This is a genomic window from Pseudomonas sp. MYb541 (genome assembly GCF_037479595.1).
Taxonomy (GTDB): domain Bacteria; phylum Pseudomonadota; class Gammaproteobacteria; order Pseudomonadales; family Pseudomonadaceae; genus Aquipseudomonas; species Aquipseudomonas canadensis.
In genome coordinates this window covers 1-55646 of record NZ_JBBGYS010000040.1, presented here as the reverse complement: position 1 = coordinate 55646, position 55646 = coordinate 1, and the positions used below count along the sequence as shown (strand labels likewise).

The 55646-nt window shown below is 61.1% G+C and carries 54 protein-coding genes and 1 other RNA gene (1 of these 55 running past the window's edge); 24 read left to right on the top strand and 31 right to left on the bottom strand.

Going from position 1 to position 55646, the window contains the following annotated elements:
* On the top strand, positions 1-870 hold the 3' portion of the coding sequence (locus WH299_RS22630) for a DegT/DnrJ/EryC1/StrS family aminotransferase (RefSeq protein ID WP_339551344.1). Its footprint begins 270 nt before the window's first position; the window shows 870 of its 1140 coding nt (coding positions 271-1140); the start codon falls outside the window, past its left edge; the stop codon is at positions 868-870.
* Positions 871-912: 42 nt separating this feature from the next.
* Here WH299_RS22630 and gcvH read toward each other — a convergent pair whose 3' ends face one another.
* From gcvH to WH299_RS22585, 9 genes are all read right to left on the bottom strand, one after another.
* Positions 913-1296 carry a glycine cleavage system protein GcvH gene (gene gcvH / locus WH299_RS22625; protein WP_339497877.1) on the bottom strand — a complete coding sequence of 128 codons (384 nt, stop codon included), beginning with the start codon at positions 1294-1296 and terminating at the stop codon, positions 913-915.
* A 53-nt stretch (positions 1297-1349) separates the two neighbouring features.
* Entirely contained in the window at positions 1350-2432 is a 1083-nt protein-coding gene (gcvT, locus tag WH299_RS22620) for a glycine cleavage system aminomethyltransferase GcvT (protein ID WP_339551342.1), read from the bottom strand.
* Positions 2433-2588: 156 nt separating this feature from the next.
* Positions 2589-4205 (bottom strand): ABC transporter permease, encoded by a 1617-nt coding sequence (locus WH299_RS22615; RefSeq protein ID WP_123474841.1) that lies wholly within the window; start codon positions 4203-4205, stop codon positions 2589-2591.
* A 131-nt stretch (positions 4206-4336) separates the two neighbouring features.
* Complete coding sequence (locus tag WH299_RS22610) at positions 4337-5341, bottom strand: extracellular solute-binding protein (protein ID WP_122729776.1); 1005 nt, start codon at positions 5339-5341, stop codon at positions 4337-4339.
* Positions 5342-5502: 161 nt separating this feature from the next.
* Positions 5503-6720, bottom strand: coding sequence for a 2-octaprenyl-3-methyl-6-methoxy-1,4-benzoquinol hydroxylase (locus WH299_RS22605; RefSeq protein ID WP_164393881.1), 1218 nt, complete (start codon positions 6718-6720; stop codon positions 5503-5505).
* A gap of 9 nt (positions 6721-6729) precedes the next feature.
* Complete coding sequence (locus WH299_RS22600; RefSeq protein WP_028618390.1) at positions 6730-7215, bottom strand: DUF4442 domain-containing protein; 486 nt, start codon at positions 7213-7215, stop codon at positions 6730-6732.
* Positions 7208-8395 carry a 2-octaprenyl-6-methoxyphenyl hydroxylase gene (gene ubiH / locus WH299_RS22595; protein WP_068931510.1) on the bottom strand — a complete coding sequence of 396 codons (1188 nt, stop codon included), beginning with the start codon at positions 8393-8395 and terminating at the stop codon, positions 7208-7210. The genes WH299_RS22600 and ubiH overlap by 8 nt, the downstream gene beginning before the upstream one ends.
* Positions 8392-9714 (bottom strand): Xaa-Pro aminopeptidase, encoded by a 1323-nt coding sequence (gene pepP / locus WH299_RS22590; RefSeq protein WP_339551341.1) that lies wholly within the window; start codon positions 9712-9714, stop codon positions 8392-8394. Before pepP ends, ubiH begins: the two co-directional genes overlap by 4 nt.
* A gap of 37 nt (positions 9715-9751) precedes the next feature.
* Complete coding sequence (locus tag WH299_RS22585; protein WP_126569479.1) at positions 9752-10309, bottom strand: YecA/YgfB family protein; 558 nt, start codon at positions 10307-10309, stop codon at positions 9752-9754.
* 138 nt (positions 10310-10447) lie between these two features.
* Between WH299_RS22585 and WH299_RS22580 the strand changes: the two genes are divergently transcribed.
* From WH299_RS22580 to WH299_RS22565, 4 genes are all read left to right on the top strand, one after another.
* Positions 10448-10657 carry a TIGR02449 family protein gene (locus WH299_RS22580; protein ID WP_007982902.1) on the top strand — a complete coding sequence of 70 codons (210 nt, stop codon included), beginning with the start codon at positions 10448-10450 and terminating at the stop codon, positions 10655-10657.
* Positions 10654-10971, top strand: a complete 318-nt coding sequence (locus WH299_RS22575) for a cell division protein ZapA (protein WP_003176812.1) — start codon at positions 10654-10656, stop codon at positions 10969-10971. Before WH299_RS22580 ends, WH299_RS22575 begins: the two co-directional genes overlap by 4 nt.
* 30 nt (positions 10972-11001) lie before the next feature.
* A non-coding RNA gene (ssrS, locus tag WH299_RS22570) (6S RNA) lies at positions 11002-11180 on the top strand.
* Between the two features lie 56 nt (positions 11181-11236).
* Positions 11237-11866, top strand: coding sequence for a 5-formyltetrahydrofolate cyclo-ligase (locus WH299_RS22565; RefSeq protein ID WP_122729784.1), 630 nt, complete (start codon positions 11237-11239; stop codon positions 11864-11866).
* 7 nt (positions 11867-11873) lie between these two features.
* Here the strand turns inward: WH299_RS22565 and WH299_RS22560 are convergent, their stop codons facing one another.
* Positions 11874-12023, bottom strand: coding sequence for a hypothetical protein (locus WH299_RS22560; protein ID WP_010207387.1), 150 nt, complete (start codon positions 12021-12023; stop codon positions 11874-11876).
* Positions 12024-12218: 195 nt separating this feature from the next.
* Here WH299_RS22560 and WH299_RS22555 point away from each other — a divergent pair, with 195 nt between their 5' ends.
* The 4 genes from WH299_RS22555 to WH299_RS22540 all read left to right on the top strand — a co-directional run bounded on the left by WH299_RS22555 (position 12219) and on the right by WH299_RS22540 (position 17532).
* A complete protein-coding gene (locus WH299_RS22555; RefSeq protein ID WP_339551340.1) occupies positions 12219-12668 on the top strand; it encodes an EVE domain-containing protein in 450 nt (149 codons plus the stop codon).
* A 69-nt stretch (positions 12669-12737) separates the two neighbouring features.
* Positions 12738-13703 carry an HlyD family secretion protein gene (locus tag WH299_RS22550; protein WP_339551338.1) on the top strand — a complete coding sequence of 322 codons (966 nt, stop codon included), beginning with the start codon at positions 12738-12740 and terminating at the stop codon, positions 13701-13703.
* Positions 13700-16417 carry a ribosome-associated ATPase/putative transporter RbbA gene (gene rbbA / locus WH299_RS22545; RefSeq protein ID WP_122729790.1) on the top strand — a complete coding sequence of 906 codons (2718 nt, stop codon included), beginning with the start codon at positions 13700-13702 and terminating at the stop codon, positions 16415-16417. Before WH299_RS22550 ends, rbbA begins: the two co-directional genes overlap by 4 nt.
* On the top strand, positions 16417-17532 hold the full coding sequence (locus WH299_RS22540; RefSeq protein ID WP_068935479.1) for an ABC transporter permease: 1116 nt from the start codon (positions 16417-16419) through the stop codon (positions 17530-17532). Before rbbA ends, WH299_RS22540 begins: the two co-directional genes overlap by 1 nt.
* 19 nt (positions 17533-17551) lie before the next feature.
* Here the strand turns inward: WH299_RS22540 and WH299_RS22535 are convergent, their stop codons facing one another.
* On the bottom strand, positions 17552-17959 hold the full coding sequence (locus tag WH299_RS22535) for a flagellar basal body-associated protein FliL (protein WP_339551333.1): 408 nt from the start codon (positions 17957-17959) through the stop codon (positions 17552-17554).
* Between the two features lie 150 nt (positions 17960-18109).
* On the opposite strand from WH299_RS22535, the gene WH299_RS22530 reads away from it, so the two are divergent.
* Together WH299_RS22530 and glpT are read left to right on the top strand one after the other, a co-directional pair.
* Positions 18110-19087, top strand: a complete 978-nt coding sequence (locus WH299_RS22530; protein ID WP_068935477.1) for an NADPH:quinone oxidoreductase family protein — start codon at positions 18110-18112, stop codon at positions 19085-19087.
* 205 nt (positions 19088-19292) lie between these two features.
* Positions 19293-20630: a glycerol-3-phosphate transporter gene (glpT, locus tag WH299_RS22525; RefSeq protein WP_016978960.1), complete on the top strand. Its 1338-nt coding sequence runs from the start codon at positions 19293-19295 to the stop codon at positions 20628-20630.
* Here glpT and WH299_RS22520 read toward each other — a convergent pair.
* Both WH299_RS22520 and WH299_RS22515 read right to left on the bottom strand, forming a co-directional pair.
* Positions 20627-21280 carry a gamma-glutamylcyclotransferase gene (locus WH299_RS22520; protein WP_028618401.1) on the bottom strand — a complete coding sequence of 218 codons (654 nt, stop codon included), beginning with the start codon at positions 21278-21280 and terminating at the stop codon, positions 20627-20629. The two genes, glpT and WH299_RS22520, sit on opposite strands and share 4 nt — an antisense overlap.
* Before the next feature lie 26 nt (positions 21281-21306).
* Entirely contained in the window at positions 21307-23694 is a 2388-nt protein-coding gene (locus WH299_RS22515) for a TonB-dependent receptor plug domain-containing protein (protein WP_122729794.1), read from the bottom strand.
* Between the two features lie 327 nt (positions 23695-24021).
* On the opposite strand from WH299_RS22515, the gene WH299_RS22510 reads away from it, so the two are divergent.
* Positions 24022-24504: a sn-glycerol-3-phosphate transporter gene (locus tag WH299_RS22510; RefSeq protein WP_122729796.1), complete on the top strand. Its 483-nt coding sequence runs from the start codon at positions 24022-24024 to the stop codon at positions 24502-24504.
* Positions 24505-24612: 108 nt separating this feature from the next.
* Here WH299_RS22510 and WH299_RS22505 read toward each other — a convergent pair whose 3' ends face one another.
* The 5 genes from WH299_RS22505 to WH299_RS22485 all read right to left on the bottom strand — a co-directional run bounded on the left by WH299_RS22505 (position 24613) and on the right by WH299_RS22485 (position 29846).
* A complete protein-coding gene (locus tag WH299_RS22505; protein WP_122729798.1) occupies positions 24613-25581 on the bottom strand; it encodes a CDP-6-deoxy-delta-3,4-glucoseen reductase in 969 nt (322 codons plus the stop codon).
* A complete protein-coding gene (gene ubiD / locus WH299_RS22500; protein WP_339551331.1) occupies positions 25581-27047 on the bottom strand; it encodes a 4-hydroxy-3-polyprenylbenzoate decarboxylase in 1467 nt (488 codons plus the stop codon). The genes WH299_RS22505 and ubiD overlap by 1 nt, the downstream gene beginning before the upstream one ends.
* Positions 27048-27205: 158 nt before the next feature.
* Positions 27206-28465, bottom strand: a complete 1260-nt coding sequence (gene rho / locus WH299_RS22495) for a transcription termination factor Rho (protein WP_003176825.1) — start codon at positions 28463-28465, stop codon at positions 27206-27208.
* Between the two features lie 234 nt (positions 28466-28699).
* On the bottom strand, positions 28700-29029 hold the full coding sequence (gene trxA, locus WH299_RS22490) for a thioredoxin TrxA (protein ID WP_015886460.1): 330 nt from the start codon (positions 29027-29029) through the stop codon (positions 28700-28702).
* Positions 29030-29150: 121 nt separating this feature from the next.
* Positions 29151-29846, bottom strand: a complete 696-nt coding sequence (locus WH299_RS22485) for a FadR/GntR family transcriptional regulator (RefSeq protein ID WP_028618406.1) — start codon at positions 29844-29846, stop codon at positions 29151-29153.
* Between the two features lie 255 nt (positions 29847-30101).
* Here WH299_RS22485 and WH299_RS22480 point away from each other — a divergent pair, with 255 nt between their 5' ends.
* Genes WH299_RS22480 through WH299_RS22465 form a run of 4 tightly spaced genes read left to right on the top strand, consistent with a single transcriptional unit; the run spans position 30102 to position 32944 of the window.
* Complete coding sequence (locus WH299_RS22480) at positions 30102-30887, top strand: transporter substrate-binding domain-containing protein (protein WP_095013955.1); 786 nt, start codon at positions 30102-30104, stop codon at positions 30885-30887.
* A gap of 17 nt (positions 30888-30904) precedes the next feature.
* Positions 30905-31573 carry an amino acid ABC transporter permease gene (locus WH299_RS22475; RefSeq protein ID WP_339551329.1) on the top strand — a complete coding sequence of 223 codons (669 nt, stop codon included), beginning with the start codon at positions 30905-30907 and terminating at the stop codon, positions 31571-31573.
* On the top strand, positions 31570-32220 hold the full coding sequence (locus WH299_RS22470; RefSeq protein ID WP_028618409.1) for an amino acid ABC transporter permease: 651 nt from the start codon (positions 31570-31572) through the stop codon (positions 32218-32220). Before WH299_RS22475 ends, WH299_RS22470 begins: the two co-directional genes overlap by 4 nt.
* A complete protein-coding gene (locus tag WH299_RS22465) occupies positions 32207-32944 on the top strand; it encodes an amino acid ABC transporter ATP-binding protein (RefSeq protein ID WP_126569473.1) in 738 nt (245 codons plus the stop codon). Before WH299_RS22470 ends, WH299_RS22465 begins: the two co-directional genes overlap by 14 nt.
* Here the strand turns inward: WH299_RS22465 and WH299_RS22460 are convergent.
* From WH299_RS22460 to WH299_RS22445, 4 genes are all read right to left on the bottom strand, one after another.
* Positions 32925-33455 (bottom strand): hypothetical protein, encoded by a 531-nt coding sequence (locus WH299_RS22460; RefSeq protein ID WP_178083515.1) that lies wholly within the window; start codon positions 33453-33455, stop codon positions 32925-32927. The genes WH299_RS22465 and WH299_RS22460 overlap by 20 nt on opposite strands.
* A complete protein-coding gene (locus WH299_RS22455; RefSeq protein WP_339551327.1) occupies positions 33445-35961 on the bottom strand; it encodes a fimbria/pilus outer membrane usher protein in 2517 nt (838 codons plus the stop codon). Before WH299_RS22455 ends, WH299_RS22460 begins: the two co-directional genes overlap by 11 nt.
* A 7-nt stretch (positions 35962-35968) precedes the next feature.
* Complete coding sequence (locus WH299_RS22450; protein ID WP_371923927.1) at positions 35969-36685, bottom strand: fimbria/pilus chaperone family protein; 717 nt, start codon at positions 36683-36685, stop codon at positions 35969-35971.
* 115 nt (positions 36686-36800) lie between these two features.
* Positions 36801-37454: a DUF1120 domain-containing protein gene (locus WH299_RS22445; RefSeq protein ID WP_339551350.1), complete on the bottom strand. Its 654-nt coding sequence runs from the start codon at positions 37452-37454 to the stop codon at positions 36801-36803.
* Between the two features lie 444 nt (positions 37455-37898).
* On the opposite strand from WH299_RS22445, the gene ppx reads away from it, so the two are divergent.
* Entirely contained in the window at positions 37899-39401 is a 1503-nt protein-coding gene (gene ppx / locus WH299_RS22440) for an exopolyphosphatase (protein ID WP_164393856.1), read from the top strand.
* A 136-nt stretch (positions 39402-39537) separates the two neighbouring features.
* On the opposite strand, the gene ppk1 is transcribed toward ppx, so the two are convergent.
* Positions 39538-41760 (bottom strand): polyphosphate kinase 1, encoded by a 2223-nt coding sequence (gene ppk1, locus WH299_RS22435; RefSeq protein WP_028618415.1) that lies wholly within the window; start codon positions 41758-41760, stop codon positions 39538-39540.
* A gap of 18 nt (positions 41761-41778) precedes the next feature.
* A complete protein-coding gene (hemB, locus tag WH299_RS22430) occupies positions 41779-42792 on the bottom strand; it encodes a porphobilinogen synthase (protein WP_068935457.1) in 1014 nt (337 codons plus the stop codon).
* A gap of 208 nt (positions 42793-43000) precedes the next feature.
* Between hemB and WH299_RS22425 the strand changes: the two genes are divergently transcribed.
* Positions 43001-43636, top strand: a complete 636-nt coding sequence (locus tag WH299_RS22425; RefSeq protein WP_033897595.1) for a DedA family protein — start codon at positions 43001-43003, stop codon at positions 43634-43636.
* Here WH299_RS22425 and WH299_RS22420 read toward each other — a convergent pair.
* A complete protein-coding gene (locus WH299_RS22420; protein ID WP_122686937.1) occupies positions 43617-44852 on the bottom strand; it encodes a sterol desaturase family protein in 1236 nt (411 codons plus the stop codon). The genes WH299_RS22425 and WH299_RS22420 overlap by 20 nt on opposite strands.
* A gap of 116 nt (positions 44853-44968) precedes the next feature.
* Between WH299_RS22420 and elbB the strand changes: the two genes are divergently transcribed.
* Positions 44969-45634 carry an isoprenoid biosynthesis glyoxalase ElbB gene (gene elbB, locus WH299_RS22415; protein WP_028618419.1) on the top strand — a complete coding sequence of 222 codons (666 nt, stop codon included), beginning with the start codon at positions 44969-44971 and terminating at the stop codon, positions 45632-45634.
* A gap of 36 nt (positions 45635-45670) precedes the next feature.
* On the opposite strand, the gene WH299_RS22410 is transcribed toward elbB, so the two are convergent.
* Both WH299_RS22410 and WH299_RS22405 read right to left on the bottom strand, forming a co-directional pair.
* A complete protein-coding gene (locus WH299_RS22410) occupies positions 45671-46126 on the bottom strand; it encodes a YaiI/YqxD family protein (RefSeq protein WP_028618420.1) in 456 nt (151 codons plus the stop codon).
* Position 46127: 1 nt separating this feature from the next.
* Entirely contained in the window at positions 46128-48023 is a 1896-nt protein-coding gene (locus WH299_RS22405) for an FTR1 family protein (RefSeq protein WP_339551326.1), read from the bottom strand.
* A 268-nt stretch (positions 48024-48291) separates the two neighbouring features.
* Here WH299_RS22405 and WH299_RS22400 point away from each other — a divergent pair, with 268 nt between their 5' ends.
* The 4 genes from WH299_RS22400 to WH299_RS22385 are packed head-to-tail and all read left to right on the top strand — an operon-like array spanning position 48292 to position 51435.
* A complete protein-coding gene (locus WH299_RS22400; RefSeq protein ID WP_339551325.1) occupies positions 48292-49686 on the top strand; it encodes a COG3014 family protein in 1395 nt (464 codons plus the stop codon).
* 10 nt (positions 49687-49696) lie between these two features.
* Positions 49697-50068 carry a YcfL family protein gene (locus WH299_RS22395; protein WP_339551324.1) on the top strand — a complete coding sequence of 124 codons (372 nt, stop codon included), beginning with the start codon at positions 49697-49699 and terminating at the stop codon, positions 50066-50068.
* A gap of 35 nt (positions 50069-50103) precedes the next feature.
* Positions 50104-50691 carry a penicillin-binding protein activator LpoB gene (lpoB, locus tag WH299_RS22390; RefSeq protein WP_028618424.1) on the top strand — a complete coding sequence of 196 codons (588 nt, stop codon included), beginning with the start codon at positions 50104-50106 and terminating at the stop codon, positions 50689-50691.
* A 3-nt stretch (positions 50692-50694) separates the two neighbouring features.
* On the top strand, positions 50695-51435 hold the full coding sequence (locus tag WH299_RS22385) for a penicillin-binding protein activator LpoB (protein ID WP_339551322.1): 741 nt from the start codon (positions 50695-50697) through the stop codon (positions 51433-51435).
* Positions 51436-51572: 137 nt separating this feature from the next.
* Here WH299_RS22385 and WH299_RS22380 read toward each other — a convergent pair whose 3' ends face one another.
* The 3 genes from WH299_RS22380 to WH299_RS22370 form a co-directional block, all read right to left on the bottom strand.
* Positions 51573-52205, bottom strand: coding sequence for a LysE family transporter (locus tag WH299_RS22380; protein ID WP_028618426.1), 633 nt, complete (start codon positions 52203-52205; stop codon positions 51573-51575).
* 88 nt (positions 52206-52293) lie between these two features.
* On the bottom strand, positions 52294-52866 hold the full coding sequence (locus tag WH299_RS22375; RefSeq protein ID WP_028618427.1) for a mechanosensitive ion channel family protein: 573 nt from the start codon (positions 52864-52866) through the stop codon (positions 52294-52296).
* Positions 52866-54776 (bottom strand): ATP-binding cassette domain-containing protein, encoded by a 1911-nt coding sequence (locus tag WH299_RS22370; protein ID WP_126569470.1) that lies wholly within the window; start codon positions 54774-54776, stop codon positions 52866-52868. The genes WH299_RS22375 and WH299_RS22370 overlap by 1 nt, the downstream gene beginning before the upstream one ends.
* Positions 54777-54826: 50 nt before the next feature.
* Between WH299_RS22370 and WH299_RS22365 the strand changes: the two genes are divergently transcribed.
* Positions 54827-55294, top strand: a complete 468-nt coding sequence (locus tag WH299_RS22365) for a TIGR02444 family protein (protein ID WP_123474814.1) — start codon at positions 54827-54829, stop codon at positions 55292-55294.
* Here WH299_RS22365 and WH299_RS22360 read toward each other — a convergent pair.
* Positions 55291-55646 (bottom strand): hypothetical protein (locus WH299_RS22360; protein WP_445262717.1); only part of this gene is annotated, 356 nt, incomplete at its 5' end. The two genes, WH299_RS22365 and WH299_RS22360, sit on opposite strands and share 4 nt — an antisense overlap.

The window sequence follows — 55646 nt, the reverse complement described above, 5'->3', positions numbered from 1 at the left end:
GTAATCCTGGAAGTCGGCGCCACGCCGGTGTTTGCCGATATCGACCCGGTCACCCGCAACATCGACTTGGCCCAGTTGGAAGCCGCGATTACCCCGCGCACCAAGGCGATCATCCCGGTTTACCTGGCCGGCCTGCCTCTGGACATGCCGATGCTGTATGCACTGGCGAACAAGTACAACCTGCGCATCGTCGAAGACGCGGCCCAGGCACTGGGGTCGAGCTGGGATGGCGAACGCATTGGCGCCACCGGTGATTTTGTGTCGTTCAGCTTTCAGGCCAACAAGAACATCACCTCTTCCGAGGGCGGTTGCCTGGTCTTGAACAACGCCGAGGAAGCGCGGCTGGCGGAGAAGTATCGCCTGCAAGGCGTGACCCGCACTGGCTTCGATGGCTTGGATGTGGATGTGCTGGGCGGCAAATTCAACATGACCGACATCGCCGCCGCCATTGGCCTGGGGCAGTTTGCCCATATCGAGCAGATCACCGCGCATCGCCAGAACCTGGCGCGACACTATTTCAAATGCTTTGGCAGTGATTTTGAAGAGCAGTACGGCGCACAACTGCCACCGGCCGACTTCGAAAACAGCAACTGGCACCTGTTCCAACTGGTGCTGCCGGAACGCCAGGACGGCCTGCCGACCCGCGCCACCTTCATGGAGCAGATGCAGGTCCAGGGAGTCGGCATTGGCTATCACTACCCGCCGATCCACCTGCTGAGCCTTTATCGGGCACAGGGGTTCAAGGAAGGCATGTTCCCGGTGGCGGAAAAAGTCGGTCGTTTGATCGTGTCGTTGCCGATGTTCACGGCGATGACGGAGGCGGATGTGGAGCGGTCGGTAGCGGCAGTAAAGGCAGCTCTACAGCGCTGAAAGCACATTGCGGGAGCCGGACAACCGGCTCCCGCAACAGGATCACTCGCCGATGGCGGTTTTGTAGCCGGCAGCATCCAGCAGTTTTTCCAGATCAGCCGGGTTGCTTGGCTTGAGCTTGAAGATCCACGCGCCGTACGGGTCGGAGTTCAGCAGCTCAGGGCTACCGCTCAGTTCCTCGTTGACTGCAATCACTTCGCCGGCAACCGGGGCGTAGATATCCGAAGCAGCCTTCACCGACTCAACCACACCCGCCTGGCCTTCGGCTTCAAACGTAGCGCCGACTTCAGCCAACTCAACAAACACCACATCACCCAACGCTTCCTGAGCATGGTCGGAGATACCGACGGTCACGGTGCCGTCAGCTTCCAGGCGTGCCCATTCGTGGCTTTCGGCAAAACGCAGGTCGGCAGGGATATCGCTCATAATCTGTGTCCTCAAGAAGTAATGTCAGCGGCCATTGGCCTGCCGGAAATAGGTTAGATCAAGGTTTTGCCATGGCGCACGAAGGTCGGTTTGACCACTCGAACCGGGTACCACTTGCCGCGGATTTCCACTTCGGCCCGATCAGCGGTTGCCGTCGGTACTCGCGCCAGGGCAATGGATTTGCTCAGCGTAGGAGAGAAACTACCACTGGTGATCTCCCCTTCGCCAATATTGGCGATACGAACCACCTGGTGAGCGCGTAAAACCCCACGCTCTTCCAGTACCAGCCCGACCAGTTTGAACTGCACACCCGCCGTTTTTTCCGCCTCCAGCGCGGCGCGGCCGATGAAATTGCGCTCGGCCGGCTCCCAGGCAATGCTCCAGGCCATGTTCGATGCCAACGGCGAAACCTCCTGATGGATGTCCTGGCCGTAGAGGTTCATACCGGCTTCCAGGCGCAGAGTATCGCGAGCACCGAGGCCAATGGGGGAAATACCGGCGCCTACCAAATCGTTGAAAAAGCCTGGCGCCTGATCAGCCGGCAGGACAATCTCCAGGCCATCTTCGCCGGTGTAACCCGTGCGTGCGATAAACCAATCGCCATCGGCCTGGCCTTCGAAAGGCTTGAGCTGGTGAATCAGCGTGCTGCGAGACTGCGTGACCAACTCGGCGATCTTCTGCCGGGCGTGGGGGCCTTGGATGGCGAGCATGGCCAACTCAGGGCGTTCATGCAGCTGCACCTGGTAATTGTCCAGTTGCGCGTGCATCCAGGCCATGTCTTGGTCACGGGTAGCAGCATTCACCACCAGCCGATAAGCGGCTTCCGTGCGGTAGACAATCATGTCGTCCACCACGCCGCCCTTTTCGTTGAGCATGGCGCTGTACAACGCACGGCCGCAGCCATGCAGACGTTCGACATCATTGGCCAGCAGGTACTGGAGCCATTCCTTGGCCTGGGGGCCGGTGACATCGATCACGGTCATATGAGATACATCGAACACCCCGCAGTCGCGTCGCACCTGATGGTGTTCTTCAACTTGCGAGCCGTAGTGCAGAGGCATATCCCAACCGCCAAAATCGACCATTTTCGCGCCGAGGGCGAGATGCAGGTCATACAGAGGCGTACGCTGTCCCATGGGTTTCTCCTTCCGGGCGTGGCGAAGGTGCGCGGAGCTACTGTTCGTGCTGAGCGCCTTGAATTACAAGGCCTGCAGCCACGCCCAGCGACCCGCTCCGAAAGACGAAGCGCACCGAATGCCGCGCATTGTAGCCGCAAGCTGTAGGACTGGCACCTAACCGATTTGCCGGGCGGAGCGTCGAATCAGCCCGATCACCGGCAACAGGCCGACCAGCACCAGTGTCAACGCGGGCAGAGAAGCCCGTGCCCATTCGCCTTCACTGGTCATTTCAAAGATCCGCACCGCCAGCGTGTCCCAGCCGAACGGGCGCATCAGCAGGGTCGCGGGCATTTCCTTGAGCACATCGACGAAGACCAACAGCGCTGCGCTCAAGGTCCCCGGCAGCAGCAACGGCAGATACACTTTGCAAAACAGTCGTGGGCCGCTGACGCCAAGGCTGCGCGCTGCCTCCGGCAACGAGGGCCGGATGCGCGCCAGGCTGTTTTCCAGCGGCCCATAGGCCACCGCCAGGAATCGCACCAGATACGCCAGCACCAGCGCCGACAGGCTACCCAGCAGCAATGGCTTGCCCGCGCCGCCGAGCCAGCCGGACAACGGCACCACCAGTTCACGGTCCAGATAGCTGAACGCCAACATGATCGACACCGCCAGCACCGAACCCGGCAAGGCATAACCGACATTGGCCAGGCTAATGCCGGAGCGGATCGCCCGCGTCGGTGCCAGCCGATTGGCGAAGGCCAGCACCAGCGCCACACTGACCGTGATCAAGGCGGCGATCCCGCCCAGATAAAGCGTGTGAGCTATCAAGCCGGAGTAGCGCTCATCCAGATCGAAGCGACCGCGCTGCCAGAACCAGGCGACCAGTTGCAGCATCGGGATGACAAAAGCGCAGGCGAACACCAGCCCACACCAACCACTGGCCGCCGCCGCCTTGAACCCGCGCAGGTGATACAGCGCCTTGCCCCGTGGCCGCTCGTTGCTCGGTCGGCTGGCGCCCCGTGCGCGGCGCTCGCCATACAACACCAGCGTTACCACCAGCAGCAACAGGCTGGCCAACTGGGCGGCGCTGGACAGGCTGAAAAAGCCGTACCAGGTCTTGTAGATGGCAGTGGTAAAGGTATCGAAGTTGAACACCGAGACCGCACCGAAATCCGCCAGGGTTTCCATCAATGCCAGGGCCACCCCGGCCCCAATCGCTGGCCGCGCCATGGGCAGGGCCACATGCCAGAACGCTCGCCACGGCGATTGCCCCAACACCCGCGCCGCTTCCATCAGGCCTTTGCCCTGGGCCAGGAATGCGCTGCGCGCCAGGAGGTAAACGTAGGGGTAGAACACCAGCACCAACACGATGATCACACCGCTGGTGGAACGCACCCGTGGCAGCCTCAAGCCGCTGCCGAACCATTCACGCAGCAGGGTTTGCACCGGGCCGGAGAAATCCAGCAAGCCGACAAACACAAAAGCCAGGACGTACGCAGGAATGGCAAATGGCAGCATCAACGCCCAGTCGAGCCAACGCCGACCGGGGAATTCGCAGAGGCTGGTCAGCCAGGCCAGGCTCACGCCCAGCAGGGTCACGCCGACACCGACACCCAACACCAGAGTCAGGGTGTTGCCCAGCAGGCGCGGCATCTGGGTTTCCCAGAGGTGGGACCAGATTTGTGCGTCGATACTTTGCCAGGACAGCAACAACACGCTCAGCGGCAGCAGCACCAGGGCGGCGACGGTGAAGACCGGCAGGTACCAGCGGCGTTGGGCGGGGTGGGCCAAAGTCAGTTCTCAGTGAGTGAATAGCTTGAAAACACCACAATCGAATCTGGGAGGGGGCTGCTGCGCAGCCCAGCGCGGGGCAAGCCCGCTCACCACAGCAAGCCCCCTCCCACATTTTGACCTGTAGTGTGTCAGTTCCAGCCAGCTCGATCCATCAACCGGATCGCCTCAGCCTGGCGCTTGCCCGCCACTTCCACCGGCAAGGTGTCCGCCACGAACTTGCCCCAACTCGCCACTTCGGCCGACGGCTGTACCGCCGGATTGGCCGGGAATTCCTGGTTCACGTCGGCAAAGATCTTCTGCGCCTCAGGCGTGGTCATCCACTCCACCAGCGCCTTGGCGGCTTCCGGGTGCGGAGCGTGTTGAGTCAGGCCGATGCCCGACAGGTTCACGTGCACACCACGGTCGCCCTGGTTCGGCCAGAACAGTTTTACCGCCAGGTCCGGCTTCTGTTTGTGCAGGCGGCCATAGTAGTAGGTGTTGACGATGCCCACGTCGCATTGCCCGGCGTTAATGGCCTCCAGCACGGCGATGTCATCGGAGAACACGTCGGTGGACAGGTTGTTCACCCAACCCTTGACGATCTCTTCGGTCTTGGCCGCGCCATGGGTTTCGATCAGGGTGGCGGTCAGCGACTGGTTGTAGACCTTTTTCGCCGTGCGCAGGCACAGGCGGCCTTCCCACTGCTTGTCGGCCAAGGCTTCGTAGGTGGTGAGGTCACCCGGTTTTACCCGGTCGGTGGAATAGGCGATGGTCCGCGCGCGCAGGCTCAGGCCGGTCCAGGTGTGTTTGGAAGAGCGGTATTGCAGGGGGATGTTTTTGTCGATCACCGGGGAGGTGAACGGTTGCAGGATGCCCATTTGCTCAGCCTGCCAGAGGTTGCCGGCATCGACGGTGAGCAGCAAGTCGGCGGTGGCGTTTTCGCCCTCGGCCTTGATGCGCTGCATCAGCGGGGCTTCCTTGTCGGTGATGAACTTCACCTGCACGCCGGTTTTTTTGGTGTAGGCATCGAACACCGGCTTGATCAGTTCGTCGATGCGCGAGGAGTAGACCACCACTTCGTCGGCGGCCTGCACGGTGGTGCTGCCGATCAGGGTGAGTGCCAGGGCAGTCAGGAGGCGCTTGGGTGCCAACATGGGTGCGGTCTCTCATTTGCAAAAAGTGGGCAAATGATAAGGACTCACATTTGGTAGCGCTCGATGGAGGCGTTACCAGATGTTGCATGGCCGGGATTTGCAGTGCGGCTTATGGCCTCATCGCGGACAAGCCCAGCTCACACAGGGATCGTATTTCAATGTCAGGGCTTGGCCAGCTCCGGCAGATCCCCGCTCAGCCCGAGCGCCTGGCGCACAAACACGGCCTTGGCTTCGGGCATTTGGTCGACCATCTTCAATCCGGCATTACGCAACCAGCGCAGCGGCAGTTGATCGGCCTGGAACAGTCGCTCAAACCCTTCCATTGCCGCCATCAATGCCAGGTTATGCGGCATGCGTCGACGCTCGTAGCGGCTCAACACCTTCACATCGGCCAGGCGCTCGCCGCGCTCGGTTGCCGACAACAAGACTTCAGCCAATGTCGCCGCATCCAGGAAACCCAGGTTCACACCCTGCCCCGCCAAGGGATGGATGACGTGAGCCGCGTCGCCAATCAACGCCAGGCCTTCGGCCACATAGCGCTTGGCGTGGCGCTGGCGCAGTGGCACGCAGACGCGCGGGTCGGCGCTCAGCACCGTACCGAGCCGCCCTTCGAAGGCGCGCTCCAGCTCACGGCAGAAGCTTGCATCATCCAGGGCCATCAGGCGCTCGGACTCAGCAGGCGTGGTCGACCAGACGATCGAACACCAATCCTCCTGACCATCGCGCACCAGCGGTAAGAACGCCAGTGGGCCGGTGTCGGTAAAGCGTTGCCACGCAGTGCGCTGGTGCGGCTGGCTGCTGCGCACGCTGGTGACGATGGCGTTATGCAGGTAATCCCATTCGCGGGTCGCGGTGCCGGTCAAGCGGCGCACGGCGGAGTTGGCGCCATCGGCAGCCACCACCAGCGGCGCGCGCAACGTGCGGCCGTCAGCCAGGGTCAGCAGCCAGTCATCGCCGGAACGGCGCATCTGTTCCAGGCGCGCATTGGCCAACAGGCCAAGGTCGCAGTCGTGCAGACGGTCGAGCAGCGCATCCTGCACCACGCGGTTCTCGACGATATGCCCCAGCACCTCGGCATGCACGCTGGCGGCCGAAAAGTGAATCTGACCGGTGCCGCTGCCGTCCCACACCTGCATCTCGCCGTAAGGGCTGGCGCGGCGCGACACGATGCCGTCCCACACGCCCAGGCGCTCGAGGATGCGCTGGCTGGCGGCCGACAAGGCGCTCACGCGGGGTTCGAATGCGGCCTCGCGGTCAAACGGCTTGACGCTCAGTGGGCTGCCGTCGAGCAGCAGCACCTGCAGGCCACTGCCCTGCAACGCCAGCGCCAGGGCGCTTCCGACCATTCCGGCCCCGACAATCAGCACATCTGCGCGCATGTCCATGCTTTAAGCCTGTCTCACTGGCGGCTTACGCCGCACGTAAAGGGTTTTATCGACCTGCGCCACCAGGGTGCCGGAGCCGTCATGAATCTGGACCTTCAGGTGGGGCAAGTACTTCTCGCCTCCTTCGGTCTGCCGGCGGACCTCATCGAGCAAGGCGTCGTCGATGGAGAACTCCGCGTACACCGGGCCTTTGCCCGGCGAAATGAAGTCGATACTCGCGGCCTTGTCCCACACGATGTAATCGCGGCCCAGGTTCTCCATCAGCATCAGCATGTAGAACGGATCAACCATCGAATACAGGCTACCGCCGAACTGCGTGCCGACATAGTTGCGGTTGTACCAGCCCAGGCCCATGCGCACTTTGACGTGACGAAAATCGGCGCTCATGTGCCGCACGCTCACTCCCGCCCCCAAGTAAGGTGGATACAAGGTCATGATCCAACGCAACAACCGCGCCTTGCCCAGGCGCTCGATCAACCACTTACGCATCGGGACGCGTGCCCAGGCCCATGGCCTGACGGGCGAACCAGCGCTTGGCCGGCGGCAGCAAGTCCAGGCCCAGCAGGCCCATGTTGCGGCCCAGGGCGACCAGCGGCTGGGCGCTGCCGAACAGGCGCGTGACCTGGTCGGAGAAGCCCACGGTGAGTTTCTGGTCCAGGCGCTGACGCTCGCGATAGCCTTGCAAGGTCGCCAGGTCACCTGGCACTTGCGGTCCGGCCAGCAAGGCCTCGGCCAGCGCATTCGCATCGCGCAGGGACAGGTTGAAGCCCTGCCCGGCAATCGGGTGCAAGCTGTGAGCGGCATTGCCGAGAATCGCCAAGTGCGAGCGCACTTGCTCCTCGGCTTCCACCAATGTCAGCGGGTACAGATGACGGGCGCCCACTTGCTTAAGCGTGCCCAGGCGGTAGCCGAACACGCCCTGCAATTCACTCAAGAAGCTGCGCTCATCGAGATTGGCCAGGCGCTGGGCGTCCATGCCGATGCGCGTCCACACCAGTGCGCAGCGGTTGTCCGGCAGCGGCAACAGGGCCATCGGGCCTTCGTCGGTGAAACGTTCGAAGGCTTCGCCGTTATGGGATTCGCTTGGCGTGATGTTGGCGATCAACGCGCTCTGGTTGTACGGGCGGGTTTTCACGCCGATGCCCAACTGCTCGCGCAAGCCGGAACGGCCACCGTCAGCCAGCACGGCGAGGTCGCATTCCAGCACGGTTTCATCATTGAGGGTCAGGCGGTAGCCGTCGGGCAGCGGCTCCATGCGTGTGACTTCGGCCGGGCAACGCCAGCTGACCACGTCTTTGTCCAGGCCCTGCCACAGGCATTGGCCCAGCCAGGCGTTCTCCACCACGTAGCCGAGGGCCGGCACGCCCTCTTCCATGGCAGACAAGCGCGCGGTGGAGAAACGCCCACGATCAGACACATGGATTTGCTTGATCGGTTCGGCGCGGCGCGAAATGTCCTGCCACAGGCCCAGGCGCTGATAAATCTGCCGGGCGCCGTAGGAGAGCGCCGAAGAACGCGCATCGTAGCTCGGCTGGTAGCTGTCGCCCGGCGCAAAGGGCTCGATCAGCACGATCTTCCAACCGCGCGCTTTGGCCCCAGCCTGCAACGCCAGCGCCAGGCTGGCGCCGACCAGGCCGCCGCCAATGATTGCCAGGTTGACCCGGCTCATCGGGCAGCCGCCATCAGCGCTTCAATTTCAGCGACGGTCTTGGGCACGCCACTGGTCAGGATTTCACAGCCTTGCTTGGTCACTACCACGTCGTCCTCGATGCGTACGCCAATGCCACGCCATTTCTTTGCCACGTTCGGGTTGTCCGGCGAAATGTAGATGCCCGGCTCCACGGTCAACGCCATGCCAACTTCCAGCACCCGCCATTCACCGCCCACTTTGTACTCGCCCACGTCATGCACATCCATGCCCAACCAGTGGCCGGCGCGGTGCATGTAGAAGGCTTTATAGGCTTCGGTGGCGATCAACTCGTCGACGTCACCCTGCAACAATCCCAGCTTCACCAACCCGGCAGTGATCACCTGCACGGTTGCCTCATGCGCCTGGTTCCAATGCTTGTCCGGGGCGATCTCGGCAAACGCGGCTTCCTGGGAAGCCAGCACAATTTCGTAGATCGCCTTCTGTTCCGGCGAAAACCTGCCATTGACCGGCCAGGTGCGGGTGATGTCGCTGGCGTAGCAGTCGATCTCACAGCCGGCGTCGATCAGCACCAGATCACCGTCCTTGAGCACCGCGTCATTCTGCTGGTAATGCAGGATGCAGCTGTTGCGCCCGGCGGCGACGATGGAGCCGTAGGCTGGCATTTTCGCGCCGCCTTTGCGGAATTCATAATCCAGCTCGGCTTCCAGGCTGAACTCATGGAGACCGGCACGGCTGGCCTGCATCGCCTTCACGTGAGCGGCGCAGGAGATTCGCGCAGCCTCGCGCATCACCTTCACTTCCGCAGCCGATTTATACAGGCGCATGTCGTGGAGCAGATGATCCAGGGCAACGAATTCGTTCGGTGGCTGGGCGCCCAGGTGGGCCTTGGAGCGGATCACGTTGATCCATTCCATCAGGTGCCGGTCGAACTCGGCATTGCTGCCCATGGCCGAGTACACCCGGTCGCGGCCTTCGATGAGGCCAGGCAGGATGTCGTCGATATCGGTGATAGGAAACGCGTCGTCGGCGCCAAAGTCACGGATCGCGCCTTCGGTGCCGGCGCGCAGGCCGTCCCACAGTTCGCGTTCGGCGTTGCGCTCGCGGCAGAACAGCACGTACTCGCCGTGCTGGCGACCGGGCATCAACACGATCACCGCTTCCGGCTCCGGGAAACCGCTCAGGTACTGGAAGTCACTGTCCTGACGGTACACGTGCTCGACATCACGGTTGCGGATCGCCACGGCGGCAGCCGGCAGGATCGCGATGCTGTTGGGTTCCATCTGCGCCATGAGCGCCTTGCGGCGTCGGGTGTATTCCGCTCGGGGGATATGGATCATGGGCAGATGGACTTCCTTTCTTAGTGCGGCGAAGGCCTTAGTGCAACGACGGTTTAAGAGCGGCGGGTTCAGCGGACTTTCGGGTCTCGGTGAACAGCAGCAACGGCGCGACGCGCAGGTATTCCATGACTTCCATGTAGTCGCCTTCGCCATCTTCGGACTCTTCCAGGGCGTCTTGCACCTGGGAGATCGCCGCCAGATCCTGCAACACTTCCTGGGCGTCGGTGCTCAGTTCCAGGCCGCCGGCGTTGACGCCGAAACCGTGGAGGAAACCCTGGCACCATTGGCCCAGGGCGGCAGCGCGCTCGGTGAGCGGCGCGTCGTCGGTCGGCAACAGCAGGACCACGGTGACGTCATCACCGGTCAGCTCGCCCTTGACCATCTCTTGCAGGCCGATCAGTGCGTTACGCACGTTCTCGGTCGGTTCGGTTTCCAGCAGCTCGGCCACGTCGGCCAGCCAGTTGTCGGCATCAAAGCCAACGCCAGTGCAGCTGCGACCCAACAGCACGCCGTGCAGTTCGGCAGGCGAGCAAGGGTGGCCGCTGGTGCTCAGCAGTTTGGAAAAAGCGTCGTACGGGGAGTTCTGAATAGGCATGGTGAGCTAGGCGCCAGACGGCGCAATGTCTAGAATGGAGCGCTGTATCCTAGCACCGGCAGACGTACCAAGACTATCAAGGGCGTCAGATCGTTTATCCTGCAGTTGCCATTCATCAGACAAATCCAGTGGAACCCAATGGAAGACACCGACCTGCAAGCGCTGATGGCCAGACTCGAATTGCTAATTACCCGGGTCGAGCAACTAAAGAGTCAAAACGGACTCCTATTAGCTCAGGAAAAGACCTGGCGCGAGGAACGCGCTCACCTCATTGAAAAAAACGAAATCGCCCGGCGTAAGGTCGAATCGATGATTTCGCGCCTGAAGGCCTTGGAGCAAGACTCATGAGTTCAAGCAATAGCGTCACCGTGCAGATCCTGGATAAAGAATATTCGATCATCTGCCCCCAGGAAGAGCGCAACAACCTGGTGAGCGCCGCCCGCTACCTGGATGGCAAGATGCGTGAAATCCGCAGCAGCGGCAAAGTGATCGGCGCCGACCGTATCGCCGTGATGGCCGCGCTGAACATTACCCACGATTTGCTGCATAAGCAGGAACGCCCTGACGTACAGGCCAGCGGCTCGACGCGTGAGCAGGTGCGTGACCTGCTGGAGCGTGTCGATCTGGTGCTTTCCAGCGATTCAGACGCACCCAAGGGCTGATTGCCGCGACTGTTTAAGGTATACTCGCCCCACTCCCTGGCGTGTTTGCCAGTCGGCGATGTCCCTGAGCCGATTCGCACTACCCTGGAAGTTGCACGTTGGGCTGGTGTGCATGTCCGCTAGACGGAAAGCCTTAAAGCCTACTGCATCTTCCACCTTGAACTTTCGGGTTCAAGGGCTAAGTCGACAGCGGCTCTGTCGGGGAGCCTGAATTCCCAAACTCAATGCCAGTCCTCGGACTGGCATTGTTTTATGAGCCGAAACCATGACCGAACCTGCGCCGCTTTCCCGTCCGCAACTTCGACGCATGTTGCGTAAAGCCCGCCGCGCCCTCACGCCGAGCGAGCAGCGCAAGGCCGCCCACGGCCTGTATCGGCAACTGGCACAGCACCCGCTGTTTCGCCGGGCCAAACATATCTCTTTGTATCTACCGACGGACGGTGAAATCGATCCGCGCCTGCTGCTGCGCGCCGCCCAGCGCCGGGGCAAGGCCACTTACCTGCCAGTGCTCAGCGCCTGGCCACGGACCAAGATGGTGTTCCAGCGCGTCAGGCCTGGGGAAAAGCTGCTGCCCAATCGTTTTCGTATCCTGGAACCCCGGGTGAACATCAACCGCCAACGCAAAGTCTGGGCGCTGGACCTGGTGCTGCTGCCGTTGGTGGGGTTCGATGATGCGGGTGGACGCCTGGGCATGGGCGGCGGGTTCTACGATCGCAGCCTGGCCTACCTGTCGCGCCGCCAGAGCTGGCGCAAGCCGACGCTACTGGGCCTGGCCCATGAATGTCAGAAGGTTGATCGGTTGGCACAGGCAAGCTGGGATGTGCCGTTGGCGGGCACCGTCACTGATAAGCATTGGTATATTGCGAAGACGCCACTGGAGTCAGCGGCGCCTTGAAGACGGGTCAGCGTTTGAACGGTTGCGGCTGCTGCTGAGCCAGTTCAACGGGCGCATCGGTCTTGTTCGACCATAAGCTTTGGGCATACCCGGTGGTCACGACGCCCAGACCAAACAAAATCACCAAAATCCATAGTAAATCCGGTTTACGTTGCATCGATTGCCCCCCTGCAGGCACCTCGTACACGATGACAACAACGTTCCAAAGTAGTCCGTTGCAGCTGCGTCAAGCTTTAAAAGCCGGCATTCTGCGGTAACGTGAACCAACACGCAAACCTTGACGCCAACCGACTGTCGGTTTGTCATCAAATTGCCTGACAACTTGCCCACTGCCTTTTTCAGGAGCCCCAAAATGGCCTACTGGCTGATGAAATCCGAGCCCGACGAACTCTCTATCAAAGGCCTGGAAAAGCTCGGCGAAGCGCGCTGGGACGGGGTGCGTAACTACCAGGCACGCAACTTCCTGCGTGCCATGGCAGTGGGTGACCAATTTTTCTTCTACCACTCCAGCTGCCCGGAGCCGGGCATTGCCGGCATCGGCAAAATCGTCGAGGCGGCCTACCCGGACCCCACCGCGCTGGAGCCCGAAAGCCACTACTTCGACGCCAAGGCCACCCCGGAAAAAAATCCGTGGAGCGCGATCAACGTCGCGCATGTCCAGACGTTCCCCAAGGTGCTGGGCCTGGGCTACCTGAAACAGCAAACCGCCCTCGCCGAACTGCCTTTGGTGCAAAAAGGCAGCCGGCTTTCGGTGATGGGCGTCACGCCCGAGCAATGGGCCGCGGTGATCAATTTGCTTTAACTGACCGGTATCAAGGCCCTCTTAGGGCAAACCGATCACACTGGAACGCTAACGCCGCAGGAAGCAGCCATGTCGACGAACCACCACACCTCCCGTCTTTTCGCTATCGCCCTCATCGCCCTGTTGTTGGGTGCCGGTGGCTTCGGTTACTGGCGCTCCACCCAGGACCGCTTGCCCGAAGGCCTGAGCATGGGCAACGGCCGCCTGGAATCCACCGAAGTGCAGATCGCCGCCAAGATCCCAGGGCGCCTGGCAGAGGTGCGGGTGGACGAAGGCGACAAGGTCCTCAAAGGTCAACTGCTCGCACGCATGGACACCCGCACGCTGGAAGCCCAGCGCGCCCAGGCCGAAGCCGAAGTGCTGCGCGCCAAGGAAAACTTCGCTGCCGCCGAGGCCAACGTGCAATTGCGCCAGAGCGAGCAACTGCTGGCCAACCAGGAACTCAAGCGCACCCAGGAGCTGTACAAACGCGGTTTCGCCAGCAGCCAGTTGATTGACCAACAGCAGGCGCGGCAGAACACCGGCAATGCGGCCGTGATCGCGGCACAAGCCCAAGTCAACTCGGTGAAGGCTGCGATCGGTGCCGCCGAGGCCCAGGTCGCCCAGCTCACCAGCGAGATCGACGACAGCAGCCTGCGCGCGCCCATCGACGGGATTATCCAACTGCGCCTGGCCGAGCCGGGCGAAGTACTCGGCGCGGGCGGGCGTGTCCTGTTGCTGATCGATCCCAACGACCAATACATGAACCTCTACCTGCCGGCCTCCGTCACCGGCCGGCTCACCGTCGGCAGCGAGGCGCGCATTCTGCTCGACGCCCTGCCCGACCAACCGCTGCCGGCCAAGATCAGCTTTGTCGCCGCCAAATCCCAGTTCACCCCCAAGGAAGTGGAAACCCGAGACGAACGCCAGAAACTGGTGTTCCGGGTCAAACTGCGCCTGACCCAACCCAGCGCCGTGCCCCAAGCCAAACCCGGCATGCCCGGCGCCGGCTACGTGCGCACGGCTGATATCGACTGGCCGGCCAACCTGCGATGAGCGCCCTGGCGCTGCAAGCCACAGCGATCAACCATCGCTACGGCAAGCAACAGGCCCTGGTCGACATCACGTTCAGCCTGCCAGCCGGGACGCGTTGCGGGTTGATCGGACCGGATGGCGCGGGCAAGTCGAGCCTGCTGGGGTTGATCGCAGGGGTTAAAAAGCTTCAGGACGGCCAACTGCAAGTGCTTGGCGGTGCGATTGAAGACCGCCGCCACCGCAACAGCCTGTACCCGCGCATCGCCTTCATGCCTCAAGGGTTGGGCGGCAACTTGTATCCTGAGTTGTCCATCAGCGAAAACATCCGTTTCTTTGCCACGCTGTTCGGCCTGTCGAAAGCCGACTGCGACCAACGCATGCACAACCTGCTGCTGGCCACCGACCTTGCGCGCTTCGCCGAACGCCCGGCGGGCAAGCTCTCCGGTGGGATGAAGCAGAAACTCGGCCTGTGTTGCGCGCTGATCCACGACCCGGACCTGTTGATCCTCGACGAGCCCACCACCGGCGTCGACCCACTGTCACGTCGGCGCTTCTGGGAGCTGGTCGAAAGCGTACGCAGCGAACGCCCGCAACTGACACTGCTGGTGGCCACGGCCTACATGGAAGAAGCCGAGCAATTCGAACATTGCCTGATGCTCGATCGCGGCAAGCTGATTGCGGACGGCCTGAGCCGTGAATTGGCGGGCGCGACAGCCAGCGGCAAACTGGACGAAGCCTTCACCCACTTCCAGGGCGACAGCGCCCACGATAACCAGCCGCTGGTGATTCCACCGAGGCAAAGCGACAACGCCGATATCGCCATCGAAGCTCACGACCTGACCCTGCGTTTCGGCGATTTCACCGCCGTGAACAAGGTCAGCTTCGCCATTGGCCGCGGCGAGATATTCGGCTTCCTCGGCTCCAACGGCTGCGGCAAGACCACCACCATGAAGGTGCTCACCGGCCTGATGCCCGCCACCGAGGGCAGTGCGACGCTGCTGGGCAATCCGGTGGACGCCAAGGACCTCGCGACCCGCAAGCGCGTGGGTTTCATGTCGCAAAGCTTCTCGTTGTATGGCGAACTCAGCGTGCGCCAGAACCTGGTGCTGCATGCGCAATTGTTCGACCTGCCCAAGGCAGACAGCGGCCCGCGCATTGATGAGCTGATCCAGCGTTTCGACCTCGGTGACGTGGCCGAACAACCGTCCGGCGAGCTGCCGCTCGGCTTGCGTCAGCGTTTGTCATTGGCCGTGGCGGTGCTGCATCGCCCGGAAGTGCTGATCCTCGACGAACCTACGTCGGGCGTCGACCCGGCGGCGCGGGATGACTTCTGGCGATTGCTGATCGAGCTGTCCCGCGAACAAGGTGTGACGATTTTCCTGTCCACGCACTTTATGAACGAAGCCCAGCGCTGCGACCGCATTTCCCTGATGCACGCGGGCAAGGTGCTCGCCTGCGATACGCCGGATGCGTTGCAGCGGCAGTTCCAGGGCGACACCTTGGAAGCCGCGTTCGTCACCTGCCTGGAGCAAGCACAGGGTGAACCGGAGCCCACTGCGCCCGCCGCCACCGTCAGCGAAACCAGTGCCCCTCCCGTGAGCAAACGCGGCTTCAGCCTGGCCCGCCTATTGGCCGTGGCCAGCCGCGAAGGCAAAGAGCTGCTGCGCGATAAGGTGCGCATGGCCTTCGCGTTGCTGGGCGCGATGTTCATGATGGTGATCTTCGGCTACGGCATTTCCCTGGATGTGGAAAAACTCGCCTTCGCCGTCTACGACCAGGACCAGACCCCGCAAAGCCGCGCCTACCTGGAGGCATTTCGCAGTTCACGCTATTTCGCCGAGCAGCCGCCGATTCAGGACTCAACTGAATTGCACCGGCGCCTGCAACGTTCGGAAATCAAACTGGCCCTGGAGATACCACCCGGCTTTGGCCGCGATCTCTACGCCGGCCGCCAGCCCAGCGTGGCCGCCTGGCTCGATGGCGGGATGCCGTTTCGCGCGGAAACCAGCCGCAACTATGTCGAGGCCGTGCACCAGGAAAACCTGCAGCAACTGGCCGAATTGAGCAGCCTGCCGCGCAACAACCCAGCGGCCGCCAAGCTGGAAACGCGCTTTCGCTATAACCAAGACGTGGTCAGCGTGAATGCCATCGGCCCCGGTGTGATGGCGCTGATCCTGGCGTTTATCCCGGCGATGCTCACCGCCCTCGGCATCGTGCGCGAGAAGGAACTGGGCTCGATCACCAACTTCTACGCCACGCCCCTGACGCGCCTGGAATTTCTGCTCGGCAAACAGGCGCCGTACCTGGCCGTGAGCCTGGTCAACCTGGCAGTACTGGTGGCGATGAACCGCTGGCTGTTCGGCGTGCCGTTCAAGGGCAGCGGCCTGACGCTGGCGTTCGGCGGCCTGCTCTATGTGCTGGCGACCACCAGCATGGGCCTGCTGATTTCGGCGTTCACCCGCACTCAGATCGCGGCGATCCTCGGCACCATGATCATCACCAGCCTGCCGACCATCCAATTCTCCGGGCTGATCGTGCCGCGCTCGTCCCTGGAAGGCGCAGCGGCGTTGATGGGCATGCTGTTTCCGGCGGGGCACTTCCTGGATGTCGCCGTGGGCACCTTCACCAAGGCCTTGGACCTGCGTCAGTTGTGGCCGCAATGCCTGGCGCTGTTCGGGTTCTTTGTCGGGTTTACCGGGCTGAGCCTGGTCATGCTCAAGAAGCAGGAGGCCTGATGCATAAGTTCGCGCATATCCTGCGCCTGGGGATCAAGGAACTGACCAGCCTGCGCCATGACAGCGTGTTGCTGCTGTTTCTGTTCTACGCCTTCACCGTCGCCATCTATATGCCCGCCGCCGGCTCGGTGATCGGCGTGCATAACGCCAGCGTGGCGTTTGTCGATGAAGACCACAGTTCGCTGTCGCGGCAACTGGCCGAGGCGCTGCAGCCGCCCGAATTTCAAACGCCCACGCCGTTGGCCTATGACCAGTTGGACAGGGTCATGGACAGCGGCGAATACACCTTCGTGATCAATGTGCCGGCGAACTTCCAGGCTGACCTGTTGGCCGGTCGCCAACCCGGCGTGCAGGTGAACGTGGACGCCACGGCCATGAGCCAGGCGTTCATGGGCGCGGGCTACATCGGGCGGATTTTCCAGCGGGAATTGCTGACCTACAGCGGGCAAGCCGCCGCCAGCCAGACGCCCGCCCTGCTCACGACTCGCGCGCTGTTCAACACCAACCTGGAGGGTGGCTGGTTTTTGGCGGTGATCCAGATCGTCAACAACATCACCATCCTCGCCATTATCCTGACCGGCACCGCGCTGCTGCGCGAACGCGAACACGGCACCCTCGACCATCTGCTGGTATTGCCGCTGACAGCGCTGGAAATCATGCTGGCGAAAATCTGGAGCAACATGCTGGTGGTGGTGCTGTGCACTTGGCTGTCACTGGAAGTGGTGGTCAAAGGTTTGCTCGGCGTGCCGCTGGCCGGGTCACTGAGTTTGTTTCTGTTGGTGACGGCGCTGTACTTGTTTGCCAGCACCGCACTGGGCATCTTCCTCGCCACCCTCGCCCGCTCGACGCCGCAGTTCGGCCTGCTGGCAATCCCGGTGATCATCCCGATGCTGCTGCTCTCCGGCGGCAGTACGCCGTTGGACAGCATGCCCGAGTGGTTGCAGTGGGTGATGCAGGGCTCGCCGTCGACGCATTTTGTGAGTTTGAGCGCGGCGATTCTGTTCCGCGATGCGGGCGTGAGCGTGGTGTGGCCGGACTTGCTGGCGCTGGCGGGGATTGGGTTGGTGTTCTTTGCAGTGGCACTGGCGCGGTTCAGGAAGAGCCTGGCTTCCTGAAACCGCACCCTATTGGTGATTACTGGATGATCAAGTTGTTGAACAGCAGATCTTCCACCACCGGTTTGCCGGTCTCGTCATTCATCACTTGCTGGGTTTGCTTGAGGGCTTCCTGGCGCAGTTTTTCTTTCCCTTCAACGGTGCTCATGGCCTCGTTGGTCTGCTGGGTGAACAGCGCCACCAGCTGATTACGGATCAACGCGTCGTTGGCTTTGACGGCAGCAGCCGCTTCGGGGCCGATCACGCGCAGGGCGATGTCGGCCTTGAACACCTTAAGTTTCGCCGTGCCATCCAGGCCGTAGTTGCCCACAAATGGCGGGCTCAGGCTGATATAGCTGACCTTCGGCGCCTCGCCTTCTTTGGCTTCTTCGGCTTGGGCCGCCATCGGCAACGTCAGGGCCAGCATCAACAGGATCCACGCTTTCACAGTTCATTCCTCACATTCGGTTGCCGGGTAGCATAACGCTAGCAAGGCAGAGCACAAGCTTATGGCGGCTTATCAGGCCCGGGCATGCTCGTTGACCCACGAGCGTACCCTCCTACACTTATCGGCCACGACGCCAAAAGGAATAGTCCGATGAAAGCTGTGCTGTGCAAAGCCTTCGGCCCCGCCGAAACCCTGGTGCTGGAAGAGATCGCCAGCCCGGCGATCAAGAAGAACGAAATCCTGCTGGACGTGCATGCCGCCGGGGTCAACTTCCCGGACACGCTGATCATCGAGGGCAAGTACCAGTTCAAGCCGCCTTTCCCGTTTTCGCCGGGTGGTGAGGCGGCGGGCGTGGTCAGTGAAGTCGGGGAAAAGGTCAGCCACCTCAAAGTCGGTGACCGGGTGATGGCGCTGACCGGCTGGGGCAGTTTTGCCGAGCAGGTCGCGGTGCCCGGCTACAACGTGCTGCCGATCCCGCCGAGCATGGACTTCAACACCGCAGCCGCCTTCAGCATGACCTACGGCACCTCCATGCACGCGCTGAAACAACGCGCCAACCTGCAACCCGGCGAAACCCTGCTGGTGCTCGGCGCCTCCGGTGGCGTGGGCCTGGCCGCCGTAGAAATTGGCAAAGCCATGGGCGCGCGGGTAATCGCCGCCGCCAGCAGTGCCGACAAACTCGCAGTGGCCAAGGCCGCCGGCGCCGATGAGCTGATCAACTACAGCGAAGCCAGCCTGAAAGACGAGATCAAGCGCCTCACCGACGGCAACGGCGCCGATGTGATCTACGACCCAGTGGGTGGCGACCTGTTTGACCAGGCCATCCGTGCCATTGCCTGGAACGGCCGCCTGCTGGTGGTGGGTTTTGCCAGCGGGCGCATACCGGAGCTGCCGGTGAACCTGGCGCTGCTCAAGGGCGCGGCGGTGGTCGGGGTGTTCTGGGGTTCGTTTGCCCAGCGCCAGCCGCAGGATAATGCGGCGAATTTCCAGCAGTTGTTCAGTTGGTATGGTGAAGGCAAGCTCAAGCCGCTGGTGTCGCAGGTGTATCCGCTGGAACAAGCCGCCCAGGCGATCAATGATCTGGGGCAGCGCCGGGCTGTGGGCAAGGTCGTCGTCCAGACTCGCTGACCTTCCCCTGTAGGAGCCGGCTTGCCGGCAAGCCCGCTCCTACAGATCAATTTACGACCATCACTTATCTATTCGCGACATGTTCGTAAGAGAACATGCAATTGCTCTCATTTCCTGTGTTTGCAGATAAGAGGCGATGCTATTTTCGGTAACGAAACTGTAACATTCGCATCCGCAGTCAAAACAAGAAATTTGGAGCTCTTGAATGTTTGCTTTCTTTCGTCCTGCCGCCCATCAGGCGCCCCTGCCTGAAGAAAAAATAGACAGTACCTACCGACGTCTGCGCTGGCAGATCTTCGCCGGTATTTTCTTCGGCTACGCCGGTTACTACCTGCTGCGCAAAAACTTCTCCTTGGCCATGCCCTACTTGATCGACGAGGGTTACACCCGCGGCGAGCTGGGCTTGGCGATGTCGGCCATCGCGATTGCCTACGGCCTGTCCAAGTTCCTGATGGGTCTGGTGTCCGACCGCTCCAACCCACGCTACTTCCTGCCCTTCGGCCTGCTGGTTTCCGCCGGGGTGATGTTCATTTTCGGTTTCGCACCTTGGGCGACGTCCAGCGTGACCATGATGTTCATTTTGCTGTTCATCAACGGCTGGGCCCAAGGCATGGGCTGGCCGCCAAGTGGGCGCACCATGGTGCACTGGTGGTCGCAGAAAGAACGCGGCGGCGTGGTTTCGGTATGGAACGTGGCGCACAACGTCGGCGGCGGCCTGATCGGCCCGCTGTTCCTGCTGGGCATGGCCTGGTTCAACGACTGGCACGCAGCCTTCTACGTACCGGCCACTGTGGCCCTGCTGGTGGCGGCCTTTGCCTTCATCACCATGCGCGACACCCCACAATCGGTGGGCCTGCCGCCTATCGAGAAGTACAAGAACGACTACCCGGAAGGCTACGACGCCAGCCACGAAGACGAATTCAGCGCCAAGGAAATCTTCGTCAAGTACGTGCTGCGCAACAAAATGCTGTGGTACATCGCCTTCGCCAACGTGTTCGTCTACCTGCTGCGCTACGGCGTGCTGGACTGGGCGCCGACCTACTTGAAAGAAGCCAAGCACTTCACCGTGGATAAATCCTCGTGGGCGTACTTCTTTTATGAATGGGCCGGTATCCCAGGCACACTGCTGTGCGGCTGGATGTCGGACAAGATCTTCCGTGGCAACCGTGGTCTGACCGGCATTGTGTTCATGGCGCTGGTAACCGTGGCGACCCTGGTGTACTGGCTCAACCCGCCAGGCAACCCGATGGTCGACATGATCGCGCTGTTCTCCATCGGCTTCCTGATCTACGGCCCGGTGATGCTGATCGGCCTGCAGGCGCTGGAACTGGCACCGAAGAAAGCCGCCGGCACCGCTGCGGGCTTCACCGGTCTGTTCGGTTACTTGGGCGGTTCGGTGGCGGCGAGTGCGGCCATGGGCTACACCGTGGACCATTTCGGCTGGGACGGCGGTTTCGTGCTGCTGATTGGCGCGTGCATCTTGGCCATCGCCTTCCTGATCCCAACGCTGTGGCACACCAACAGCGTCAGCTCGGCGCGTTAAGCGCCTGAGCCACCCTTTGCACAACGCTTGAGCCGCGCCTCCAGGTTCTTATCTGGCATGGCGTGGCTACGCAGGGCATTGACGGTCTGCTCGACATAATCGCGAGTGGTACCGTAACGCCCGCAAGCACTCTGCAACACATGGTTCAGCACGATATCGGGCAAGTTGCCGGCGTAGCTGGGCAAGTGCCGCTCCAAGACAAATCCCAACGCCTGCACCGTGCTGCCATCTTCGAGACGGCAACTGAGCCAATGCGGCCGGTAAGAAGGATAAGGCATCTCGCGCTGCCACAAGGCGTAGAGCGAGGCCTCCAGCTGATCCTCCGGCAAGCGGTAGGCAAACCCGCTGCAGGAACCGCCGCGATCCAGCCCAAAGACCAACCCTGGAATTTCCGGAGTCCCACGATGCTCATGGGACCACAGGTACAGGCCCCGGTGATAACCGTGGACCCGTGCCCGCATCCGCTCGGTGGACGAACACTCAGGGCGCCAGATCAGCGAACCATAAGCGAAAAGCCAGACCGGCCCACCCTTGTGCTGGGCCATGGTGGCCTGCATTGAGCTCATCAACTGTTCGTGAGTGAGTTGCGGCCCAAGATCGAGCCGCGGAGGGTAAGCCAATTGCAAAAGATCGGATTCAATGACGGTCATGGCAAATCGCTTAGGTCTCCTGTGTATTACCAGTTATAGGCAACTTTACCGTAATAGAACGCGCCGCTGTAACCGTACGGCGAAAAAGTGCTATAGGCCAAATTGCCACCACTGCTGGCGAAGGCATTGACCTTTTCCGGGTATTTATCGGTGACGTTGTCGCCGCCGAGGGTGAAGGTCCAGTTCTTCAACTTGTAGTCCGCCGACAAATCCAACACCCAGGCCGCCTTGAAGGTCTGGTCGTTGGCCTTGTCGGCCTGGTAGCTGGTGAATTCACCATAGCGCACCAGGTTGCTGTGCAGCGCCCAATTGCCGAAGGTGAAGTCGTTACCCAGGCTCAGCTTGTGTTCAGGCGTGGTATCGCCCAGCAAACCGCTCTTCTCGCGACGGTCCACGCGCACCAGATTGGCGCCCAGGCTGTCGAGGATGGCCGGGTTGGGCTTCACGTCCGTGACCTTGGTGTGGTTGTAGTTGTAGCCCACGGTGCTGTTCCAGCGGATGCCGTTATCGAACTGGTAACGGTAGTTGGCCACCAGGTCGACGCCGTCAGTGCTGGTATCGGTGGCGTTGGTAAAGTAGCGGGCAGTGGTGTAGTTGATGTTGCCCACGCCATTGGCGCGCAGATAAGCCTGGGTTGCCGGGTCCAGGTTGAGGTTGGACGACAGGCTGATGCGATCACGAATGTCGATGCGGTACACGTCCACCGTTACGGTCAGGTCGTCGGCGGGCTCCAGGACCAGACCAAGGCTGTAGTTACGCGACTTCTCGGCCTTCAGGTCCTCTGCGCCCAGCAGGCGTGCGACCTGGCTGGAGGCTGGGAAAGTACCGGCCTCGCGGATGTCGCTGCCGATCAACTGCGACGACGTAAACGCGAAGTTCTGCTGAGCCAGGGACGGCGCGCGGAAACCGTTGGAAATACTACCGCGCAAGGCCACCTGCGGGGTGAAGTCGTAGCGGGCCGACAGCGAGCCGCTGACATTGGAACCGAAGTCACTGTAATCCTCATGCCGTACGGCAGCCGAAGCGCTGAGTTTTTCGGTGAAGTTGGTTTCCAGGTCCAGATACTGCGCCCAATTGTGACGTGAACTGCTGCCGGCGTCGGCATCGCGGAAACCACCGAGGCCCGAACTGCCGGTCTGGTAGTAGGACGCCGGCTCACCTGCTTCAATCTCATAGCCCTGGCGCAGGTATTCCCCGCCAAAAGCCACGGAGACCGGGTACGGCAGGAAGCCCACGTCGAATTCACGGGACAGGTCCAGGCTGACTTGTTTCTGGTCGTTGCTCAGGGTGCCGTTGTCGAACTTGCGCGGCGTGGCCAGGCCCAGTGACGTGTTGATGGTGTCGGTGCTCAGCTCGTACTGGTTCTTGCCGTAGTTGGCCGACAGGTCGTAATGCCAGTCGTAGGCCAGCAACCCACGCAGGCCCACCACCAGCGAGGTGTCTTCCAGGTTGCCCTTGATCAGCGGCAGGTAGCCGTTGGGATTAAGCGCCGGAATATTGTTGGAGGCATTGCTCGCCCGGTAGAACGCCGCCGTCTCGCCGCGACGCTTGCTGTAGCCGCCGAAGGTGTAGAACTCGGCCGCATCGTTGAAGGAATATTCCGAGTTGAACTGGAACTTGCCTTCATTGGTGGCCGGTTCGCCCTGGCGAAACACCTGCTGGCCGTAGGTCGTGGAGCCTACGCTGGCTGGGCGCAAATCCTTGCCGGCACGGTTGGTGTAGTCGTTGTCGGCGCCTTCGGCCGAGAGGTTGATAAAGCCGTTGTCACCCAGTGCCACGCCGGTATTGCCACTGAGGTTGCGCTGGATGCCGTCGCCCTTCTTGTACTCGCCGAACTTGGAGGAGATCGAACCACCATGGTCGGCGTGTTTGAGGATCACGTTGATCACCCCGGCAATCGCATCGGAGCCATAACGCGCGGACGCACCATCGCGCAACACTTCGATATGGTCGACTGCCGACAGCGGGATCGCATTCAAGTCCGCCGGGGCCGAGCCACGGCCCACCGCCCCGCCGAGGTTGACGAAGGCGCTGGTATGGCGGCGCTTGCCATTGACCAACACCAGCACCTGATCCGGCGACAACCCACGCAACTGCGCAGGGCGCACCAGTTCGGCGCCGTCCACCAGGCTTGGGCGTGGGAAGTTGATCGACGGAATCAGCCGCGCCAACACCGCCCCCAGCTCATCGGAGCCGGTGCTGCGCAGGGTGTCGCCGGAAATCACATCGATCGGCGACAGCGACGCACTCGCCGTGCGCTCTTGGGCGCGGGTGCCGGTAACGATCACGGTGTCGAGCTTGGGTGCGTCGGTGGCGGGCGTTTCGGCCGCGAAGACTGGATTGAAACTCACGGCGGTCAGCAAATTGGCCGACAAAATCGCCGAGTACAGCGCGTGTTGCTTGTAGCTCCCCATACCGCTCCCCTTGAATCAAAAACCAGAACGTCGTGTCCTGAGTTCATACGATCGATCCGGCTGGCGGGCGGTGGCGGTCAGTTATTGGTGGTTGTGATTGAGTCGGTAGTCCGTTGCGATATAGCTTAAGGATATTTATGTAACAAATTAAATACCTTTAAAGCATAAGCGAATGCATAAGCAAAACGGCCCATTCGTCAGGATTGCATCGGCCAATCCCGCTACTTTCAGCCCCGGTTCAGCCTGGGAACACGCCTAGCCGTCAAAATGGCGCACAGATCACGACCCACCTAGCCGCCCATCACATCGACTATCGAGGTCGCACCCATGAAAAAATTCCGATTGCCTGGCCTGCTGTTCCTGGCCCAGGCCACCACCGCGTTGGCAGGCGAAGCGCCGGTCACCGAAGACGACAAAGGCTTCTGGTACGCGCAAACCAGCGTCTACACCCGGCATTTTGCGCCCGACCCCGAGCACAACAATAACCAGGACTTGATTGGCCTGGAGCGCAATGAAGCCTCAGGTTTTGTGTATGGCGGGGCGACGTTCCGCAACTCGTTCCGGCAGCGCTCGTACTATGCGTATGTGGGAAAACGCTACGACATGGCCGACTATCCGGTGTATTTGAAGCTGACGGGCGGGGCGATCCAGGGTTATCGCGGCAAGTACCGCGACAAGATCCCGTTGAACCGTTTCGGCGTGGCGCCGGTGATCATTCCGTCGGTGGGCGCGCATTACGGGCCAGTGGCGGCGGAATTGGTGTTGCTGGGGTTCAATGCGGCGATGGTCACGACCGGCGTACGATTCTAAAACTGTCTCCTGTAGGAGCCGGCTTGCCGGCGATGAGGCCAGTGAGCACTGCGCAACTCATCAGGACGCAATCGCCGGCAAGCCGGCTCCTACAAAGGGGTCTCGTCTTTAGGGACGTGGCGCGTAGGCAAACACATCGGCACGCATCTGGTGCGCATCCATACCAGCCTCGACCAATGCGTCCAACGTGCCGTAGATCATGGCCGGTGAACCGCTGGCGTAGACGTGTACCGACTTGAGGTCGGTGATGTCTTCGCACACGGCTTCATGCAACAGCCCGCAACGCCCCTCCCAGCCGCACAGGTCACTGACGACTTTGTGCAGGAACAGGTTGGGCAGTTGCAGCCACTGGTCCCAGTGTTCGATCTGGTAGAAATCTTCCGGGCGACGCACGCCCCAGTACAGGTGCACCGGGTGCTTGAAGCCGGACGCGCGGCAATGTTCGATCAGGCTGTGCATCTGCGCCATGCCGGTGCCAGCAGCGATCAACACCAGCGGCCCATCCGGCAGCTCGGCCAGGTGGGTGTCGCCAAATGGCAGCTCGATGCGGGCCATCTGGTTGCGTTGCAACTGCTCCAGCAACGTGCGCGCGCTGTCCTCGCGGGCCAGCACATGCAGCTCCAGCTCGCGCCCGGCGTGGGGGGCCGAGGCCAGGGAGAACGCGGACTTCTCGCCGTTCTCGCGTTCGATCATCAGGTATTGCCCGGCGTGGTAACGCACCGCCTTGCCGGCCGGTGCACGCAGGCGCACCCGCCATACATCGCCACCCACCTCGACGCATTCACTCAATTGGCACGACAACTTGCGCAACGGCAACTCTCCCGGCGCCAGCACGCCATCCCACAACACAATGCAATCTTCCAGTGGCTCGGCAATGCAGGTGTAGAACTCACCGTGATCACGCACTTCACCGGCCTGCTGCACCCGACCTTCCACCAGCAGCGCGGCACACACGTGGCACACGCCGTTGCGACAGGCCTGAGGGCATTCGTACCCCAGACGGCGCGCGCCTTCGAGGATTCGCTCGCCGGGGACCAGCTCCAGCACGGCGCCGGAAGGTTGCAGGGTTACACGCATCAATCTATTCCCAATTCTTTCCATATCGCATCGACACGGGTGGTGACAGCTTCATCCTTGACGATCACCCGACCCCATTCGCGGGTGGTTTCACCCGGCCACTTGTGGGTGGCGTCCAGGCCCATCTTCGAACCCAGACCCGACACCGGAGAGGCGAAGTCGAGGTAGTCGATCGGCGTGTTGTCGATCATCACCGTGTCGCGCTTGGGGTCCATGCGCGTGGTGATGGCCCAGATCACGTCGTTCCAGTCGCGGGCATTGATGTCGTCGTCGGTGACAATAACGAACTTGGTATACATGAACTGTCGCAAAAACGACCACACACCGAGCATTACCCGCTTGGCATGGCCTGGGTACGACTTCTTCATGGTCACGATGGCCATGCGGTACGAGCAGCCTTCCGGCGGCAGGTAGAAGTCGGTGATCTCCGGGAATTGCTTTTGCAGGATCGGCACGAATACTTCGTTGAGTGCCACGCCCAGAATCGCCGGCTCATCCGGCGGACGGCCGGTGTAGGTACTGTGATAAATCGGTTTGATCCGGTGGGTGATGCGCTCGACGGTGAACACCGGGAAGCTGTCGACTTCGTTGTAGTAGCCGGTGTGGTCGCCGTAAGGGCCTTCATCGGCCATTTCGCCCGGATGAATCACACCTTCGAGGATGATTTCGGCAGTAGCCGGCACTTGCAGGTCGTTGCCACGGCACTTCACCAACTCGGTGCGGTTACCCCGCAGCAGGCCGGCGAAAGCGTATTCGGACAGGCTGTCGGGCACCGGGGTCACGGCGCCGAGGATGGTGGCCGGGTCGGCGCCCAGGGCCACGGAGACCGGGAACGGCTTACCGGGGTGTTTTTCGCACCATTCGCGGAAGTCCAGCGCGCCGCCACGGTGGCTCAGCCAACGCATGATCACCTTATTGCGGCCGATCACTTGCTGGCGGTAGATACCGAGGTTCTGGCGGTCCTTGTTCGGGCCCTTGGTGACGGTCAGGCCCCAGGTGATCAGCGGGCCGACATCGCCGGGCCAGCAGGTTTGCACCGGGAGCATGGCCAGGTCGACATCGTCGCCTTCGATGACCACTTCCTGGCACACCGCGTCCTTGACCACTTTGGGGGCCATGGCAATGATCTTGCGGAAGATAGGCAGCTTCGACCAGGCGTCCTTGAGCCCCTTGGGCGGCTCGGGCTCCTTGAGGAAGGCCAGCAGCTTGCCGATCTCGCGCAGCTCGCTGACCGACTCGGCGCCCATGCCAAAGGCCACGCGCTCGGGGGTACCGAACAGGTTGCCGAGCACCGGGATATCAAAGCCGGTCGGGTTCTCGAACAGCAGCGCCGGGCCCTTGTTACGCAGGGTGCGGTCGCAAATCTCAGTCATTTCCAGGACCGGGGAAACCGGCACCTGAATACGTTTCAACTCTCCGCGCTGCTCAAGTTGCTGCACGAAATCCCGAAGATCCTTGAATTTCATTAACCATGCCACCCGTAAAATAGGCGTACATCGTACCTGCTCTGAGGGCGGCTGGCAGCCCTATCGACGGCGCAATTGCCCACCAGCGGTGGTTAAAGATTTCAGGCAAAAAAATGGCGCCCCTGGGGGCGCCATTCTTTCGGACCTGAAACGTCGTATTACTTACGTTTCATCGACAGGAAGAACTCGTCGTTGGTCTTGGTGGTTTTCAGCTTGTCGATCAGGAACTCGATGGCTGCCACTTCGTCCATCGGGTGCAGCAGCTTGCGCAGAATCCACATGCGCTGCAGTTCGTCGTCGGCGGTCAGCAACTCTTCGCGGCGAGTGCCGGAACGGTTGATGTTGATCGCCGGGAACACGCGTTTTTCCGCGATGCGACGGTCCAGGGGCAGTTCCATGTTACCGGTACCCTTGAACTCTTCGTAGATCACTTCGTCCATCTTCGAACCGGTTTCAACCAGTGCGGTGGCGATAATGGTCAGCGAGCCGCCTTCTTCGATGTTCCGCGCGGCGCCGAAGAAACGCTTCGGCTTCTCCAGGGCGTGGGCATCGACACCACCGGTCAATACCTTGCCGGAGCTCGGGATCACGGTGTTGTAGGCACGGGCCAGACGGGTGATGGAGTCGAGCAGGATCACCACGTCTTTCTTGTGTTCGACCAGGCGCTTGGCCTTCTCGATCACCATTTCGGCAACCTGCACGTGGCGGGTTGGCGGCTCATCGAACGTGGAGGCAACCACTTCGCCGCGCACGGTGCGCTGCATTTCGGTCACTTCTTCCGGACGCTCATCGATCAACAGCACGATCAGGTGAACTTCAGGATTGTTACGCGCGATGTTCGCTGCAATGTTCTGCAGCATGATGGTCTTACCGGCTTTCGGCGGTGCGACGATCAGGCCACGCTGGCCCTTGCCGATCGGGGCGCACAGGTCGATCACACGACCGGTCAGGTCTTCGGTGGAACCGTTGCCGGCTTCCATCTTCATGCGCACGGTCGGGAACAGCGGCGTCAGGTTCTCGAAGAGAATCTTGTTTTTCGCGTTCTCGGGACGATCGAAGTTGATCGTGTCGACCTTGAGCAGGGCGAAATAACGCTCGCCTTCCTTCGGAGGTCGGATCTTGCCAACGATGGTGTCACCGGTGCGCAAGTTGAAGCGACGGATCTGGCTCGGCGAGACGTAGATATCGTCTGGGCCGGCAAGATAGGAGGCGTCAGCAGAGCGGAGGAAGCCGAAGCCGTCCTGGAGAATCTCCAGCACGCCATCACCGGAGATTTCCTCGCCGCTTTTCGCGTGCTTTTTCAGCAGGGAGAAAATCACGTCCTGCTTGCGCGAACGGGCCATATTTTCTATGCCCATTTCTTCGGCCAGCTGGAGCAGGTCGGTAATCGGCTTTTGCTTGAGTTCAGTCAGATTCATATAGGAATGACGTAATCATTTATGGAGGGGGGAAATTAAGCTTTTGGCTTAATGAGGCCGCGCCGCGGAGAAGGCGACAGGATCGCGTACTAATCGAAAAGGAGTGCGTCGGCGACGGCATGCAGGGGGCAGTGGAGAAACCAGTGCGGGGCCGAATGTACCACCTGAGTTTCGGAGCGTCTAGCCCTGTTTCACGAAAAAGCCCCGCTATTTGCGGGGCTTTTTTGACGACGCTTAGATGTTCGCGTCGAGGAAAGCTTGCAGCTGAGACTTCGACAGCGCGCCTACTTTGGTCGCTTCGACGTTGCCGTTCTTGAACAGCATCAGGGTCGGGATACCACGCACGCCGTGCTTGGCCGGGGTTTCCTGGTTGTCGTCGATGTTGAGCTTGGCAATGGTCAGCTTGCCTTCGTAGGTGGTCGCAATGTCGTCCAGGACTGGAGCGATCATTTTGCAAGGGCCACACCATTCAGCCCAGTAGTCAACCAGCACCGGGCCAGCAGCCTTGAGTACTTCGGCCTCAAAGGTCGCGTCGGTGACGTGCTTGATAAGATCGTTGCTCATGGATGTCTCCGGATTGTAAGCAAAAAAAACGTGGCCCATCATAGCCGCCCTTCCACCGTTCAGGAAGCCGCCTCTGATTGAGTCTTGCTATGGTGATGCATGAGTTTGGGTATAGCCCAACTCAGGGCGTGACGGGAATCACGAAGGCAATACCTGTACGCAGCGCCGCATTGCGCACGTGTTCCTGCATGGTTTTCTGCGCCGCCGCACTGGCGCGCCGGGCCAGGGCGCGCAGGATCCGGCGGTGTTCCTGCCAGGTTTCCATGGCCCGCTCCGGCCGGATGAACGGTAGCTTCTGACTCTCCAGGAACACCTCGGCGCTGGCACTCAGGATGCTCACCATGGCCTGATTACCGCTGGCCAGCAGGATGCGCTGGTGGAATTCGAAGTCCAGTCGGGCGGCCGCCTCGAAGTCGCCAGTCTTGAGTACCTTGCGCATGGCCTCGACGTTATCTTCCAGGCTGTCCAGCTCATCAAGGGTCAGCGTCACCGCCGCCAATCCCGCCGCGAACCCTTCCAGCGCATAGCGCAACTGGAAGATATCCAGCGGCGTGGCCTGGGCCGCAAAGGGCCAGGCAAACCCTGGCGATTCCTCCGCGGCCTGCACGAACACGCCCTTGCCGGGCTGCACGCTGACCACACCCAGCGCGCTGAGGGACGACAACGCCTCGCGCAACGACGCCCGGCTCACGCCCAACTGCACCGCTAGGTCGCGTTGGGACGGCAGTGCATCGCCCGGCCCGAAGCCTTGCTCCTTGATCAGTTTGCGTATGGCCTGCAGGGCCGCTTCCGGTACGGCTTGGGCGATGGAATTCATAGAAAACTCAAGGTTCCAGTCAACTGAGCGGCTAGTTGTAAAGCTATTCGCAGCCGGCGGCAAGCCACGCCCCAAAGGGGCTCGCGGGGTTTTGTCGGCGCTCGAAAAGGGTGCGAAAAGTCCGCGAACTGTTCAGACCAGTCCGACCACCAAAACGCAATGGGTGCCTGGCTTTCAGGCGTTATTGAGCGTGATGGCATGGGCTGTGCACTGAGCAAATCCAGAAAATTCCTTCGCCCTTCTCGGAGAGTTGCCATGACCAAGCGCTACAGCGCCCTGCTTACTGCCCTGTTTGCCAGCCTGATGCTGAGCCAGGCACCCGCCCAGGCCAACGGTCTGGACGACATCGTCGCCCGTGGCACCCTCAAGGTCGCCGTGCCTCAGGACTTCCCGCCGTTCGGCTCGGTCGGACCCGACATGAAGCCCCGCGGCCTGGACATCGACACCGCCAAGCTGCTGGCCGACCAGCTCAAGGTCAAGCTGGAACTCACCCCAGTCAACAGCACCAACCGCATTCCCTTCCTCACCACCGGCAAGGTCGACCTGGTGATCTCCAGCCTGGGCAAGAACGCCGAGCGGGAAAAGGTCATCGACTTCTCCAAGGCCTATGCACCGTTCTACCTGGCCGTGTTCGGCCCGCCTGAAGCGGCCATCAGCAGCACCGACGACCTCAAGGGCAAGACCATCAGCGTGACCCGTGGCGCCATTGAAGATATCGAGCTGACCGCCGTCGCGCCCAAGGAAGCCACGATCAAGCGTTTCGAAGACAACAACTCGACCATCGCCGCCTACTTGGCCGGCCAGGTCGACCTGATCGCCAGCGGTAACGTGGTGATGGTGGCGATCAGCGAACGCAACCCGAAACGCGTGCCCGCGCTGAAAGTGAAGCTCAAGGATTCGCCGGTGTACGTGGGCGTGAACAAGAACGAGCCGGCGCTGCTGGAGAAGGTCAATCAGATCCTGGTCGCGGCCAAGGCCGATGGCAGCCTGGAAAAGAACGCACTGCAATGGCTGAAAGAGCCACTGCCCGCCGATCTCTGAAACGACGGAGCTGACTCATGGCGTATCAATTTGACTTCGTGCCGGTGCTGGCCAATACCGACCTGCTGTTGCGCGGCGCGCTGTTCACCCTGGAGCTGACGGCCATCGGCGCTATCCTCGGCGTGGCCCTGGGCACCGTCGGCGCCGTGATGCGGGCGTGGAAGATCCAGCCGTTTGCGTGGATCTTCGGTGTGTATGTCGAGTTGATCCGCAACACGCCGTTCCTGGTGCAACTGTTCTTCATCTTCTTCGGCCTGCCGTCCCTGGGGCTGAAGATCACCGAGTGGCAAGCTGCCGTGCTGGCGATGGTGATCAACCTGGGCGCCTACTCCACAGAAATCATCCGCGCCGGCATTCAAGCGATACCGCGCGGGCAGCTGGAAGCCGCCGCCGCATTGGCGATGACACGCTTCGAAGCCTTCCGCCACGTAGTGCTGCTGCCGGCGCTGGGCAAGGTGTGGCCGGCCCTGAGCAGCCAGATCATCATCGTGATGCTCGGTTCGGCGGTGTGCTCGCAGATCGCCACGGAAGAACTCAGTTTTGCCGCCAACTTCATCCAGTCGCGCAACTTCCGCGCCTTTGAAACCTATGCCCTGACCACCCTGGTGTATCTGTGCATGGCGCTGATGATTCGCCAGTTGCTCAACTGGATCGGCCGCCGCTTCGTGATGAGGAACAGCCGATGAGTGATTTTTCGTTCTGGGACATCGTGCGCAACCTGGCTACAGGCCTGCAGTGGACCTTGCTGCTGTCATTGGTGGCGTTTGTCGGTGGCGGGGTGATCGGTTTGCTGGTGATGACGATGCGCATCAGCCGCAACGCGTTCCCGCGCAACCTTGCGCGCACCTATATCGAACTGTTCCAGGGTACGCCGCTGTTGATGCAGCTGTTCCTGGTGTTTTTCGGCATCGCCCTGCTCGGCGTGGATATCTCGCCCTGGCTGGCGGCGGCAATTGCCCTGACGTTGTTCACCAGCGCCTACCTCGCCGAAATCTGGCGGGGCTGCGTCGACTCCATCGCCCACGGGCAATGGGAAGCTTCGGCCAGCCTTGCACTTAACCCGCTTGAGCAACTGCGCTACGTGATCCTGCCCCAAGCGCTGCGGATTGCCGTCGCGCCCACCGTGGGGTTTTCGGTGCAGGTGGTCAAAGGCACCGCCGTGACCTCGATCATCGGCTTTACCGAACTGACCAAGACCGGCGGCATGCTCGCCAACGCGACCTTTGAGCCCTTCATGGTCTACGGCCTGGTGGCCCTTGGTTACTTTTTGCTCTGCTACCCCTTGTCCCTCAGTGCGCGCTACCTGGAAAGGAGACTGCATGCCTCTGCTTAGAATTTCCGCCCTGCATAAGTATTACGGCGATCACCATGTACTCAAAGGCATCGACCTGACCGTTGAAGAAGGCCAGGTGGTCGCGATCATCGGCCGTAGCGGTTCGGGCAAATCCACTTTGCTGCGTACCCTCAACGGCCTGGAGTCGATCAACGACGGCGTGATCGAAGTCGATGGCGAATACCTCGACGCCGCCCGCGCCGACCTGCGCAGCCTGCGGCAGAAAGTCGGCATGGTGTTCCAGCAATTCAACCTGTTCCCGCACCTGACCGTCGGCGAAAACGTCATGCTCGCGCCGCAAGTGGTGCAGAAAGTGCCTAAGGCCAAGGCGGCCCAGTTGGCCAGGCAAATGCTGGAGCGCGTCGGGCTGGGCGAAAAGTTCGACGCCTTCCCCGATCGCCTGTCCGGTGGACAGCAACAACGCGTGGCGATCGCCCGCGCCCTGGCCATGTCACCCAAGGTGCTGCTGTGCGACGAAATCACCTCGGCCCTCGACCCGGAACTGGTCAATGAAGTGCTCAGCGTGGTGCGCCAACTGGCCAAGGACGGCATGACCCTGATCATGGTGACCCACGAAATGCGCTTCGCCCGTGAAGTCGGCGACAAGCTGGTGTTCATGCACCTGGGCAAGGTGCATGAGGTGGGCGACCCCAAAGTGTTGTTCGCTAGCCCGCAAACCGCCGAGCTGGCCAATTTCATCGGTTCTACGGAACAGCCGGGCTGACCAGTTCGAATTGGCCATGGCCTTCCAGCAGCGTCTCCCGAGACACCGCGAGGGCATTGGCCGGCAGTTGAACCGCGACCTCCACTTGGGCTGTCAGCCGACGGCCCGTCACCGGCGTACCGCCTACGCTTGCATACAACATACGACCCGGTAGCAGCTGTCCGCTGGAGGTGTCATCGGACCGCCACGATACCGGCCTGCCGTCGACCTGAGCCTGCTTCAGGTTCAAGGTAAAACGTCCCTGTTGACCAAACTGGAAGCCCTGGGCATCGGCGGCTGCACCGTTGAAACGCAGCGACATCGCCGAAGGGTCCGTGCAAAGCACGCTCAAGTGCAGCGTGCGCGGTGTGTCCAGCGTCATTAGCGCCCTGCTGGAGGAAGCTTGCGCTGGGCGAATCACACCATAGTCGACACGGGGCTCACTCAGGGTCATTCGGCAGTTTTCAGCCTGCACCTGGGTCGCCACAAGGGCCACCCACAACAGCCACAGGCTCCTGCGCTTAGCGAACATGGCAGACCACCGGTGCGGTTTCATAGAGTTTGTCATCGTCAGGCTCTTGCTCCGGGTCGACTTGCAGCAGGCAGGATTGCGAATCCGGCAGGGAAACCTTCAAAGTTTGAGGACCATCGATATTGCTGAGGAAAATCATGCCGTCACCCACCACACTGGTCACAAAGGTGTTGTCCTGACCGAACACTGCGGCGCCTTGAGGCAGTGGCCGGCCCTGTTCGTCCTGGGCTTCAAGCAACAGACGACGGACTTTCACCACATCAAAGTGGAGAATATTGACTGAACCCCGACCGGCAGCGAGCACCTTGGTGCCGTTCTTCAAGTCGACGCGCTTGGGCAGCGACTGGGTCTGCACCTGCAGATGGTTGTTGCTGTAGGCCTGCAGCCCGGGGATCACCGCCTGGCCGCTGAAATCGGTCCATACCGGTCCTTGGGGCGTCGAAACCTTGGCCGTCCCGATATCGCCCACCGAAACAATGCCAAAGGTGTCCTGCACCGCATACGGCGAGAAGGTTACCCCGCGCTCATGGGCTACGATGCCGCCTTGCAGTTGGCCGGAATAGTTGGTGTTCGACGGATCGCGGTCGATACCCAAGCTCACGCGGGTATACAGCGGTAAGACGTCCACACGACCGCGCACACTTTGCTCGCGCTCTTTCATGTCCCGATCAACACCGACCTCGTAGTTCACATAGTCGTTGACCCGCTCGCTGAGGGCGGTGCCAGCATCCAGCCGGTCACCTCGACGACTGACGTAAGTGCTCATACTCCGATCGGCCCCGAGGGGCACCGTGACCTGCAGCCTGACAGACGTGCCCTCATCCAGCCGATCGTCGCGGCGGCTGCCCCGAGCCGGGTCCAGGCGCCGAGGCTCGGTCGCACCTACCTGGGCGTCGGCAATCAGTGCAACACCCACGCCGTTGAACGTGTTGTTCCACGAGGCAAAGAGGTGATCGTTGGATTGCCCGTCGAATTGCGAATTGCGGGTAAAACCGAAGGAGAAGCCGCCCAAGGACGGGTCCGCCCAGTTCAACCCTGCCGTGTACTGGCGCTTGAAACGCGCATCGAGGTTGTACCCCCGCGACGCCTGGCCGGCGTCCAGTACCTCACGGTAGCCGCGAGTCTGTGCCGAAGCGCTCAGGTTGATATCAAGATTGGCGAATAGAGGAGCTCCCAAAGATAGCGTGCTACGCGCGCCACCCACTTCATCTTGAGCATCACGGGACAGGTTATGACGCACGCCCACGGTCATCTGCTGGAAAAACACACTGCTCAGCGATCCGCCGGCCGACTGGTACTCGTCGGTACTCAGCAAACCGAAGCCCAGCGACGAGCGCTGACCCAGCCCCCAGGTGCCGCTGCCCATGGCGACCACTGGTGAATCCTGGTTGTCGATGGACGTTTCACGCACCTTGCCGAGGGAAAAGTAATATCCCGGCTCGATCGGAGCCCCACCCCGAAAGGACGCAGCGGGCACCACAAAACTGCGCTTTGCCCCACGCACGTCAATCACGCTCACGTCGAGATCGCTGGTGCTGTTCAGCAACGGCAAACCGGTCAGCCTGAACGGACCTTCCGGTACCAGGGTGGAATGGATCAATGCACCCGATTGACGCACCTCGACCCGCGACTGGCTTTGAGCCAGCCCTTCAACCACGACGTTGCTGTCGCCCGCACCGCTGCGCTGCTGGCCGTCCGGAGAGAACTGTAAGCCTGTGAGTTGTACACCGCCAAAAATCGGGTTATTGCTGGAAATCTGCCCCACCTGGAACGTCGACTGCAACGCCGCGATATCACGCTGGGCATAGGCGTTCACCTGTTCGGTGCGCGTCTCGCCATTGTCGGAAACATAAAACTGGCGGCTACGCACAATCCAATTACCCAGATTGAATCCCGCCTCGGTATAGGCCGATACGAAGCGACTTGACCCACTGCGCGAGTGGGTATCGAAACCCAATATGTCGTAGTTGAAGATGGCGGCCGCGCCACCCTCGGAAAAACTCCCGCCCTCCCACTCCGGCGCACGCAGGGACTGGGTCGGCACCACCAGGGTGACTTCGTCGCTGCTGGGGCGCAGCCGCACCATGGTCGCGGGGTATTCCCCAACGAAATCATGGCAGGCCTGGTCAGAGGTGATGCCCTCGCGCAGAAGCCTGGACGGAGTAACCAGACCGGCCTTTTCCAGCAACGCGGGGGTGAAGCACAACTGCCCCTGGTAATCGAAACGCGCGTCAACCAATCCCAACGGAGTGCCATTGACTCGCAGTCCGACCACATGGACACCTTCACGAAAGCGCGCTGCGCTGCGAAAGTATTCAGACACCTGCGGATCAATCCCGAGGGAGGTCAACGCGGCCACGTCAAAACCCTGCCCCAGCCCAACCGCTGCGCTGGTGCCTGGCAGACTCCAGAGCGTCGCGAGCCCCAGCAGAATTCTGGAACGAAGCTGGGAAACATTGCTCGGCACGCTATTGGCAGAACGACGGGTATGCCTGATCTTTTTCATAGGCCCGTCAATCCGCATCAGCCGTAACGGGCGCGCGGTAATTGTCCACCGTAAACCCATAGACCGTGGCCGGATGAATCTCCACGGACGCCACTCCCGCCACTGGGCCTGCCGACTCGAGCGTCAGCACTTCGCCAGGTAGGATGTAGGTTCGTGGCAACGTTGCAAAGCTTGCCTGCGGGTGCAGTTGTACTTCCATCCCCAGGCGTACGACGTAGGCGCTGTTGTTGTGGACCTTCAGCTGATCCCCTTCACGCTTCCAGGTCAGCAACTGCCAGGGCGCATCATGCCTGGGCAAGCCCTTAGGGTGCAGGATCAATGGCAGGCTTTGGCGCAGAGTGATACCAATGGTCGCACCGCCGGGAGCACGTGCCTCGGGGATACCTTCAAATGAAACCCGTTTCAGGCGCTGGGTCTTGAGCGGTATCTTCGTAGTACTGATGAAGCGCACCAGTTGAGTGTCACCCGCTTCGACCCGAGTAATCGGGGGCGTCACGATCAACAAAGGTTCCAGGTCTTCCGGTATGTTTTGTATGACCGAATGAAGTAACGCAGGGCCAGGGTCCGTATTTTTAACGTTAAGTGTCGCCTCACCCTCTTCCTCATTCAGAATGACAACGGTTGTTTCCGGCTGCATTCCGTCCGCTACTGCCATACCACACAAAAAAAGGCACAAGCTTATATAGCGCAACAACGACTTCAGGATTATTGATAGAGCATTCACCGATTTTCCCCGCAACCATAAAGTCGAACACCAACAAACGCACACATCAAAACAGCCGACACTTAACAGAGAGAGGTAAGTATCTTTGCGTTCATGTCGGCCATTAATGACGTACTTAGATGTAATCCACTGACAGACTGGTGCGACCATCCAGCGTTACATCACGGGTCAGGTCCAAATCGTTCGTGCGGTTGATAACGGCTTTCACTTCAAGCGTGCCTGTAAGACTGGTGATGGATGCAGGTACCGCAGTGGCACCGCTACGCCACGAATACTGGGCAGGCGATTGGGCGACTTTACCGTCACTGTTCTGCCAGGCCGCCCCCTGGCTGGTGCGCATGATAGGGTTCAGGGCCCCGCTGGACGATTGCAGGTTTTTGAGAGTAACGGAGTACCCACCGGTACGCTTGTTGCTATTGGTGAGTCCCAGGCCGTAGTTCTGCGCCTCGGTGAACCCGGCACCGAGGATGCCTGCCACCTTGCTGGCGGATTTCAGGTCGCTTAGCGCCACTCGAAACTGCGCCGGCGATTGGCCGCAACTGATGTTCAAGCTCACCGTTTTCGCGGCAAGAGGAGTGAAATTCGTCGGTGACAGGCTTGAGGCGGGAATTGTCTGGTAATCGACGATGCCGCTACCGGCGAGGCTAAGGTTGCAAGCCACCGGTTTGATAGTCCCTCGTACAATCAGTTCAGCAACATCAGCTGCGTGGGCCCCAATACTTGCGGCCAAGCAAAGAGCACCCACTGTCACACCAAGCATTTTTTTCATATTCAACCTGTCATCTGTAATGAGTAGGTGCATTTACGACAGCCGAAAACTCTGACCATAAATAAATAACACCACGGCAAAATTGCCGGATGACAGTCTGTAGCGTTGGCACCTAATTAATGAATCAGAGAACACGTCAATATTTGTGGGAGGCGTAAAAATAAAAAGTGGGCCGAACCTAAGTGCCGAGTAGGTTTAAAGTCAATTCCGACAAGCTATTAATCTCCACGTTGTAGGCAAAGTCGTAAACACCACAACTACAATCAATCGTTAATAACTCCTACAAAGACAATCACCACTTTTCTTTCAACTTAGAAAACCTCCCTACATATCCCACAAGAATTCCTCATAGACACCCGCAGGAAAATTACCGAAGCCGTACGCGTTGGCACCAAAGGTCGATCGTGGCACGATGGCTGGGTTATCGACCGAGACCCCCTTACCATGCCGCAATCCCAAGCCAAGAATCTGTCCCTGATCGCCGCCATCGACCTGGGCTCCAACAGCTTTCACATGGTCGTGGCCAAGGCCCAGAACGGCGAAATCCGCATCCTTGAGCGGCTCGGCGAGAAAGTACAACTGGCTGCCGGCATCGACGACGAGCGCCAGCTCAATGAAGAGTCCATGCAGCGTGGGCTCGATTGCCTGAAGCGATTTGCCCAGTTGATCAACGGCATGCCCCTGGGTGCCGTGCGAATCGTCGGCACCAACGCGTTGCGCGAAGCCCGCAACCGTGGCGAATTCATACGCCGCGCCGAGGAGATCCTTGGGCATCCCGTCGAAGTCATCTCCGGTCGTGAAGAAGCGCGCCTGATCTATCTAGGCGTGTCCCACACCCTGGCCGACACCCCCGGCAAACGCCTGGTCGCCGACATCGGCGGCGGCAGTACCGAATTCATCATTGGGCAAAGATTCGAGCCCTTGTTGCGCGAAAGCCTGCAGATGGGTTGCGTCAGCTACACCCAACGTTACTTCAAGGACGGCAAGATCACCCCGGCGCGCTACGCCCAGGCCTATACGGCGGCGCGGCTGGAGATCATGAGCATCGAGCACGCCCTGCACCGCCTGACCTGGGATGAAGCCATCGGCTCGTCCGGCACCATCCGCGCCATCGGCCTGGCCCTGAAAGCCGGCGGCCACGGCACTGGCGAAGTAAATGCCGAAGGCTTGGCATGGCTCAAGCGTAAGCTGTTCAAGTTGGGGGACGCCGAGAAAATCGACTTCGACGGTATCAAGCCCGATCGTCGCACCATCTTCCCGGCCGGCCTGGCGATTCTCGAAGCGATCTTCGACGCCCTTGAGCTGCAACGCATGGACCACTGCGATGGCGCACTGCGTGAAGGCGTGCTCTACGACCTATTAGGCCGCCACCACCATGAAGACGTGCGTGAGCGCACGCTCACCTCGTTGATGGAGCGTTACCACGTCGACCTGAAACAAGCCGCCCGTGTGGAGCGCAAAGCCCTGCACGCCTTCGACCAGGTGGCCGAGGACTGGGACCTGGAAGACGGCGTCTGGCGCGAGTTGCTGGGCTGGGCCGCCAAGGTGCATGAAGTGGGCCTGGACATCGCCCACTATCATTACCACAAGCACGGCGCCTACCTGATCGAACACTCGGACCTGGCCGGTTTTTCCCGCGAAGACCAGCAAATGCTCGCCCTGCTGGTGCGCGGCCATCGCCGTAACATCCCCAAGGACAAATTCGCTGAATTCGGTGACGAAGGCATCAAGCTGATCCGCCTGTGTGTGTTGCTGCGCTTTGCGATCCTGTTCCACCACATCCGTGGTACCCAGGAAATGCCCCAGGTGACCCTGCGCGCCGACGGCGACAGCCTGGATGTGGTGTTCCCGAAAGGCTGGCTGGATGAAAACCAGCTGACCCAGGCGGATTTTGCCCAGGAAGCCGAGTGGTTGACGCGGGTGGGGTTCAGTCTGAACCTGCGCTAACCTGACCTGAAGAACTCTGCAAAATAAATGTGGGAGGGGGCTTGCCCCCGATGGCGGTGGACCAGTCAATGAATCTGTTGACTGACACCGTCATCGGGGGCAAGCCCCCTCCCACATTTTCAGACCGCGTCGGTTTTTAATTAACCGTCAAAATCGGGCTGCCCAGCTTCTCCAACAGCGTTGCCTGCGCACTGCGCGGGTTCTGGTTGCCGGTCGGCGTGTTGCGCACGTAGCGGCCGTCCGACTGCAGGCTCCAGCTGTGGGTGTTGTCGGTCAGGTAGCTTTCCAGCTCCTTCTTGACCCGCATGATCAGCTTCTTGCCTTCCACCGGGAAGCACGTTTCTACCCGCTTATCGAGGTTGCGCTCCATCCAGTCGGCACTGGAGAGGAACATCTGCTCTTCGCCGCCGTTGAGGAAGTAGAACACCCGCGTGTGTTCCAGGAAGCGGCCGATGATCGAGCGCACATGGATGTTATGCGACACCCCGACAATGCCTGGACGCAGGCAGCACATGCCGCGCACCACCAGGTCGATACGCACACCGGACTGGCTGGCCTTGTACAGCGCACGGATGATCTTCGGATCAGTCAGCGAGTTGAACTTGGCGATGATGTGCGCCGGTTTGCCGTCGAGGGCAAACTGGGTTTCGCGGGCAATCATGTCGAGCATGCCCTTTTTCAGGGTGAACGGCGCGTGCAGCAGCTTCTTCATGCGCAAGGTCTTGCCCATGCCGATCAGCTGGCTGAACAACTTGCCGACGTCTTCACACAAGGCATCGTCGGAGGTCAGCAGACTGTAGTCGGTGTAGAGCTTGGCATTGCCGGCGTGGTAGTTACCGGTACCCAAGTGGGCGTAACGCACGATTTCACCGGCCTCGCGGCGCAGGATCAGCATCATCTTGGCGTGGGTCTTGAAGCCGACCACACCGTAGATCACCACTGCACCGGCCGCTTGCAGACGGCTGGCCAGTTGCAGGTTGGATTCTTCGTCAAAACGCGCACGCAGTTCGATCACCGCCGTGACTTCCTTGCCGTTACGCGCGGCGTCGACCAAGGCGTCGACGATTTCCGAGTTGGCGCCAGAACGGTACAGGGTCTGGCGTACCGCCAATACATGCGGGTCCTTGGCAGCCTGGCGCAGCAGGTCGACCACCGGGGTGAAGGACTCAAACGGGTGCAACAGCAGGATGTCCTGCTTGCTCACCACGCTGAAAATGTTCTCGCTGTTTTGCAGCAGTTTCGGGATCTGCGGCGTGAACGGCGTGTATTGCAACTCCGGATGGCTGTCCAGGCCGGTGATGCTGAACAGGCGCGTCAGGTTGACCGGGCCGTTGACCTGATACAGCTCGGATTCGGCCAGGTTGAACTGCTTGAGCAGGTAGTCCGACAGGTGTTTCGGGCAGGTGTCGGCCACTTCCAGGCGCACCGCATCGCCGTAGCGCCGCGAGAACAACTCGCCGCGCAGGGCACGGGCCAAGTCTTCGACGTCTTCGGAGTCCAGCGCCAGGTCGGCGTTACGGGTCAGGCGGAACTGGTAGCAACCTTTTACCTTCATGCCCTGGAACAGGTCATCGGCGTGGGCGTGGATCATCGACGAGAGGAATACATAGTTATCGCCAGCCCCCCCCACCTCTTCAGGTACCTTGATGATGCGTGGCAACAGGCGCGGGGCCGGGATAATGGCAAGGCCGGAATCGCGACCGAAGGCGTCGATACCTTCCAGCTCGACGATGAAGTTGAGGCTCTTGTTCACCAGCAACGGGAACGGGTGCGTCGGGTCAAGGCCGATCGGGGTGATGATTGGCGAGATCTCATCACGGAAGTAACGACGCACCCAGGTCTTGATCTTGGTGGTCCAGTGACGGCGACGGATGAAGCGGACCTGATGTTTCTCCAGTTCCGGCAACAGGATGTCGTTGAGGATCGCGTATTGGCGGTCTACATGGCCGTGCACCAGCTCGCTGATGCGCGCCAGGGCCTGATGCGGCTGCAGGCCGTCGGCGCCGGCTTGTTCACGAGCGAAGGTGATTTGCTTCTTGAGGCCGGCGACGCGGATCTCGAAGAACTCGTCCAGGTTGCTGGAGAAAATCAGCAGGAACTTCAGCCGCTCCAGCAGCGGGTAGGACTCATCCAGCGCCTGCTCCAGCACGCGGATGTTGAATTGCAGTTGTGACAGCTCGCGGTGGATGTACAGGCTGCTGTCATCCAGGTTGGTCACCGCCGCCACCGGGGCCGGCACGGGCGGCTCGGCCACCACGGCAGGCGCCGCAGGCTCATGTTCCGGCGGGGTCTCGGTGACTTGTTCAACCACCGGGTGAGCGTCTTTTACGGCAACTTCTGAGAGTCCTTCGGTATTCATTGAATGTTCCTGTGAGGGCTATTGTTGCTCTCTAAGCAATTGGGCGGCGCGGGCGGCGAAGTAGGTCAGAATGCCATCAGCCCCGGCGCGTTTAAAGGCTGTCAGGGATTCTAGGATCACCCCTTCACTCAGCCATCCATTCTGTATTGCAGCCATGTGCATCGCGTACTCGCCGCTGACCTGGTAGACAAACGTCGGCACTTTGAATTCTTCTTTGACCCGGTAAAGGATGTCCAGGTACGGCATCCCCGGCTTGACCATCACCATGTCAGCGCCTTCGGCCAGGTCGGCCGCCACTTCGTGCAGGGCTTCATGGCTGTTGGCCGGGTCCATCTGGTACGAAGCCTTGTTGGCCTTGCCCAGGTTCAACGCCGAGCCCACCGCATCGCGGAACGGCCCGTAATAGGCGCTGGCGTACTTGGCCGAGTAGGCCATGATCCGCACATTGACGTGACCGGCCAGCTCCAGGGCTTCGCGAATCGCCTGGATGCGGCCGTCCATCATGTCTGACGGCGCAACCACCTGGGCGCCAGCGGCAGCGTGGGACAAGGCTTGCTTGACCAGTGCATCGACGGTGATGTCGTTCTGAACATAGCCGTCTTCGTCCAGAATGCCATCCTGGCCGTGGGTGGTAAACGGGTCCAACGCCACGTCGGTGATCACCCCAAGCTCCGGGAAACGCTCGCGCAGGGCGCGGGTGGCGCGCTGGGCGATCCCTTGAGGGTTCCAGGCTTCGGCAGCATCCAGGGACTTGAGTTCAGACGGCGTGACGGGGAACAGCGCCAACGCCGGAATCCCCAGCTCGACCCAACCGGCGGCTTCTTCAAGCAGCAGATCAATGGTCAAACGCTCCACTCCCGGCATCGAAGCCACCGCTTCCCGACGATTTTCCCCGTCCAGCACAAACACCGGCAGGATCAGATCGTTGGTCGTGAGCACGTTTTCACGCACCAGGCGGCGAGAGAAATCATCACGACGATTGCGACGCAGACGGGTGGCGGGGAACAGACGATTGGCAGGGGTAAAGCTCACGACAGACTCCTGAGCCCGGGTTCACGGGCGAGCGTTGCAGTTATAAGCGGCCATTATGACGAAGGTATGACAGTTGTGCTTAAGCATGCGACCTGTAGCCGCATTCGTCATTTACGTAGGAATTGTTCACTTCGTGACACATCTCGATACTTTCATGAATCTTCGTGAAGGCGTAGGCTGCGCGTTCATTTCGCCAGCACCCCAGACCATGCTTCAACAATTTCTGCATGACTTCGGCTACTTTGCGCTCTTCCTGGGCACCTTCTTTGAAGGCGAGACCATTCTGGTTCTCGCAGGCTTCCTGGCGTTCCGTGGCTACATGGATATCAACCTGGTGGTGGTAGTTGCCTTTTTCGGCAGCTACGCCGGCGACCAGCTTTGGTATTACATGGGCCGCAAACACGGTCGCAAGTTGTTGGCGCGCAAGCCGCGCTGGCAATTGATGGGGGACAAGGCCCTGGAGCATATCCGCAAGCACCCGGATATCTGGGTGCTGAGCTTCCGCTTCGTCTACGGGCTGCGCACGGTCATGCCGGTGGCGATCGGCCTGTCCGGCTACCCACCTCTGCGCTACTTGATCCTCAACGGCATTGGTGCCGCGATCTGGGCGTTGGCCCTGGGTGCTGCGGCCTATCACTTCGGCGCGGTGCTGGAAGGTATGCTGGGCAGCATCAAGAAGTACGAGCTGTGGGTGTTGGGCGCGCTACTGCTACTGGGCTTCGGCCTGTGGCTGCGTCGCCGCATCAAGAATGCACGCATCGCCCGCGAGGCCTGCGCCGAGGCCAAGGCCCGGCTCGCGGCCGAGCCGGTCCCGGTCGAAACGCCTAAGACACCAGTCGAGTAAACCGGCTTCTGCAGCAGTAGAGGCCGATCACGCTGAGCAGGCTGTAGCTCAGCAGGCCCAGCCAGCCCAGGTTGCTGGCGGGCCATAGCCCAACCAACGGCGCCAGCCAGATCAGCGGCACATTCAGCACCAGCCGCGAAAGCTCGGCCTTCAGCGCCCACGGGCGATTCTCCAGAGCCACACCCAAGGTAAACAACCCCAGCGCCATGGCACTCCAACCCAGGATCAGCGCCGCCGTGGGCAAGCCTTCGCCGAAATTCATCAAATAGCTGCCAAAACCCACATACGCCGCGAATTGCAGGGCGATGTAGACCTGCTGGCGACCATCCAGCGGCACTTCGAATTTACGGAACTGGGTCAGGTCATGCTTGGCCAGCGGGTACTTGGCCTTCACGTCGGCCGGGCGCCAACCGGTGCGCATGAACCAGATGCGCAACTTGTCCCACCAGCGCTCTGTACGTCGCGCATCGCTCCACAACTGCGCATAAAACTGCAGGTTGGCCCACAGCGGATTCCAGCTGGCCAACGGCGTTGTCACGCCGAAAATCACCGGTTCATTGTCGTCCTCTTCCTGGAAGGTGCCGAACAGCCGGTCCCAAATAATGAACACCCCGCCGTAGTTGCGATCCATGTAGAGAGCGTTCTGTGCATGGTGGGCCCGATGATTGGACGGCGTGACGAAAAACCATTCATACCAGCCGAGCTTGGGCACATGCCGGGTGTGCACCCAGAATTGATAGAGCAAATTGAGCGATGCCACGCTGATAAACACCACCAATGGCACGCCGAGTACGGCCAGAGGTAGGTAGAAGATCCAGCTCAGCAGGAAGCCGGTGCTGGTCTGGCGCAGGGCGGTGCTGAGGTTGTAGTCCTCACTCTGGTGATGCACCGAGTGCGCGGCCCACAGGATGTTGCGTTCATGGCCCATGCGATGCAGCCAGTAGTAGCAGAAGTCGTAGAACACAAAGGCGAATACCCAGGTCCAGACGCTTTGGGCCGGGAGATCAATCAATGCAAGATGTTTGAGGGCGAACGCGTAGGTCAAAATCCCTACACCCTTGGTCAACAGCCCTGTGGTGGTGGACAGCACGCCGGTGCTGAGGCTGTTGATGGCATCCGCCACCCGGTAGTTACGCTCGCCGCGCCAGCGGTCAGCAAGCAGCTCTACCACGATCAAGGCGATGAAAAACGGTACCGCGTAAGGCACGAAGTCCATGGTCTAGTCCGGTCTAATTTTGTTACATCAAGATTAGGTGCAGCGACACGAGATCCCATTGGCAACAGATGACAAATTAGTAGACATTTAACGCCAAGACCCCAGGAGAAATGCCCATGAGCAAAAAGATTGCAGTGATCCTTTCCGGCTGCGGCGTGTACGACGGCGCAGAGATCCACGAAAGCGTGATCACCTTGCTGCGCCTGGACCAGCGCGGCGCTCAGGTCCAATGTTTTGCCCCCAACATCGCGCAACTGCATGTCATCAACCACCTGACCGGCGAAGAAATGCCCGAGTCACGCAACGTACTGGTGGAGTCGGCCCGAATTGCCCGCGGTGATGTGAAAGACATCCGCGAAGCCAATGCCGAAGATTTTGATGCGCTGATCGTGCCCGGCGGGTTTGGCGCGGCGAAGAATCTGTCGAACTTTGCCGTGGAAGGCGCAGGCTGCAGCGTCAACCCACAGGTGCTGGAGCTGGCCGAGGCCTTTGCCGAAGCGGGCAAGCCGGTGGGGCTGATCTGCATCTCACCGGCCCTGGCGGCGAAGATCTATGGCCCGGGCGTGACCTGCACCATCGGTAACTGCGCCGACACCGCCGCCGCGCTGGACAAGATGGGCGCTACCCACCAAGAGTGCACGGTGGAAGATATCGTCGAGGACAAGGCGCGCAAACTGGTGAGCACGCCGGCCTATATGCTTGGCAAGAGCATCAGCGAGGTCGCTTCGGGGATCAACAAGCTGGTGGACCGGGTGTTGGAACTCACCCACGAAAACGACTGATCACCGATGCTGGCGAGGAATCTCCCTCGCCACAGGTCAGGGTTGGCGCATCAGGCGCGTGAGGATTCGGTCCAGAGCATTGGCAAACGCCTGCTTTTCTTTTTCACCGTGAGGCGGTGGCCCCCCACCCATCTGGCCCTGTTCACGCAGATCCGTGAACAGGTTACGCACTGCCAGGCGTTCGCTCATGTTCGCCGGGCTGAACTCCTTGCCCCGTGGATCGAGGGCGGTGACGCCCTTTTTCACCAGGCGGTCGGCCAAGGGCACGTCGCTGCAGATCACCAACTCACCAGGCAGCGCGTGCTCTACGAGGTAGTCATCCGCCGCGTCCGGACCGCTGGGCACCACAATCAGCTTCACACACGCAAAGCTCGGCTTGATCTGGCTTTGCCCGGCCACCAGCACCACCTCGAACTGACGCTTGAGGGCGAACTTCACTACCTGGTCCTTGGCTGCCCGAGGGCAGGCGTCGGCATCGATCCACACGCGCATGTCAGGCCGCCACTCGGCGTTTCTCGGCCAACCGACTGCGACCATACAGCACCACAATCGCCAGGATCGCCACAGCCTGCGCACTCAGCGAGTACGCATCGGCGTGGATGCCCAACCAGTCGAAGTCAAAGAACGCCACCGGCCGCGTACCGAAGATGCCGGCTTCCTGCAACGCCTTCACGCCATGCCCGGCGAACACCACCGACAGCGCACACAGCAACGCCGCATTGATACCGAAGAACAGCGCCAGCGGCAGCTTGGCCGAACCGCGCAGAATCACCCACGCCAGGCCCACCAGCAGCACCAGCGCCGTCGCACCGCCCGCCAGCACGGCGTTGTGTCCAGCCGGGCCGGCTTGCAGCCACAGGGTTTCGTAAAACAGGATCACCTCGAACAGCTCGCGGTACACCGAGAAAAACGCCAGCATCGCAAAGCCGAAACGCCCACCGCCGCCTACCAGGCTGCTCTTGATGTAGTCCTGCCAGGCGGCCGCGTGGCGGCGGTCGTGCATCCACACGCCGAGCCACAGCACCATCACACTGGCAAACAGCGCCGTGCAGCCTTCAAGCAATTCACGCTGGGCGCCGCTCACGTCAATCACATACGCGGCCAACGCCCAGGTGGCGAGACCCGCCAACAGCGCCAGGCCCCAGCCCACGTTGACGCTACGCACCGCCGACTGCTGGCCGGTGTTGCGCAGGAACGCGAGGATCGCGGCGAGCACCAGGATGGCTTCCAGGCCTTCACGCAGCAGGATCAGCAGGCCCGAGATGTAGCTCAGCGACCAACTCAGGCCATCGCTGCCCAGCAGGCCGGCGGATTCGGTGAGTTTGCCTTTGGCCACATCCAGGCGCTGCTGCACCTGCTCGACCTGCAAACCGTCCTGCAACGACTGCCGGTAGGCCATCAGCGCCTTCTCGGTGTCCTTGCGCACGTTGGCGTCGACGTTATCCAAAGAGCTTTCCACCAGCTCGAAGCCTTCCAGGTAGGCGGCTACCGACAGGTCGTAGGCCTGTTCGTGGTCTCCGTTGCGGAACGCGGCCAGGCTCTTGTCCAGGGTGGTGGCGGTGTAGTCGAGTAGCTGCGCCGGGCCACGCTTGACCTGCGGCGGTTGCGCACGCTGGGCGCGGAATGTCGTGGCGGCAGCTACACCGTTGGCGGCCAGGACTTCGTTCGGAGTCTGGCGCGCCAGGTCGGCGAGGTTGAACGGTTGCTCGCTTTTCGCGGCGGCCGGGTCGGCGGTGAAGCCGGCGATGTAGGTGGCCAGGTCCCAGCGCTGACGGTCGTCGAGTTGATCAGCGAAGGACGGCATATCGGTGCCTTCGACGCCCAGGCCAAGAGTGTTGTAGATCGCATAGAGGCTCAAGCGGTCCAGGCGCACAGGGTCGCGCAGATTGGCCGGTGGTGGCGTCATACCGACGCTGGCCGGGCCATCACCGGCGCCCGCGGTGCCGTGGCACACCGAGCAATGCTGGGCGTAGAGCGGCGCACCTCGCGTTGGATCAGGCGTGATCGCCGGGGCCTGGCTGACTTCATAGGCCACGGCCAGTTGGGCGCCCAATTGGCGGGCTTGCCGAGCAACCGTTGCGCCGTCCTGATGGGCAGTTACAGCCGCTAACAGTTCATCGACACCTTTGATCAACGCCGCGCGCTCCGGGCGCTGAGGCAACTCTGCCACCAGCCCTTGCAACACCCCGAGAAACTCCACCTGTTCGCGGTATTCGGATTCATCGATAACCTTGCCCGCTTCCACCGTCGGAGGATAGTCAGCGCCAATGTAGTCCAGCAAATGCAGGGCTTGTGGGGCGCCCTCGGCAGTCGCAGCCAGCAGGTTGAAGCTGCACGACATCAACGCCGGCAGCATCAGCCAGGCGAGAAAACGGAAGGGGGCAGTCATGAACGAATCTCAAATGGAAATACGAAGTAACACATTGTTAGGGCTTAAGGGGTTTGACTCAAGGCGAAAGTGATTTGTCGTTGGTAAAAGCGAGGCATTTTTAGAAGCGGACTGGTGGCGCATTGGGCGACTTCGTCGGGCAAATAGCCATTGTTTTGCCAGTAATGGTGCTTATAATGCCGCGCCCTGTTAGTGCGAAAGGGAATTTCGTTCCTCGTTTTTATGAGGAATTACCACATCGGTTATTACTTTCAGGGAAGAAGGCTGCATGGCATTTCGCGCTTTACCTTTGCTTGCGCTCTCGGCGGTAACGTTGTTGTCGGGCTGTTCGATGTTCCGCAGCTATGACACCGAGTTGCAGGCTACCAATCAGCAGTTGGCCACCGGGAATGTCGACGCGGCGTTGACGCTGTTGGAGAAGAACAACAGCGGCGAAGACAAAGACTTGCTCTATTTCTTCGAGAAGGGTGAGTTGCTGCGGGCCAAGGGTGATTTGACGGGGAGTCAGACCGCGTGGCGCAGTGCTGATTTGCAGGTCTACAAATGGGAAGAGGCGGTCAAGTTCGACAGCGCCAAATACCTGGCCCAGTTCGGCAGTTTCATCGCCAACGACAAGGTGCGGCGCTACGAAGGCTATGACTACGAGAAGGTCATGCTGACCACGCAGATGGCCCTGAACCTGCTGGCCTTGAACGACTTCGATGGCGCGCGCACCGAGATCAAGAAGACCCACGAACGCGAAGCGGTGATCGCGGACCTGCGGGATAAGGAATACCTCAAGCGCGAGGACGAAGCCGAGCGTGAAGGCGTGACCACCCAGATGAAAGACCTGCGCGGCTATCCGGTAGCAGCCCTCGACGCGCCGGAAGTGGTCGGTCTGAAGAACAGTTACCAGAGTGCGTTCAGCCATTACCTGGCCGGTTTCGTCTACGAAGCCCTGGGCGAAAAAGATCTGGCGGCCCCCGGTTACCGTAAGGCGGCTGAGTTGCGCCCCAATACACCATTACTTGAACAGGCCTTGCTGGACTTGGACAAATCCAAGGTCGGTGCCGATGAAACCGACGTGCTGATCGTGGTGCAGAGCGGTCTGGCGCCGGCCCGCGATTCGATTCGCCTGCCGATTCCGATCCCGATCAACGGCAATCTGGTGATCACCCCGCTGTCGTTCCCGGTGATCAAGGCCGACACGTCCACCGCGACCTTCGCCCAGATCGGCGTCGACGGCCAGCAACGGAACCTCACGGCACTCAACAGCACTACGGCCATGTCCCGCCGTGCCCTGCGCGATGACATGCCGGGGATCATCCTGCGAACCACGGTGCGTGCGGTCAGCCGTGGCGTGGCGCAAAACAACCTGAACAAGACCAACCCCATGGCGGGCCTGGTGCTGGGTATCGCCTCGGCGGTCACCGAAGGTGCCGACACCCGCACCTGGCGCACCCTGCCGGACATGACCCAGGTGACGCGCCTGCGCCTCAAGCACGGCGAGCATCAGGTCAGCCTGCCCAACGCCCTGGGCGGCACGTTGGTGACGGTCAAGGCTGACCAGCGTTACCAGGTGATCACGCTGCGCGTGGTGGGTAACCAGGTATTCGCCGGTGGCCTGGCCGCTCATGTAGTGCCGAGCACCGCCAACCAGGCCATCGCCTTCAAACAACCTTAAGGAGCACGCTATGCGTCATTTTATCCTCGGCGCCTTGGCGCTGGTCCTGCTGGCCGGCTGCGCCACCCCGCCCCCCCCGGAGCCTGGCAGCGCCGCAAGCAAAATCGTGGTGATGGGCAAATTCAAGGGTATCGCCGTCGGCGCCATCCGCGTTGCGCGCGAGAACGGCTTCCTCACCGCCAAGGTGCAGTTGAGCAATATCACCAGCAGCAACCAGACGATGTATTACCGCTTCGCCTGGCTGGGCGCCGACGGCTTCCCGGTAGGCGAAGAAGAAACCTGGAAAGTGCTGAGCCTATACGCCAACCAGGCGACCTTCCTGCCGGCCATTGCCAACCTGCCCCAGGCGGCGGACTTCCGTCTTGAAGTGAAGACGCCTTGAGCCGTTCCCCTTTTACGTTTCAGAGAGAATTCCCCATGTTTGCACGCTTCTCGATGCTCGCTGTCGTTGCCCTGCTGGCCAGCGGCTGTTCCAACACCTCGCCCGTACTGGGCAGCAAGAACATCAGCTACGGCGACACCAAAGCCGTAGAAACAGTCACCAACGAATTCGGCTCCACCGACCTGCAGATGATCGCCGAAAGCATGACCCGCTCCCTCGCCCAATCCGGCATCTTGCAGGGTCGCCCGGTGGTGCAGGTGTATGACGTGAAGAACAAGACCAGCGAGTACATCGACACTCGCGAGATCACCACGTCGATCAAGACCCAGTTGATGAAGACCGGCACCGCCCGCTTCGCCAGCGACAACACCGACATGCAGAGCCAGGTCGACCAGCTCAAGCTGCAGAACCAGAGCGGCCTGTACAAGAAGTCGACCGTCAGCAAGACCGGCAACATGGTCGCCGCCAAGTACCGCCTGGAAGGCTCCATCAGCTCCATCGTCAAACGCAGCTCGGACTACAAGGACGTGTTCTACAAATTCAGCCTGCAACTGGTGGACGTCGAGAGCGGCCTGGCCGAATGGATGGACGAAAAAGAAATTCGCAAGACCACGGAGCGCTAAGCAATGCGTGCATGGATCGGCATGATCGGCCTGCTGTGCGCCTTTGGCGCCTCGGCCGCCCCGAAGATCGCGGTGACCGACCTGGCCTACGAGGCGCGGGTCGAGGAATACATCCACCAGGTATCGGCCAGCAACAACTTCCAGGCAAGCAGCTACCACGCCAGCGGTGCGTCGAACTACAGCGAGTACGAAAGCCGTACCAGTTATATCGAACAGACCGAGCTGCGCAAATTCAGCGGTGACATCAAGGGCGAGATCCTCAAGTCGCGTCAGTTCCAGCTGGTACAGGGCACGCCCTACACCGCCGATGCCAAGGGTGACGTCTACGACGTGATCAAGCGCATCAAGGCCGGTAACTTCAAGGGCGCCGACTATGTACTGTTCGGCACCCTGTCGGACATCGACTTCACCCAGGACATCAACGCCCTGGACCACACCAACAGCTACTCGGCCGTACTGGGCCTGACGTTGGTGGCGGATTTCAGCCTGATCAATACGCGCACCTACGAGATCACCTCGGCGTTCACCGCCATGGGTGAAGGCCAGGACACCAAGCTGGTGAACAGCCGTGACATACGCGTGAGCCTGAACCGGCCGCGCGTGGTGAAAGACGTGTCGAAAGCACTGGGTGAGGATGTGGCGCGGCAGTTGGCGGAGCAATTGGGGGGCGGGTATCAAGACCCGGACAAGCCGGCGCTGCGCAACAACCTGCCAAGGGACGAAGCACCCAAAATCCTGCGTTGAACCCCGATTTCACAAGCAACACAAACCAATGTGGGAGCTGGCTTGCCTGCGATAGCATCACCGCGGCGCATCAGTTAAACCGCGGCGCTTGCATCGCAGGCAAGCCAGCTCCCACATTTGTGATCCGGTTTTTGCAGTTAAGCTGTTGCGCGGTGCAGGCTGGCGAGAAAGCCGGCAGCGCCGACAAACAACCCGGCAAACGTACGGTTCATACGTTTCTGCTGCTTAGGCGTGCGCAACAGGCGCAACACTTTCGACGCCAACCCCGTATACCCCGCCATCACCACCATGTCGACGCAGATCATCGTTGCACCCAAGATCAGGTACTGGATCAGCAGCGGCGCCTGCGGGTTCACGAACTGTGGCAGCACCGCCAGCATGAACACCAAAGCCTTGGGGTTGCTGGCATTGACCAGAAAACCACGGAACATCATCGCCATCGGCTTACCGATCGGGCGCACAGCGGCATCATCGGTCATGTCCATGGGCAAGGCGCGCCATTGCTTGATGGCCAGGTACACCAGGTACGCCACGCCAAACCATTTGATCGCATAGAACGCGGTGGAAGATGTCGCCAGGATGGCACCCAGGCCGCAGGCGACGACGGCAATTTGCATCGCCAGCCCCAGTTGCAGACCGATGGCGTTCCAGTAGCCGCGCAGGAAGCCGTATTGCAGGCCGCTGGACATCGAAGCGATGGCGCCGGCGCCGGGGGAAAGGGAGATGATCCAACTGGCCAGGAAAAAGGCCAGCCACGTATCAAGTGCCATTGCACACCTCAAGAGGGAGTTTGCTGTTGTGCCTTAAGCTAACTCCGCCGACCAAAGGCTGGCTATAGATTTTTACAAGATGTGAATACTAGCGGTCGCCCGGAAACACGTGAGTGCCGGGCCAACGCCGCACCGAGCGCTGAAAGAACAGGCTGTTGGGCACTTGGACCATTGCGCTGTCGGTACCGGCCTCTGCCACTTCGACCAGCGTGGTGTAGAGCAGGTTGATCGCCACGACCCGCCCCTTTACCCCCGGTTTGTCGACGGTATCCACCAACTCGACGATATCGCCCAAGCGAAACGGCCCGACGGTGAAGATCAGAATGGCGCACAGCAGGTTGGACAGTACCGACCACATGGCGAAGAACGCCACGGCGGCAACCGCGACAAACCCCGACAACGCCGTCCACAACACCGTGGCGGACACACCCAGGCGCCCCAACACAAAGATCAGCGCACTGCCCATGATCAGCCAGCGCAGACCACCGCGCAGCGGCATCAGCAGCTGCGGCGGGAACGGGTAACGCTCACCCAGCCGGGTCAGGCCTTTGGCGACAAAACGCTGGGCAAGGTAACCCGCCAGCAGGATCAGCAGGATTTGCACGCCAACCCACACGGGCTCGACCCACTGCGTCGGTATCGGCAACTGCAACGCTTCCATCAGGACAGCGCCTCCAGCTCCGCTTGCAGGGTTTCGAGCAATTCGAGGGCTTCCATCCAGGTCTCCTCCAATTGCCCTTCACGCACCTTGAGCTTGGCCTGTTCGGCCAGCAGGTCGCGCAACTCATCCTTGCGGGCGGCCTCGTAGACGGCGCTGTCGCCCAGGCTGGCTTCGATCTTGGCCAGGCGCTCATGCACCTTGCCCAACTCGGCTTCCAGCTTGTCAGCCTCACGCTTGTGCGGCGCCAGTTGCTGACGCAACGCGGCGGCGGCTTGGCGCTGGGCCTTTTTGTCGGTCTTGTCCGGGTTGACCGGGGTGTTGCTGACCGGCGCGTTGCGCAGGCGGTAGTCCGTCAGCCAGCGCGCGTAGTCGTCCAAGTCGCCGTCGAACTCCTCGACTTTGCCGTCCGCCACCAGCAGGAAGTTATCCGTGGTGCTTTTGAGCAAATGGCGATCGTGAGACACTACCAGTACCGCGCCGCTGAACTCCTGCAGTGCCATGGTCAGCGCCAGGCGCATTTCCAAGTCCAGGTGGTTGGTCGGTTCGTCGAGCAGCAGCAGGTTCGGACGGTCCCAGGCGATCAATGCCAGGGCCAGGCGGGCTTTTTCGCCGCCGGAGAAGTTCAGCACCGGCTCGTCGATGCGCGCGCCACGGAAGTCGAAACCGCCGAGGAAGTCGCGCAGGGTCTGCTCGCGCTCGGTCGGCGCCAGGCGCTGCAGGTGCAGCAACGGGCTGGCCTTGGAATCGAGAGAGTCCAGCTGATGCTGGGCGAAGTAGCCCACCACCGTGTTCTCGCCTCGGGTCAGTCGGCCGGACAGGGGCGAAAGCTCACCGGACAGGTTCTTGATCAGCGTCGACTTACCCGCGCCGTTGGGGCCAAGCAAACCGATGCGCGCACCCGGCGTGAGCTGCAGCTTCACTTTTTCCAGGATGGTTTTGTCGCCGTAACCCAGGCGCGCATCGGAAAGATCCAGCAACGGGCTGGAGATCTTCACCGATTCGCGGAACACGAAGTCGAACGGCGAATCGACATGGGCCGCCGACAACTCCTCCATGCGCTCCAGGGCCTTGATCCGGCTTTGGGCCTGGCGGGCCTTGGTGGCCTGGGCCTTGAAGCGGGCGATGTAGCTTTCCATATGCGCACGCTGCGCCTGTTGCTTCTCGAACGCTTGTTGCTGCTGGGCCAAGCGTTCGGCACGCGCACGTTCGAACGCGGTGTAGCCGCCACGGTAGAGGGTGATTTTCTTCTGTTCGACGTGGGCGATGTTGTCGACCACGGCGTCAAGGAAATCCCGGTCGTGGGAAATCAGCAGCAAGGTGCCCTGGTAACTTTTGAGGAAGTCTTCCAGCCACAGGATCGCATCGAGGTCCAAGTGGTTGGTCGGTTCGTCGAGCAGCAACAGGTCCGAGGGGCACATCAAGGCCTGGGCTAGGTTAAGGCGCATGCGCCAGCCGCCGGAGAAGTCAGCAACCGGGCGGTCCATCTGTTCGTTGGTAAAGCCAAGGCCGGCGAGCATTTTGCGGGCGCGGGCGTCGGCGGTGTACCCGTCGGCACTGTCGAGTTCCGAGTGCAGGCGGGCCTGGGCGGCGCCGTCCTGGGCTTTCTCGGCCTCAGCCAGGTCGTGTTGCACCTGGCGCAGGCGCAGGTCGCCATCGAGCACGTAGTCGATCGCGATACGGTCCAGGGTGTCGATCTCCTGGCGCATATGGGCGATGCGCCAGTCGGCCGGCAGCAAGCAGTCCCCGGAATCCGGGGTCAGCTCACCCAGCAACAGGGCGAACAACGTGGATTTGCCGGCGCCGTTGGCACCGATCAGGCCGGCTTTGTGACCGGCGTGCAGGGTCAGCTCGGCGTCTTCGAGAAGACGTTGCGGGCCACGCTGTAATGTTAGGCTTTGAAGTCGGATCATAATGGCGGCGGAGTCTACCAGCTTCGTTGGCCGCTGGCTTGGGTGTGAATATGTGCGCTGACCTGTGGAGCTTTGCCCTCTCGACTTACGCCCGCCCAGGGTGCGAAGCCGCTTGCCTGCGTTTGCAGGCGCAAGGTGCGGACGTGTGCCTGTTGCTGTGTGGCGCGTGGCTGGAACAGCGTGCGGTGACAGTAACCGCCGAACGCATACAGGCGCTGAAGCACATCGCCAGGCCTTGGCAGACAGACGTGATCGAACCGTTAAGACGGGTGCGCACACAATGGCGCGCCATGGCGCAGCAGGATGAGGATTTGGCTGGGTTGCGTGAGCGAGTCAAGGCCCTGGAGCTGGACGCCGAACGGCAGTTGCTGGCGCGCCTGGAAGCGTTGGCGCAAACATGGCCTGTAGGGAAGGCGCTAGATCAACAGCACTGGCTGGAAGGACTGGCGGCTGAGGATGCCGCCAACCTTGACCACGACGCGCTGCAGCAGCTGCGCGTCGTGGTCACCAACGCTTAGGAAGCGCTGGTTGGAGTGGTGCTTGGCGCTACCGGTGCAGTCGCGCTGCTGGCCGGTGCAGTTGGAGCGGTGGACGCTACCGGGGCAGCAGCAGGCGTTGCTGGCTTGGCCGGTGCTGGTTTTGCGGCAGCTGGCTTGGCAACGGCTGGCTTCGCAGCGGGTTTTGCAGCGGCAGGTTTAGCAGCTGGCTTCGCGGCTGGTTTCGCAGCAGCAGGTTTAGCGGCTGGCTTGGCGGCCGGTTTTGCAGCAGCAGGTTTAGCGGCTGGCTTGGCGGCCGGTTTTGCAGCAGCAGGTTTAGCAGCTGGCTTAGCGGCTGGTTTCGCAGCAGCAGTTTTGGCAGCTGGCTTGGCGG

Bases quoted from the DNA above. Each gene is read 5' to 3' on its own strand.
- gcvH (WP_339497877.1), bottom strand. From the start codon at position 1,296: ATGAGCGATATCCCTGCCGACCTGCGTTTTGCCGAAAGCCACGAATGG.
- gcvT (WP_339551342.1), bottom strand. From the start codon at position 2,432: ATGGGACAGCGTACGCCTCTGTATGACCTGCATCTCGCCCTCGGCGCG.
- WH299_RS22610 (WP_122729776.1), bottom strand. From the start codon at position 5,341: ATGTTGGCACCCAAGCGCCTCCTGACTGCCCTGGCACTCACCCTGATC.
- WH299_RS22605 (WP_164393881.1), bottom strand. From the start codon at position 6,720: ATGCGCGCAGATGTGCTGATTGTCGGGGCCGGAATGGTCGGAAGCGCC.
- WH299_RS22600 (WP_028618390.1), bottom strand. From the start codon at position 7,215: ATGCGTAAGTGGTTGATCGAGCGCCTGGGCAAGGCGCGGTTGTTGCGT.
- ubiH (WP_068931510.1), bottom strand. From the start codon at position 8,395: ATGAGCCGGGTCAACCTGGCAATCATTGGCGGCGGCCTGGTCGGCGCC.
- pepP (WP_339551341.1), bottom strand. From the start codon at position 9,714: ATGATCCATATCCCCCGAGCGGAATACACCCGACGCCGCAAGGCGCTC.
- WH299_RS22585 (WP_126569479.1), bottom strand. From the start codon at position 10,309: ATGCCTATTCAGAACTCCCCGTACGACGCTTTTTCCAAACTGCTGAGC.
- WH299_RS22580 (WP_007982902.1), top strand. From the start codon at position 10,448: ATGGAAGACACCGACCTGCAAGCGCTGATGGCCAGACTCGAATTGCTA.
- WH299_RS22575 (WP_003176812.1), top strand. From the start codon at position 10,654: ATGAGTTCAAGCAATAGCGTCACCGTGCAGATCCTGGATAAAGAATAT.
- WH299_RS22565 (WP_122729784.1), top strand. From the start codon at position 11,237: ATGACCGAACCTGCGCCGCTTTCCCGTCCGCAACTTCGACGCATGTTG.
- WH299_RS22560 (WP_010207387.1), bottom strand. From the start codon at position 12,023: ATGCAACGTAAACCGGATTTACTATGGATTTTGGTGATTTTGTTTGGT.
- WH299_RS22555 (WP_339551340.1), top strand. From the start codon at position 12,219: ATGGCCTACTGGCTGATGAAATCCGAGCCCGACGAACTCTCTATCAAA.
- WH299_RS22550 (WP_339551338.1), top strand. From the start codon at position 12,738: ATGTCGACGAACCACCACACCTCCCGTCTTTTCGCTATCGCCCTCATC.
- rbbA (WP_122729790.1), top strand. From the start codon at position 13,700: ATGAGCGCCCTGGCGCTGCAAGCCACAGCGATCAACCATCGCTACGGC.
- WH299_RS22540 (WP_068935479.1), top strand. From the start codon at position 16,417: ATGCATAAGTTCGCGCATATCCTGCGCCTGGGGATCAAGGAACTGACC.
- WH299_RS22530 (WP_068935477.1), top strand. From the start codon at position 18,110: ATGAAAGCTGTGCTGTGCAAAGCCTTCGGCCCCGCCGAAACCCTGGTG.
- glpT (WP_016978960.1), top strand. From the start codon at position 19,293: ATGTTTGCTTTCTTTCGTCCTGCCGCCCATCAGGCGCCCCTGCCTGAA.
- WH299_RS22520 (WP_028618401.1), bottom strand. From the start codon at position 21,280: ATGACCGTCATTGAATCCGATCTTTTGCAATTGGCTTACCCTCCGCGG.
- WH299_RS22515 (WP_122729794.1), bottom strand. From the start codon at position 23,694: ATGGGGAGCTACAAGCAACACGCGCTGTACTCGGCGATTTTGTCGGCC.
- WH299_RS22510 (WP_122729796.1), top strand. From the start codon at position 24,022: ATGAAAAAATTCCGATTGCCTGGCCTGCTGTTCCTGGCCCAGGCCACC.
- WH299_RS22505 (WP_122729798.1), bottom strand. From the start codon at position 25,581: ATGCGTGTAACCCTGCAACCTTCCGGCGCCGTGCTGGAGCTGGTCCCC.
- ubiD (WP_339551331.1), bottom strand. From the start codon at position 27,047: ATGAAATTCAAGGATCTTCGGGATTTCGTGCAGCAACTTGAGCAGCGC.
- rho (WP_003176825.1), bottom strand. From the start codon at position 28,465: ATGAATCTGACTGAACTCAAGCAAAAGCCGATTACCGACCTGCTCCAG.
- trxA (WP_015886460.1), bottom strand. From the start codon at position 29,029: ATGAGCAACGATCTTATCAAGCACGTCACCGACGCGACCTTTGAGGCC.
- WH299_RS22485 (WP_028618406.1), bottom strand. From the start codon at position 29,846: ATGAATTCCATCGCCCAAGCCGTACCGGAAGCGGCCCTGCAGGCCATA.
- WH299_RS22480 (WP_095013955.1), top strand. From the start codon at position 30,102: ATGACCAAGCGCTACAGCGCCCTGCTTACTGCCCTGTTTGCCAGCCTG.
- WH299_RS22475 (WP_339551329.1), top strand. From the start codon at position 30,905: ATGGCGTATCAATTTGACTTCGTGCCGGTGCTGGCCAATACCGACCTG.
- WH299_RS22470 (WP_028618409.1), top strand. From the start codon at position 31,570: ATGAGTGATTTTTCGTTCTGGGACATCGTGCGCAACCTGGCTACAGGC.
- WH299_RS22465 (WP_126569473.1), top strand. From the start codon at position 32,207: ATGCCTCTGCTTAGAATTTCCGCCCTGCATAAGTATTACGGCGATCAC.
- WH299_RS22460 (WP_178083515.1), bottom strand. From the start codon at position 33,455: ATGTTCGCTAAGCGCAGGAGCCTGTGGCTGTTGTGGGTGGCCCTTGTG.
- WH299_RS22455 (WP_339551327.1), bottom strand. From the start codon at position 35,961: ATGAAAAAGATCAGGCATACCCGTCGTTCTGCCAATAGCGTGCCGAGC.
- WH299_RS22445 (WP_339551350.1), bottom strand. From the start codon at position 37,454: ATGAAAAAAATGCTTGGTGTGACAGTGGGTGCTCTTTGCTTGGCCGCA.
- ppx (WP_164393856.1), top strand. From the start codon at position 37,899: ATGCCGCAATCCCAAGCCAAGAATCTGTCCCTGATCGCCGCCATCGAC.
- ppk1 (WP_028618415.1), bottom strand. From the start codon at position 41,760: ATGAATACCGAAGGACTCTCAGAAGTTGCCGTAAAAGACGCTCACCCG.
- WH299_RS22425 (WP_033897595.1), top strand. From the start codon at position 43,001: ATGCTTCAACAATTTCTGCATGACTTCGGCTACTTTGCGCTCTTCCTG.
- WH299_RS22420 (WP_122686937.1), bottom strand. From the start codon at position 44,852: ATGGACTTCGTGCCTTACGCGGTACCGTTTTTCATCGCCTTGATCGTG.
- elbB (WP_028618419.1), top strand. From the start codon at position 44,969: ATGAGCAAAAAGATTGCAGTGATCCTTTCCGGCTGCGGCGTGTACGAC.
- WH299_RS22410 (WP_028618420.1), bottom strand. From the start codon at position 46,126: ATGCGCGTGTGGATCGATGCCGACGCCTGCCCTCGGGCAGCCAAGGAC.
- WH299_RS22405 (WP_339551326.1), bottom strand. From the start codon at position 48,023: ATGACTGCCCCCTTCCGTTTTCTCGCCTGGCTGATGCTGCCGGCGTTG.
- WH299_RS22400 (WP_339551325.1), top strand. From the start codon at position 48,292: ATGGCATTTCGCGCTTTACCTTTGCTTGCGCTCTCGGCGGTAACGTTG.
- WH299_RS22395 (WP_339551324.1), top strand. From the start codon at position 49,697: ATGCGTCATTTTATCCTCGGCGCCTTGGCGCTGGTCCTGCTGGCCGGC.
- lpoB (WP_028618424.1), top strand. From the start codon at position 50,104: ATGTTTGCACGCTTCTCGATGCTCGCTGTCGTTGCCCTGCTGGCCAGC.
- WH299_RS22385 (WP_339551322.1), top strand. From the start codon at position 50,695: ATGCGTGCATGGATCGGCATGATCGGCCTGCTGTGCGCCTTTGGCGCC.
- WH299_RS22380 (WP_028618426.1), bottom strand. From the start codon at position 52,205: ATGGCACTTGATACGTGGCTGGCCTTTTTCCTGGCCAGTTGGATCATC.
- WH299_RS22375 (WP_028618427.1), bottom strand. From the start codon at position 52,866: ATGGAAGCGTTGCAGTTGCCGATACCGACGCAGTGGGTCGAGCCCGTG.
- WH299_RS22370 (WP_126569470.1), bottom strand. From the start codon at position 54,776: ATGATCCGACTTCAAAGCCTAACATTACAGCGTGGCCCGCAACGTCTT.
- WH299_RS22365 (WP_123474814.1), top strand. From the start codon at position 54,827: ATGTGCGCTGACCTGTGGAGCTTTGCCCTCTCGACTTACGCCCGCCCA.